The organism is Bacillus sp. CH30_1T, assembly GCF_008364765.1.
GTDB lineage: Bacteria > Bacillota > Bacilli > Bacillales > Bacillaceae_B > Rossellomorea.
Genome location: NZ_VTUY01000009.1, coordinates 57,672 through 115,342 on the forward strand (window position 1 = coordinate 57,672; position 57,671 = coordinate 115,342).

The following is a 57,671-nucleotide window of genomic DNA, read 5'->3' on the forward strand; positions in this document are numbered from 1 at the left end:
CCTTAATGTTGACTGTGGGATGGAGAATAGCTTGGATACTTCTCCCACCCTAAACCTTTTCTTCATCGAGTTCTCCTTTCCACTCATACATTTATTTCTTTTATTGAAAAATGAATGCTCTCTGCATTATCATTATGGTTGAAAACCATTTAACTATTCAATCAATCAAATCGTAAACTATGGAGGTTAATCAGGAAAAGTAGGTGGGACGAAGGGATAGGCACCTTGTTCCGCTTGAAAGTAGAGGACGGATTGGAGGTATATAAAGCTTGACCATTGTTAGCTTTCTGATCATAGCTTGGGTTCTAAGTTGGTTTAAATTTGAACAACTTTTTATCCAAGCATTTAAAGAGCTTTTCAACAAAGAAGTGACAAATGCAAGTTACTATTTCGTCTTTTTTTGTATTGGCACAATAGGTGACATCACATTATTTTTTAATGGAACATTTTACGATAAACTTTGAAACCGTGAGTATGACTCTGGATATTGAAAGGATGATTGAAATGAAAGAAAGACAGCAAATGAATGCACACTTGAACAAAGAGAAAGCAGTCTCGTTTCTACAACTAGTCGCATCGGGGAAAGTCCGGGAAGCATTCGAGCGTCACGTTGGACCTGACTTTCACCACCACAATCCTTATTTTCGCGGGGATGCAGAATCACTCATGGTAGCGATGGAAGAGAATGCAGAAAAGAATCCGAATAAGGTATTTGAGGTCAAACGCGCGATCGAAGAGGGGGAGAGCGTTGCCGTTCACTCCTATGTGAGACAACATCCAGAAGACCTTGGAGCTGTTGTGATCCACATCTTCCGATTCCAGGATGACCGAATTGTTGAATTGTGGGATGTAGGTCAAGCCATTCCGGAAGATTCCCCGAATGAGAATGGGTTTTTTTAATTCTACATAAAGATCTATTTAATAGGCTCTTTTCGTATAGTTTGTTGCTATTATAAAGGAGTAAATAATAGTTGATTTCCGCTCCAGGATGCTCGCTTTCCGCGGGGCTGGCGGTGAGCTTCCTCGGCTGCGCCTCCGGGGTCTCACCTGTCCAGCTATTCCCGCAGGTGTCGAGCATCCTCGGCCGAACGCTAGCTGCAAGCGGAGCAGTTCCCCTCACCATCCAGCATAAACCGGTTGACAGAGCCCTGGCAGATTGTATTCTTGAAAACAACAATCATTGCGAAAAGAGCCTTTTAATAAGCCGATTCCAATTGGGATCGGCTTATTTATATTCATCAGCAGGATATAAAAAAACGAATGTCATCATATTTGCTGGCATCCATGTGCACTATATAAACAAATCGTAAAGGGTGGTGAAAGAATGTCTAAGCAGAAGAATAAGGACCTTAAAAATAATAAAGCGATGCCGAAGTCAGATGTGGAATTTGCACAAAATGGACTCGAAAAGGTGGCTATTAAGGCGCAGGAAAGAAAGAATAAATAAATAGCAATAAAAAATGAGAAGTTACGCAACTTCTCATTTTTGGTCTTACTGAATCATTTCGTTAAAACTATTATTGAATGCTTATATCATTGATTTCCAAATAACCGGCAGGACTGATAGCAAAATCTTTTACATTGTTTCGAATCGCTGCCATGTTTTCAATCACACGAACCGGGATATAAACCGCGTCTTCCATCTCCAGCTCCTGAGACTTCGCATAGAGCTCCAATCTTTTCTCCTGATCCATTTCAGAACGTGCCTTTTCAATCAGTTGATCGACCTCATCATTACTATAGAAAAATGTATTTCCGGCAGGTCCATGGGAATTACTATGGAAGAGGTTGTATTGATTATAATCCGCATCTCCAGTAGCATTTCTCCAACTGATGATAAACATTTCCGAATTTCCACTTGTGGCTTGCTCTACAAAGGTTCCATACTCCTGAATCTGTATTTCTAAGTTAATTCCAATTCCTTTGAGCTGGGATTGCATGACTTCAGCCAAACTGATTCTTTCTTTACTGTCCATTGTCAGCAATGTGGTTTTAAATCCATCAGGATACCCAGCTTCGGCCAGTAACCTCTTGGCTTCGTTTAAATTATATTCATATGCTTTCATATCCGGATGATAGCCAAACACTTTAGATCCTAATAAGGAGTTCGCTTTTTTTCCTATATTATTAAATACACCTTTCATGATGGAATCCATTTCAACCGCATGGGAAATGGCTTTCCGTACGCGAACATCATTGAAGGGCTCCTTCTGTACGTTAAACCCTACATACTCAGTACCAAAGCCTTCACTTCGGTATACTTCCACGTTATTCGATGCCTTTACAGAATCCATCATTGTTACAGATAGAGGTTCCGCAATATGGGCTTCACCCGTTTCAAGCATGGAAATTCTAGTGGTCTCTTCAGGTACTACTTTGAAAACGACTTCGCTTATAGTTGGTTTATCTCCCCAATACTTGTCGTTTCTATGAAACACTATCTCTTTTCCTGTTTCCCAGGACTTGAACACAAATGGACCTGTGCCGACCGGCTCTTGGATAATGTCTTTTCCATAATTTTCGATGGCTTTGGGACTGATGATTCCGCCTTCATGACTCGCCAGGATGGATAATAAGGGTGAAAAAGGCTCAGATAAAAGAAATTGAACAGTATGATCATCGACTACTTTTACTTCCTTGACCATTTTGAATACAACGGCTCGAGGCGAAGCCACTTTTGGGTCTGATAATCGATCGAACGTTTTCTTCACAGCCTCGGCATTAAATGGTGATCCATCATGAAACGAGACATCTTCTCTTAGCTTGAACTCCCACGTTGTATCATCCAACTGCTCCCATTCCTTAGCGAGTAACGGCTTGATTTTGGCATTTTTATCTCTACCGACAAGCCCCTCGTAAATTTTACCGTGGGTGACACTTGCCGCATTGATGGTTGACATAAAATGATGATCGAGATTCTCCACATCGGATAGACGGGCAATGACCAGGCTATTCTCCTTCTTGGAAGCCTGTCCATCAGCCTGGTCACCTGAACTTGCCCCCATATTGGTGGAGCAACCGCTAATCGCTACCATCAGTACCATTATTACAATCATGAAAAACCTGCTTCTGAAATAATTTACCTTCGTCTTCATCTAATCATCCTCCCCTCCGTATTTATTTAATTATAAGAATTTTCAGACATATAAAATTAAGATATCTTTACTGTTTTTTTTGTTTTGTTGACCTTTTATTTTTGGAGGATGAGTTTATTATGAGGTTCTTTACTAACAGGTGACGCCTTATGAGGAAAGGGACCGATTAATAAGTTTGTATAAATAATCCGTCATCTTCTAGCCATTCGGCTACAAATATATCTTTATAATCAGAAATACCTTGTGACTTGAGTTGTTTTTTTAACCAAGATTCATTAAATCCTAAATCAATTAGTTCATTCCATAAAACTTCCCCATCTCGAATTAAAGTAACCGGAACATAAACAGATTTTATAGGCATATTAAAATCTTCTTGAGTAGTTTTTTGATACTTTGTTTTTTTTAATATGCTAATGGAGCCGTTCGATTCTAAATAACAAAAAGCAACCTCCCGGATAGAAAAGGTTTCGCTTTGCCGAAGTAGGCTTTGCAACTGATTGATATTCATTCGGTTTTTTTTCAATTCTTCTCGATCAACTATTCCATTTTTAATAAGGGCAGACGGTTTTCCTTCAAAAATGCCACGAAACGCTAAATACTTTTGTCCAAGATATTCGACCAAGAAAAGTAAACCTCCCCATAATGCCATTGAGTATATAATATAAAAGACACCGATTTCATGGTCGTATAATGCGTTACCAAGTAATTCTCCCAATACGATAGCGGCAATAAAAGTGAAGGGTGTTATTTGATTAATGATTTTCTTTCCAACAAACTTAACGATTATAAAAAGAAGGAAAAATCCAACGATAAGTTCAGTGGTAAGATATATGACTTTCATAATATAAAAACTCCATTCAATCAAACACCATGAAGTGTTCTATTTCTAATCTTTTTATGTTTAACAATACAAGCTAAAAAGATTCTTGTTTCATTCAAGAAAGGGCGCACATGAATAACATAGGTATAAAATATTCAATTTTCATTTAAAGCCCTTGTTTTTGAAGGATTTTTATTCATAGACACGAATATGAAATATATCCGGAATAAAAAAGGAGCGTGTAATTATGAGTAATGAATTTAATTATAAGGTAGATATAGCGGATTTTCTTACGGCTAACAGAGGGGATTTTAAGCAAAAACTCTTATCTGAAGCTGTAAACGTTGGTAGCAAAATCAATGATATTCTAGAAAAAGGAAACATCGATCTATTAAAGAATGCAGAAGTTTTAGCTCACTACATCGTTGAAAACAGAGAAGAAGAGCTGGTTGAATTTGCAAAAGTAGAGGGTATTGCATGGGCGCAACATTCTCTCACACTTGCATTCAAACTGGAATGGGTACATGCAATTAGAAGAACATTATGGTATTTCCTTTATCAATATGATATTAAGAATGAGGATAATGAATCTCCACGAAAGAAATTCTTTGATTTGGAAAAAAGAATTAATGACAGCGTTGATCAGTTCCTGAATAATTTCTTTATCAGTTATTCTAATTACAAAGATGAACTGATATTGTCGCAGAAAAAGCTGGTGGAAAATCTATCGGTACCTATCATTCCAATCAATAGCTCGATTGCAGTATTGCCTTTAATTGGAAGTATAGATACCTATCGGGTTCATACACTGGAAGAAAAAGTGTTGATGGGAATCAGTTCTATGAAAATTCAAACCCTTATTATAGACTTATCGGGTATTGCGGAAATGGAATTGGATGTCATTTTTCAATTTGGGAAGATCTTAAATGGAATTAATATGATGGGATGCAAAGCCATCCTTACAGGACTGCGGGTAGAGCTTGTCAGAAAAATAGTTGATACAGGAGTCGCATTTGACGGTCAAATAGAGACAAAGGGGACATTACAGCAAACACTCAAAGAACATCTGGTGTTGGAATCGGGAGTGCAAATTTAATTTATAAGAGCGAAAAGCTGAAGATCAATCATCTGATCTTCAGTTTTGTCTTGATTCAATCATCATGCAGGTTTGTTCTAACGCGATCCAGCTCCAAAGGCAAAAAAGCATAATCTCCGTCATTCAAAATCTCACGTTTTAAAACGGGGACAGGATGATTGAAAATCGGTCCATCCACTACTGTGGTATGGAACTCTCCACCTTCTCCGCAAGGATCGATCCCTCGAGCTTCAAGTTCCTTTATGTATTCATGAGTTAATGTGCGCCCTAAATCTTCAGGGCGCATGCCCAGGGATAAATTAACCGTTACAACGATGGATACAAATCCCAGATCGATGAACTCTTCGACAGCTTCACGATGGTTCATTCCCCATAAAGGCATCCCAAGCTTTAAGCCTGCGTGCTTCGCCACTTTTTCATGCCAGCAGCCGTGTTCAGGCATATCGAGGTCTCCCGTTACTAATACTTCTGCCCCTTGTTCCTTTGCTTTTTCTAAAAGGGTCATGAAGACTTTTTCATAATCTGTCCAACTGGCGGATGCAGTAAATACGGGTAAACCGATCGATTCAGCTTGTGCACGGATAAGCTCCGGAGGCATTCCGTGGGATCTGGACCGCTTTCCTTCTTCCTCCAGCATCACAATCAGCCCGAGCGCATCTCCATCCTTCGATGCTTTGTATAGAGCTAAAACACTATCTTTTCCTCCGCTAAACGAAGTAATGAATGAATGCCCGCGAGCACCATGTTTCCATTCCTTTGATTCTGTCATTCTTATCTTTCCTCCTTAATGGTTTTTGTATTTTTCTAACTAGTTTCATCCTTCTTCCATTCTATCACGATGGGGCTTATAGATAACATTATACCAGCCGGTGAAAAGTGGATGCCTTAGTCCATAAAGACAAAGAGTCGCCTATTTGACGACTCCTTTACTAGAATCATTACTGGTTTGGTTTCATTTTCTATGAATCCGAATCTCATTAACTACTAGCAATATCACCACCATCCCACTCGACACGAAAAAGCTGATCCAGGTCGATTGAATTGAATCATAGTTTAGGAGAGACAGCAACCCGGTCCCTAAACCTATCAACGAACAATAAGGGACGAGCATCGGGATCATTCTTTTATAAAAGATGACCACCAGCATGGTCGGGATGATGGATGCATACACCTGGGCAAAAAAGAAGATGAGCTCCATCAGATTCGGTGACAAGACCGAGCTGATGAGAAAGAGTGAAAGGGAAAGCATACCGGAGACCAAATAGGTCTTTTTCAATTGCTGGTCTTCACTCCAATCGTACGTATGTTTCAGCATATTCCGGATGACCATGATCGATGTGGCATGGAGCTCGGCCCCCACGGTTGATGCAATGGCACTGAAACAGCAGCCGATAAATAATAGAAGCAGGAACAATGAGTCGATTTTCTCCACCAGCTGACTCAATATGGAGTAAATGTTTTCAAAGCCCTGCCCATAAACCGCAATCAGTACAATTGCAGTGAAGGCAAGGGGGATGGTTGCCCATATGATTCCGGCCATCATAAAGGATGTTCGGACCTTGGATTTTTCAATGATATAGATTCGCTGCCAACTCGCCCGGTCGATCAATACTTGTCCGAATCCAATCAGAAATGCGGTAAGAATGAACAAGGTGATTTCATTATGTTTCAGAAATAATAAATAGGGATGGTACAGGAGTAATCCATCGTATACGGGAAAAATACCTTTTTGGATAAAAAAATAAACAGGAATCAGGATGATGGCTGCGAAAATAAACGAGATATGAATCCCTTCAAATCGATGGATTTGCTTCATGCCTCCTATGGACAACAAGAAGCAATATAAAAAAAATACGAGTAACCCTACATAAATCGGTGTATTTAATAAAAAGTGGAATAGCACACCTGCCCCCAGTGCTTGTATGAGCAGGGAGTCAAGGCTTGTCAGGAGCAATACCCATATGACGAACCAGTATGACCGGCCACGGAGCCTTTCTTTCAATACATCTCCGAGAGTCAAGGAGTTTGGGAATCGTTCCCTGATATAGGGGGTGATGCACCCGAATAGAAAGAGAGCGATGGCACCCATCATGGCATAACCAATTCCGCCTAGCAGTCCAAATTTAACGAGTGTTTCAGGTGAAGACAAAATCGTATTGCCGGTCACCCATCTCGCAAGGAGCGAAACGACTCCATACGCCACTCCAAACGTGATGGTACCTTGTATATATTCACGGTAATTTCGTGGCTTCATTCAGTTAAACCTTCTCTCTTATCCGGTATTCCCTTGGAGTGTATCCTGTTTGCTTCTTAAATAATGAGCTGAAATAGTGCTGACTGCTGAATCCGCACTCTTCAGAGATAGAAGAGATGGACTTTTCGGTGTCTTGCCGAAGTAATCTCTGTGCGGCCTGGACTCTGAAATCATTCAGGTATTCAGAAAAGCTGATCCCCATTTCTTCATGAAACTTCCTGCTCAGATACGTACCATTAATATGGATCTGGCTCGCCAATGATGAAAGGGAGAGCTTATCGTTGTATTGTTCATGGATGATCGTTAACGCTTCCTGTACGATATGGGACTGGATTGATGCGTATTTATATTGGTCGAGAACTTGAAATAATTCTTCTTCAATAATCGGTTTCGTTAAATAATCCTTTGCCCCGAGTCGCAGGGAGGCCTGTGCATAATCGAATGATTGGTAGGCTGTGACCATAATGATGTCGATCTGGTCATATTTCTTCATTTCAACCCCGAGTTCGATCCCTGATTTACCAGGCAGTTGAATATCGAGCAGCGTAAGGCGAATCGGATGTTCCGTCAGGATCTTTAAAGCCTGTGACGCATCCGCGGCTGTATGAATCGTCCAGTAAGGATATTTTTCGTGAATCATGTAGTTGAGCTGCTCCAGTTCAAGGGGCTCATCGTCAACGAGCAAAATATGCATTATGCTTCCTCCTTCATCAAGTAATGGTGTCTTCTCTGGTCATATGAGGCCAAAAGATCTGGACGCTCGTTCCTTTGGCTTCTTCATTCAGCTGAATAAGGATTTCTTCCTTCGGAAAAAGCATCTGTAATCGCTTCTGGATATTGTGCAATCCAATTCCACGGTCTTCCTTTTGAGAATCAAGCGCGTTCAAAGCAGTTGATGAGCTGTTCCACACTTCTAAGTACACTTTGTTTCTTTGCTCATTCAGGATAATGATCAGCTTGCCTTGTCCGGGATGCTTTTCCAGGCCATGCTTAAAGGCGTTTTCAACAAGGGTCTGCAGGAGGTATGGGGGGACTAGGGAAGCCTTGCAGCTCTCTTCCACGTTCCACACTACATCGAGCCGATCTCTGAATCTCAGCCTTTGAATGTCTAGATAATATTGAGTGTATTGAATCTCCTCCTCCATGGTGATCAAAGGGTCAGTCTGTTTGTATTTGAACTTGAAGTATTTGGACAGAACCTCGATGGAAGAAACCAGTTCTTCCTTGCGATTCAGACGTGCCAGGCTCAGGATGACATTAAGTGTATTGAAAAAAAAGTGGGGCTGGATCTGTTGGTTCAGTTGGTTGTATTTAGCTTCCTGCAATTCCTGTTCCAGAAGAAGTTCGTTCTTTTCTTTCTCCAGTTGATCCAAACGCTTTTCAAATAGAAAGAGAAATAATAAGCTAAAAGCCCCAATGATAGGGGCTAATACGGACAGCATGATATAAAATGAAAAGGATTCTTGTGTAATCATGTGAAGAACTCCTAAAAGTGATGAGTCATACTTTCTATTTTATAAGAAAACTAAGATTCTGAACATATCTTTAGACATAATGGCACCTTGTAAAATGTTCCCCGTGGCCGGTCATTGGAGGTAGTTCTGCTTTACACAAATCGGTTGCCAGAGGGCAGCGGGTGTGAAACTTACAACCGGATGGCGGATTCAATGGAGAAGGTACATCCCCTTTTAAAAGGATTCTTTCTCTTTTCTGAGAAAAATCAGGTACAGGGATGGCTGAAAGCAGGGCTTTGGTATAAGGGTGGGTAGGGTTGTCGAACAGCTCATGCTTTGTACCGATTTCGACAACCTTCCCCAGATACATCACAATCACCCGATCTGATATATGACGTACAACACTTAAATCATGGGAAATGAAGAGGTACGTCAATTTCAATTCCTTCTGAAGTTTCTTTAACAGGTTCAAGATTTGTGCCTGAATGGATACATCCAGTGCCGATACGGCTTCATCACAAATGATTACTTTGGGATTGACAGCCAACGCCCGTGCGATTCCGATCCTTTGTCGCTGACCGCCGCTGAACTCGTGGGGAAGACGGTCCAATGACGTAATCGGAAGGCCCACATAGTCCAATAATTCCTTCATACGATCTTCGTGTTTGGAAGGAGGCAGAACTTTTTGTATGGTCATGGCTTCTTTCAGGATCTTTCGGACGGTTTGTCTAGGGTTCAAGGAGGCAAAGGGATCCTGGAAAATGACCTGGATATCGCCCCTCATATTTCTTAATTCCTTTTTGGATAGACTGTTTATTTCCATTCCCTTGTATTGAATACTGCCCTCCGTCGGTTTATCCAGCTGTAAGATGGCACGGCCGGTTGTCGATTTGCCGCAGCCGGACTCACCTACGATACTGAGGGTTTCCCCTTCATACAGCGTGAAGCTAATATCATCCACGGCCTTCACCACTTGTTTCGGCTGGAACAATGACTCTCTTTTGATAGGGAAGTACTGCTTCAAGTCTTTTACCTTTAAAATAGGTTTTTTCTCTGTCATCACAGCGGTCATGTCATCTGCACCTCTTTCTCGGCATTATATAAAAAACATCTGATTTGACTGCCATCGTTCAAGGAATGGAGCTGTGGTTCTTCCTCGTGACATCGTGCAGTCGCCAATGCACAGCGGGGAGAAAATCGGCATCCCTTTGGCATGTTATAGGGGGAAGGGACACTGCCTGGCATCGTTTCCAGCTCTGCCTGGTCTTCATACAATTTCGGTAATGAAGACATCAGCCCATTTGTGTAGGGATGTTTCGGATTTGAGAATAATTGTTCCGTCGAACTATATTCCACCACCTGTCCGGCATACATAACCGCTACTTTGTCACATAACTCGGCTACCACTCCTAAATCGTGCGTGATGAAGATGATTCCCATATTTAACTTTCTCTGAAGATCCTTCATAAGCTCGAGGATTTGTGCCTGGATCGTCACATCCAATGCAGTGGTCGGTTCATCCGCAATCAGGACCTCCGGGTTGCAGGCAAGGGCAATGGCGATCATGACACGTTGCCTCATTCCGCCACTCAGCTGGAAAGGCTCTTGTTTCGCCCTTTGTTCAGGGGAAGGGATGCCTACTAATTCGAGCATTTCGACCGCTTTCTTCCATGCATCCTTTTTCCCGAGCTTTTGGTGAATGCGAACAGCTTCTGCAATTTGCTCCCCTACCGGTATGACAGGATTCAATGACGTCATAGGCTCTTGGAATATCATGGAAATTTGATTTCCGCGCACTTTTCTAAGCTCGGATTCGGACATTTTAAGGATGTCCTTCCCTTTCAGTTCAATGGTTCCGTCCACTATCTTTCCAGGAGGGGAGGGGACAAGACGAAGAATCGAAAGGGAGGTCATGCTTTTTCCACATCCCGATTCTCCTACGATCCCAAGTGTCTCTCCTTCGTGAAGGACAAAATCGATTCCATCAACGGCTTTCGTCACTCCTTTTTTCGAAGTGAAATGGGTTTTTAAGTTTTTTACTTCCAAGACCACATTTTTACTCATTACAACCACTCCTAGTTAAGTTCAATTCGTTTGTTAAAGAATCTGTATAAAACGTCTACGAATAGATTGACGATCACGAAGACAAGGGATGCGACCAGTACTCCGCCCTGAACCATCGGAAGGTCACGTGTACGGATCGAGTCAACGATCATACGGCCGAGACCATTGATGGCAAAGACCGATTCGATTAATACCGTCCCACCGAGAAGTGCCCCAAACTGAAGGCCGACCACCGTGATGACGGGAATCAATGCATTGCGCAGAGCATGCTTATAGATAATGGCAAAGCTTTTCAAACCCTTTGCCTGAGCAGTACGGATATAATCCTGCCTCACGACCTCAAGCATGCTGGATCGGGTCATTCTGGCTACGATAGCAGCTCCTCCGACCCCAAGCGTAAAGGCTGGTAGAATGATGTGCAGCATGCTGTCCCATCCTGCAACAGGTAAAAGCTGAAGTTTTACAGAGAATAAATAGATGGATAGCAGGCCTAGAAAGAAGCTTGGTAGGGAAATTCCTAATAAAGCGACGATCATCACTGAAATATCTGTAGCTGAGTATGGTCTAACTGCGGAAATGATCCCTGCTGTCATTCCAAGGACAATCGTAATGAGAATACTGTAAAAGGCGAGTTCAATCGTGATCGGTAAGCGGGTCATGATTTCCTGGATGACAGGCTGTTGGCTCTTCAAAGATTGTCCAAGGTCACCCTGGAAAACATTCAAGATGTATTCTCCATATTGAACATACAAGGGGCGGTTCAAGCCGAGCTCTGTCCGTAGTTGGTTGATCGCTTCTTTCGAGGCCCCTTCCCCTGCAAGAATGATAGCCGGGTCTCCGGGAACCATCTGCATGATGAGAAAGACAACCAGGGTCACACCAAATATGACGGGGATGATTTCTATTAATCTTCTGAAAATGTACAATATCATTTCATATTCCTCCTTATTATGATTTCAGTCTCGGATCAAGCGCGTCCCGAAGGCCGTCCCCGAACAAATTAAAGCCGAGTACGAGAATGGAAATCGCCAACCCCGGGAAGAGGGCGATGTAGGGAGACGTGAATAAAAAGTCCCTTCCGCTGGACAGCATCGTACCCCATTCAGGTGAAGGAGGCTGTGCCCCTAAACCAAGGAAGGATAATCCCGCTGCTGAAAGGATGGCGGTGGCAAGTCGCAAGGATCCTTGAATGATGATGGGAGATAAAATGTTCGGCAGGATGTGCCTGAAGATGATGATGAAATCATTGGCTCCAAGCGACCGAATGGCATCGATATATTCAAGCTTCTTCGTTTCAAGCGTCGATCCCCGGACAACCCTTGCAAATAAAGGAATGGAGAACACCCCGACGGCAATCATGACATTCACAAGGCTCGGTCCCAGTGCAGAGATGATGGCAAGAGCCAATAGGATCCCAGGGAAAGCAAGCATGACATCCAGTATTCTGCTGATGACGGTATCGATCCAACCTCCGTAAAAACCGGAAATCAACCCCATGATGATGCCAAAGAAAGCACCGAAGCCGACTGCGGCAAAACCGACCCCCATTGAAAGACGGGAGCCGTAGAGGATCCTTGCAAGGATATCCCGCCCTTTATCATCCGTCCCCATCCAATGCTCTGTGCTTGGGGGTTGTAGTTTATTGTCCAGTTGGATTTCATAGGGATCATAAACAGCGAGTAAAGGAGCAAACAGGGCGATCAAAATATAGAAGAGAATGATCCCTCCTCCAACTACAGCTGCCTTGTTTTTCGAAAAGGTGTCCCAGAAGGGTTTGATCCTTTTTTCAAAAAGGCTCGGTTTTGAATCGAGTATGGGTGATTGAAGTTCTTGCGCTTTGAGTTCTGTCGACATGACGTTTCCTCCTCATTGAAATGGTTTGTGTAATTCAAAGATAGAGGAAGAGGGATGGAAAGGGAAGGTGATAAGTTTGAATTGTCAAAATAATTAAAAAGTTGGTAAAGATATTGAAAATCATCCAGTGTTTTCTTTTTTATAATGCAGATAGGCACCAACAATACGGAAAAGGGAGAGTGGAGGAATTGAAAGAAAAGAAGAAGTATTTCAGGGGGATCGCAGGATTATTGATCGTGATGGTCATGCTCATCACCCAGGCGTGTTCGACAAGTAATGTAGAAAGTGAAACCGCAAGCAAACAAGGCGGTGAATCAGAAGGCGGGGTACTGAAGGTCGTCCGATTATCCGATGCAACCAATTTGGATCCTCACTTCATCACAGATATTCCGTCCGCCAATGTCCTTTATCAAAAAGTGTACGAGAGCCTTGTGACGTTTGATAAAGAAATGAACATAGTTCCGTCACTGGCGAAAAGCTGGGAGCAGCCGGACGATACAACATGGGAATTCACATTAAATGAGGGAATCACGTTCCATGACGGATCTGAATTAAACGCAGAGGCAGTCAAAATAACGTTCGAACGCCTACTGGATCCAAACACAGGATCTCCTCAAAAGGATAAGCTCGGAATGATCAAAGAAATAAACATACTGGATGAATATAAAGTGCAATTCAAGCTGGATGCTCCATATGCACCTCTATTATCGATTCTTGCAAGTAACGAAGGAAGCATCATGAGTCCGAAAGCTTTGAAAGAAAATCCTGATAGTCTTGCTAAGCATCCGGTCGGTACCGGGCCGTTTGCCTTCAAATCCTGGAAGTCAGGTCAGTCCATCACCCTTGGGAAAAATGAAGAGTATTGGGGTGAACAGCCGAATATTGATGGAATCGAGTTTCAGGTTGTACCAGAGGACGCGACACGATTAGCGATGATTGAAACGGGTGAAGCCCATGTCAGTGATCAAGTGCCTGTGACTGAAATCGAACGCATCGAAAGCTCTGACACATTGAATCTGTATCGAACAGAAGGGTTAGCCGTCGAGTATGTCGGATTCAATACACAAAAAGAGCCCTTCGATAATGTAAAGGTAAGACAGGCCATTTCCATGGCAATTGAAAGAGAAGCAATCATTAAAGGTGTCTATAACGGAGTGGGGACGTTAGCAAATGCTGCCATGAGTCCACAAGTATTCGGTCATAGTGAAAACGTGAAGCCGTATGAGTATGACCCGAATTCTGCCAAGGAGCTTTTGAGAGAAGCAGGATTTGAAAAAGGTCTCGAATTAACATTGATTACGAGTGACCGTAAAGAACGGATCAATATGGCAGAAGTCATTCAGTCCCAGCTGAAGGGAATCGGGATCAAAGTCAATATTCAAGTGCTTGAATATGGTGCGTATATTGAAGCCGTAGATACAGGAGAACAAGATATGTTCATCGGAGGATGGGGGAATGCAACCGGTGACGGAGACTACAATCAATACAACTTGTTCCACTCTGCTTCACACGGTTCACCAGGAAACCATTTCTATTACACCAATGAAAAAGTCGATGAACTCATCGAGCAGGCAAGAAAAGAAGTAGACCCGGAAGTCAGAAAGACATTATATGAAGAAGCGATGACCATTGAAATGGAAGAAGCGGTATACATTCCAATTCGAAACTACGAGCATTTAGCAGTGTACAACAATGAAGTGAAGGATTTCTGGTTGAGTGCCGCCAACTACTTAATGGTGAATGGAGCAACGATCGAATAGGGATGGTGCGGATGGTGAAGAGCCCCATCCGTAATCTTGTAAACACTAAATCTTGGAGGTTGATTCTATGAAAACGATTTGGATGAAAAATGTAAGAATGGAAACCGGTTTTGAGAAAGAGAATGAAGTCGTGACAGGAACCCTTACTGAATATGCCCACGTCAAAATAGAAAATGGAAAGATTACGGCCATCTCGAATGACGAGTCAGTGATTGAAGCTGGGACAGCCGTGATGGATGCAAAAGGGAAGCTGATCCTGCCTTCCTTCCGTGAAATGCACATCCATATAGATAAAACTTACTACAACGGTCCATGGAAGGCGTGCCGTCCGATCACAAAAGGTATTTTTACAAGAATAGAAGAAGAACAGGAGCTGCTCCCAAAGCAGTTGCCATACGCTCAGGAGAGGGCGGAAAAGATGATCGAGCTGTTGCTTCAAAATGGTCATACCCACATTCGGACTCATTGCAACATCGAACCGACTTCCGGTTTAAAGCACCTGGAAGTCACCGTTAAAGCATTAGAGAAGTATAAACATCACCTCACTTATGACATTGTGGCGTTTCCTCAGCATGGGCTCCTGCGCAGCAACTCTGTGGAACTGATGCGGGAAGCCATGAAAAATGGTGCGACCCTTGTCGGCGGAGTCGATCCGGCGACAGTGGACCGTCATATCGATCAATCGCTCTATACGACGTTTGACATTGCCACCGAGCATAATGCCGGTGTCGACATTCACCTTCATGACCCGGACACTCTTGGTGCTTTCACCTTTGAACGTCTTGCAGATTTTACAAAAGAGGCGAACTTGAAGGGGCGTGTCACGATCAGTCATGCCATTGCACTTGGAGACCTTGATGGACAATCTCTTACAGATATGATGGCCATCCTGAAAGATCAAGAGATTGATATTACCACGACGATCCCGATTAACCGTCCAACAATTCCGGTTCCGACTCTGGATCGGTATGGTTTACAGGTATCCGTCGGCCATGACAGTTTAACTGATCACTGGTCACCTTTTGGAACCGGGGATACGATCGAGAAGCTGAATATCCTTGCTGAACGATTCCGACTGATCGATGAGTACTCCATCAACCGTACATGGAAATATGCTTCCGGTGGAATCACGCCGTTGGATGATGCAGGGAAACAGGTTTGGCCTCAAGTCGGGGACGCAGCAGACTTTGTCCTGGTAGAAGCAAGCTGCTCAGCGGAAGCAGTGGCAAGAAGAGCAAAAATTGATTCTGTTTATAAAAACGGGGAAAAAGTGACGCTGCCTCAATCTGAATCCGTACTGATCAATAAATAATAGAAGGGAGACATTTCGATGATCTGGCTGAAAAATGTGAAGCTTGAAGTAGGGAATATGGAAAATGAAGGAATGACGGAAACGAAAACAGAGCTTTTTCATCTCGGGGTCAAGGAAGGGAAAATCGTTCAACAGCTGCCTCATACACAGTCCATACCCGAGACTGCTGATGTAGTCTATGATGTGAAAGGTCACTTGGCCATTCCAACTTTTAAAGAAATGCATAACCATTTGGACAAAACGTATCTAACCCTTGGATGGAAAGCAACGAAGCCTGTTAATAATCTGAAAGAACGACTGCAATTTGAAGCAGAGGAACTGACAGAACTCGCACCAACGACGAAACAAAGAGCAATACGGATGATCGACGAAATCCTTTCAAACGGTTCAACTCATATTCGCACTCACGTAAACATTGATCCATACATTGGATTGAAGAACCTCGAGGGTGTCATCGAGGCATTGGACGAGTATAAACATGCAGTCACTGCAGATATCATTGCCTTCCCTCAGCATGGGTTATTAAGAGATTCCGTGCCGACATTGATGAGGGAAGCGATGCGAAATGGAGCTACCATGGTAGGAGGCCTCGATCCTGCAGGAATCGATCGCTCAATTGAAAAGTCACTCTATGAAACGATGAATATCGCAACGGAGTTTAATGCGGATGTAGACATCCATCTACACGATAGCGGGCATGTGGGAACCTACTCGATCGAAAAGTGGATCGATCTGGTGGAAGAGTCGAATTGGCAGAAACGGACAGCCATCAGCCATGCCTTCTGTATCGGTGAGGTGCCTGAAATGAAACAAAATGAATTGGCAGAGCGTTTGAGGGAAAATGGCGTTTCGATCATGTCGACCATCCCTTTGACAAAATCTCTTCCGCCAATACAGCTCCTGGATGATCATGGCGTGGAGGTACATCTTGGGTGTGATGGATTCTACGACTCCTGGAGTCCACTGGGTCACGGTGACGTGTTAGAGAAAGTGTATAAATACGGACAGGTGACAAGAAGAAGCGATGAAGTATCCTTAAGAGACAGCCTGAAGTGGATAACTGGAGGAACAACAGCATTGACGAAGACAGGTGAATACAAGTGGCCGAAAGTGGAAGATGATGCAAGCTTTATCTTCGTTGACGCCGCTTCGTCAGCAGAGGTCGTTGCCAGAAGACCGAAACGACTGGCCGTGATGAACAAAGGAAAAGTGGTTTATGGGTCTCTCTGGAGTACCCATGAGCTGGTGAAATGACAGAAAAGCTAAATGGAAAGCCCGTGTATCTCTACATGGGCCTCCTTTTTTGTGTGATATGCTGGGGAAGCAATTTTATATTCGGTGCGATATTAGTGCAATATTTCAAGCCGATGGAAATCGCTTTTTTAAGGCTTATTTTTATAACTTTGTTCCTGCTTATGGTGTTCTTCAAGCCAATTAAACAATTTCGTACGTTGAAATCAATGATCGTCCCACTGCTCTTCATCGGTTTTATTGGCGTAACCTTGAATCACTGGAGCTTCTATGCCAGCTTGACCACGGCATCACCCGTAACGGCTGCCTTGATCCTGGCTACAGCCCCCATTTGTACATCCCTTATCAATTCGGTTGTATTTAAGGAACGCAAAAGCCCGTTTTTCTGGATGTGGAGCCTCCTCAGCTTTTTCGGTGTGCTTCTGGTCATCATGAAGAAAGGCTCCATCGTGATCGGTATGGGAGAAGGATATATCTTTCTCACGATGCTTACATTTTCCGTCTTCATGGTCCTTGTGGAACGATATGCAAGGCATCTTTCTTCTATTCTATTGACCTTTTATTCGACCATGGTGGGGTTGATCCTGATGAGCGTATTTTTGCCATTCTCAGATGTCTCCGTTTTGAAGGCCGTACCGTTCAACATTTGGGTGCTGCTATTTTTTACAGCGATCATCATGCATGGAATATGCCCGCTTATTTGGAATCATTGTATATCAAGGGTTGGATCGACCAATACGTCACTCCTATTGAACATTGAACCATTTGTGGCAATGGTGGTGGGATATATTGTGTTGAAGGAGTCGGTAAGCGGGATGCAAATGATCGGGGCAATGATTATCTTATTGAGCGTCACAATGGCTCTCCATTCTAATCGAAGAACACAATGGGGGAAGGGGAGAGGAACCTTGTCACGACAAACACAAATACAATAGGATGATTCTTATCGGACGAGGGGGGCAGTCGCCTCGTCCTCCAAATTTCTACAACTATTTCCCCGGAAATTGATAAAAAATCATAGAATTCTACAAACAGTGTCATACTGATCCATCTTCACCTTCAAAAGATAGTCAACATTAAACTTCTATAGGCACTAAAACTTCTGTAAAATGATACGTAAATCGAGGGGGAGATAATGATGGAACTTACATACGGATTAAAACCTGCTTTACTTTCCGATCTAAAATCACTGAAAGAGACATTTTGGTCAAACTCATCACTAATATCCTACGGCCATTCTGCAACAAGCACTGTAGATGGAACTGATATCTACGACGCAGAAAAGAGGCTTCTGCGATTTGCCCCATACATAAAACAAGCTTTTCCCGAAACAGGAGAGAAGAATGGAATCATTGAGTCACCAATCCAAAGGCTCTCGGTTATGCAGCAAGAACTGGAAAAGTATTATCAAACCACTATACTTGGAAAGTTACTAGTGAAATGTGACAATGAGCTGCCCATTGCCGGTTCCATTAAGGCAAGGGGAGGCATATACGAAGTACTGAAACTTGCAGAAACACTCTTGCTTGACCACGATATGATCCAATTGACGGATGACTATTCCTTGTTAGCCGATCGCTCGTTTAAGGAGTTCTTTTCACAATATTCCATTGCGGTAGGATCGACGGGAAACTTAGCCTTGAGTATAGGAACCATAGGTGCAACTCTTGGTTTCAATGTGACGGTTCATATGTCACGTGAAGCGAAAGAGTGGAAAAAGGCGCTTCTCAGAGAAAAAGGAGTAACGGTGATCGAGCATCAGAACGATTTTTCCTATGCCGTTGAAGAAGGAAGAAAGCAATGTGTGAAGGACTCGAATTGTTTTTTCATAGATGATGAAAATTCGAAGGATCTCTTCATGGGCTATGCAGTCGCTGCACTGCGATTGCGAAAGCAGTTTGAAGAAAAGGGGATTACGGTCGACAGGCATCATCCATTGATTGTATATTTGCCATGCGGCGTTGGAGGTGGGCCTGGAGGGGTGACTTACGGTTTGAAGCATGTATTTGGCGATCATGTTCATTGTTACTTTGCCGAACCAACCAATTCTCCATGTATGCTTCTTGGGCTATCGACTGGAAAACACGAAAATATTTCTGTCCAGAATATAGGATCAAGCAATCGAACAGAAGCCGATGGACTGGCTGTCGGGCGCCCTTCAGCATTAGCAGGGAGGATGGTGCAGAAACTGGTGAACGGCGTGTATACAGTGAATGATGAAAACTTATTTAAAATGCTGGCACTTTTACACAAATCAGAGTCCATTTCCTTGGAGCCTTCCGCACTTGCGGGGATGTTGGGTCCCACTTCCCCACAGATACAAAAGCATCTTGAATCACTTTCACTAACTAATAATCAGTTAAAACAAGCGACTCATCTAGTGTGGGCGACAGGCGGGAACTTAGTGCCTGCTTCGATTATGGAAAGGTATGTTGCTAAGGGGAAGGGTTTCCTATGATGCAGAGGGACGGACCTTGTACTTTCAAATGAAGGCATGAGGTCCGTCCCTCTTTTCCTCACAAAAAAACTGCCAAACGATAATTAATTGTTTGGCAGTTTTCATATTTATGTTGATTAGAATTGATATTTATGATAAATTAGAACAGAAACGCTTAAATTGAGTAGATTAAAACATATTAACTCAATAATAATTATATAACATAATTTACTCTTTCGTCAACCCTCAATTTTTTTGGAAAAGGAGTGCTTGGATGAATCTTGAAATTCGGCAGGAGCAGAAACGTGTGGACCGTGTCATTGAGACAATTGTGGAGCAGATCGGACGTCTGGAGGATGAAACCGGACGACGCCAAGAGGAAGTGGTGGAGATCCGCAAACACTTCTGGGATGAGGTCAAGGTGAATACGGATACGTTTGATGATTTTCTGGAAACCGTCCTCAGTTTGAGGCAACAGGCACAAGTGTTAACCGTCAGTCAAAGCACTCACAGACAGGCAGTCAAAAAGTTATCCGCTCTACAGCGCATGAAGGGCAAGCCTTATTTCGGACGCATTGATTTTACCGAAGAGGGAGAATCGGCTCCGGATAAGGTCTATATCGGTATTGCCACCTTGACGGATCAAAGTGGGGAGGATTTCCTGATTTATGATTGGCGCGCTCCGATTTCGAGCGTTTACTATGATTATCCACCTGGTCCCGCAGAATACATCACACCAGGTGGCGTAATCGGAGGGAGGTTGGAGAAAAAATGGCAGTACCTCATCAGGGACGGCGTCATCGACTCCATGTTCGATACCAGCCTGACGATTGGGGATGAAATTTTGCAGGAGGTGCTTGGGAAGCGGACTGATACCCATATGCACAGCATCGTGGCGACTATCCAGCAGAAGCAGAATCAGATCATCAGGCACGATCACGGCAGGCTCCTCATTGTTCAAGGTGCAGCGGGCAGCGGTAAAACATCGGCAGCCCTTCAGCGGATTGCGTACTTACTTTATAAATATCGAGGCAGTCTTAAAGCGGATCAAATTATTCTGTTCTCCCCGAACGCCATGTTCAACAGCTACGTATCGAACGTATTGCCTGAGCTTGGTGAAGAAAATATGGAGCAGGTGACTTTTCAGGAATATTTGGACCATCGTTTGAGTGAGGAGTTCGAATTGGAGGGACCATATAGTCAATTGGAATACGTCCTGACTGAAACGAATGCCCCATCGTACCGGACCAGGACGGCAAGTATTTCCTTCAAGGCATCGACGGATTTCTTTGACATCATTAAATTATACAGAACGTCCCTGGAGGAATCCGGGATGCGATTCAAAGGAATTAAGTTTCGGGGAAAGCCGGTCGTCACAGCAAATCAAATCATGGAACGCTTTTATACCAGTGATACGTCACTGCGTTTTCATAACAGGCTGGAGAAATTGACCGAGTGGATCAATAAACAGATTGATGAAGCAGAGAAGAGTGAACGGAGCAAGCCTTGGGTCGAAGAAGAAATCGAACTGATGAGCAATGAGGACTATCATAAAGCGCATCAGCACCTGCAGAAGAAAAATCCTTCGAATGATTATGAAATCGAGTATGAGGCGCTGGCACGATTGATTGTTCGCAGGAGATTCAAGAGACTGCGCAAAGCGATCGAGAGATTTCAATATGTGGACGTGAAAGGAATGTATCATCAGCTTTTTGCCGATCCGACGAACATCTCCACATTATGGAGTGGGGAGATCCCTGAAGAGTGGAAGGATATTTGCCGTTCGACAGTGAACATGCTCGAGGAAGGGGGATTGTCTTACGAGGATGCGACCCCTATTTTATTGTTAAAAGAGCTGATTCTCGGCTTTCAGACCAATACGTCAATTAAGCATGTGCATATCGACGAAGCTCAGGACTACTCACCTTTTCAATTCGAATTCATCAAGCGTCTGTTTCCTTCAGCCAAAATGACCGTGCTTGGCGACTTTAATCAGGCCATCTTTGCCCATGCACGTGAGCACGTGGATTTCAGCACACTGACTGGACTCTACGGACAGGATGAAACCAACGTAATCAACCTGAATCAGAGCTACCGGTCCACTAAGCCGATCATCGAGTTCACACGCCGGCTTGTGCCTGGTGGAGATAAGATATCCCCATTTGACCGGGACGGGGAAAAACCTGTGCTCACCAAGGTCTCTGATCATGATGAACTTCATGGGCGCATTGCAGCGAAAATAGAAGAATGGCGGGGCCGGGACTATCATTCCATAGCCGTCATATGTAAATCTGCGAGAGAAAGTGAAGCCGCATACGCCTCCTTAAGTGGTGTGGAAGGCATCAAGCTCATGAAAAGCGCCTCCCTTGAATACGAACAGGGTGTGATCGTCATCCCGGCTTACTTAGCAAAAGGAATCGAATTTGACGCCGTCATCCTTTATGACGCATCCGCCCACTCGTATGGTGACGAAAGCCTCAGCCGCTTATTCTACACAGCCTGCACAAGAGCCATGCATGAGCTGCAGCTATTCAGCATTGGCGATCCGAGTCCATTTTTTGAACATATAGAAGCAGACCTCTATAGTAGTGAACCGTCTTAAATTGTTAACATAAAGGGACGGACCTTGTACTTCAAATCAGAAGTACAAGGTCCGTCCCTCTTTTTTATAAAACGTTTCATATTGCTCACCTGATCTCATTATTAAGCTGAAGTTTTTTTAAAAAAGTGATTGAGTCAGGAGGAGTATTTTGAAATAATTGGAATAAAAGGAATTGTATAGTGTGTTTCTTAGTGAGGAGGAGTCTGAGTGAAAGAAAATATGAAACTGGCATGGATTGCTTCCTGGTTTGCACTAGTTGGTCAACTGGCATTTTTCATCTGTGTGGCGCTGTTCACAGGGGATTGGCGCTATGTCATGTGGAGTTTTATGGTCAGTATGGCAGCTGGATTTCCAAGCATGATACGTACCTGGCTGGCGCAGAAAAAATAAACGGTCAAAAAGCAAGTTCCGTCCGATAAATACGGCTTCTGTGTTATTTAGGATCAAATGTGTTACTCAGTAGATTAGCAGGTACTGATATTAGTCTAAGCTTCGAGGCACTAGTTGAAAAATATAAAGGAACGATATCTGTGCAAGAGGACATTCCTTTGATGTTCAATGGCATGTACAGAAAGATTGTGATTATAAAGCGTCATCCATGAATGATACTTTATGATAGGTATTAACTAAAACTTTCTATCTCGTATCATTCACATTATCGATGTACTTCCTGGGTGTACTTGTCTAAAAAGGGTTGCCCGGAAAGTCACATTTACTACTATTCGGCCAACCCCTTATTTATGAATTTCCAATGATTCCGTCCTGACCACAGAAACGTTAGAAATTTTTATCCTTCTCTGATTTTCTTTTGAAAAAGAGGATCGTAGCTACAATAAGGACCATGATAATGGCCATCGGTATGATGACAAATAGCGCAACTCCAGAGTCTCCAAAGATGGGAATTCCTCCTCTCAGGTAATTGATCATGGCTTCTCTTTTCCCTTTTATTATATTGCTAAAACTTTATGGAACACACTAAAATACAACGGGGGACGGACCTTGATCGAATAGAAAGAATACTAGACAAGATGCTCAATTATTAAAATAGCATGTTCACATCAGATTCATGCTTTATTAATGAAAGAATGAAACTTTTCCTGAAAAAAATACGTATAAAAATAATAAAATGGAATTTTATACCTGATTTATAATGGAGGTGCGCATTAAAATTCGAAAGGAGCGAGAAGAATGAAACCATTAGGAAAAACACTACTCATACCCTTGATATCTTTGTTATTCATAAGCTGTTCAAATGATCAACCAGTGCATCAGAAGGAACAGGAAGCGCCGATTACATTCACACAAAATGAACAGGAGTTCGAGATTATTTACATGTACGATGAAATGAAGGAATACATTAACAGTGTCCGGGAGAAATCTGGAAGCAGTAATGAGACGATGTACATTAACCAGGTTTTTAAATCATTCAAAGAGCTGTCCGATATGGAAAGCTTCAGCTTAGCTTATCCTTTTGAGCCCACATATGAATTGGACAAGTTAGAGGAATCGATCGCTGACTTGATCCGGGATAAAGATTCCACCGATCAGATTATCAAGGAAGCGTTACTCAAATCGGCAGAGAAGCTTCCGGGGGACAATAAGAAAATTTTTGTCTTACCGGCAAATCCTGAAGATACGCTCGCTGTGGAAGAAATGGGTGGTGTCGAAGGAATCGTCTTGGCCGAGGATGTGATTGTGTTGAAACTTTTGCCCTCATTCGATAAAGGCATGTTAAAGTATTCGGTTGCCCACGAATATAACCATGCCATTGAGGGAGAAAGCAATGATGGCATGATTCACACTATATTGGGTGCGGTTGTGATGGAAGGGAAAGCAGATGTGTTTGCAAGTATTCTCTACCCACAAATCGATGTCCCCTGGAAAGACCCGATGAATACAGAAACAAAAGAAAAAGTAGTGAAAGAATTAATGGAAATCGGGGATTCAAGTGATCCAAGACTTCACTTAGGTCTCAGAAGCGGTAATCCTTCAAAAGGTATCCCACAATGGGCCAACTATAAAATCGGATTTGAAATCGTTCAGAGCTATATAGAGAACCATCCTGAAGTATCAGTTGGGAAGTGGACAAGCATGCATGAGCAGGAAATCATTGCTGGAAGTGAGTATGCGGTAATTACAGCGTACGAAGAATAATAAGATGATACAACTAATGGAGGATAAACAATGGACAATACCGACAAAAGAAACCGTTTAGATGAATCTCCTTTTCAATATCGGGTCAATAAAGATCAATCTGTTTTTATCGAACATGAAGGGAAGCGGGTGAAAATTTTAAAAGGGAGGGAAGCAGAAAAATTTATTAAAAACGTGAACGCGGCTGAAAATGACAAAGCCGTCCAACTTGTCATGGCAAAGATAACAGGTAATTTCAAAAGGGGAAATGAACGGAAGAAGAGGTGAGTGTCAAGCGCTCATTCAACTAAGGCAGAGATGGCATCAGCATCTACCTTGAACAGTGTACACATTACAAATGCTTACCTTAGAAGAATATATGCAGGAGGTTAAGATGAATCCATATTGTAAGTCAGCATTACATCAAATACAGGTTTGTATCGAAACCCTTGTGAAAATGGTCAACCAATTGGAAGAGAAAGACCTGCATGAAAGGCCTGCCCCGGACAAGCATTCCGTAGGAGAACTTTTAGAACATATTGCACTAATTTGTGAAGCGGATTGGCGCATATCCAATGAAGCTTCTCAAGACGATATGGAAGCTTTTTATTCATCGGTTTCATATAAAGATTTACAATCGATACGAGAAGCTTTGCCGGAACATTTCGAATCACTTTATTCTAACTATATGAACTTATCAGAAAGAGCTCTTCTCACTGAAACAACCTCCTATTGGGGTGTGACGTACACAAGATATGAATGGCTTTTACAAATTGTAGCTCATATGTATCATCATAGGGGCCAACTACATACTATGCTGGTCCATTGTGGCAGGGATCCAGGGCTTTTAATGTTTGAATAGTGAGAAGGCAGTCAAGCAGTTCTATCGTACTTAAAAATCTAACCGCTTCTATTTTATAAATAATGACATCAATGTGGGCTTTTTTCATAAAATATCACTGAGGTGAAAAAAATGCCAAGAGTCAAATACACAGATGCAGACGTTGCCTTAATGGCGAGGATGATGCGAGCTGAAGCCGAGGGTGAAGGAAAACAAGGGATGTTGTATGTCGGAAACGTCATCGTGAACCGTGCGAAAGCGGATTGTTTAGACTTTAAAGAAGTGAGAAGTATCCGACAAGTCATATTTCACGTACAGGGAGGAAACTATTCCTTTGAAGCTGTTCAAAAAGGGAATCTCTTTTATAACAGAGCGAGATCGGTTGAAAAAAGATTAGCCAAAAAGAATTTGGATTTTTGGGCCCAGCATCCGGCGAAATATGCTCTTTGGTATTTCAACCCCTACGCCCCATGTCCTCCAACATGGTACAATCAACCTTTTTCGGGTCAATTTAAAAATCATTGTTATTATGAACCGGCAGCCGGATCTTGTGAAAGTGTTTATATCGGTGGTTAATTTTCCATTGAGTAAGACAAAAGGGAGCCTCCTAGTTAGCGGGTGTTCCCCTTTTTTATTGAGATTTTATGGTAAAATAGGATTATATTTTTAATAAGAAAGGAGCATCACATGAACTTTTATGTTGCATCAAGCTTTCATAACATTAAGCAAGTACGTGACGTCAGTGAACGTTTGAAAAGAAAAGGGTATATCCATACATATGACTGGACTCAAAATAGCAGGGCTTCGACCGTTGAGGAGCTGAAAAAAATAGGTGAAAAGGAAAAACAGGCCATCATCGACTCCGATGTGATCCTCGTGTTATTGCCGGGTGGAAAAGGAAGTCATGTTGAACTAGGGATAGCTCTTGGACTTAATAAACGAGTCATCTTATATTCCCCTCATAACGAATTAAGTGACTTTGCTCTGACAACGACATTCTATCATTTGCCGGAGGTTGAAGTATGTGCCGGAACCGTTGAGGAATTAGTGGACTATGTGACTGCAGGAAACGTACTAAGAAAAGCGTACTCCTAGCATTTTTACTAGTGGGTAATCCCGTCATCGGGTGTTCCAATCAAGAGGCGCACACCAACTATACTTCTCCTTCACGGCAAGAAGTGGACGACTTTATCAGCGAACATAACATCCATCTCTTGACCATCGAAGAAACAGAGGACGCAACCATTATATTACTTCAAAATGGAATCTATTATCTTTCCACCAACGAGAATGATAAGTTGATAGAAGACTATGTCGGATGGAGTGGGAATGACGATCAAAAAGTGAACATAGGAATGAGCAATACCGGAATGCCCCATGCCCATGTGATCATAAACGATGAGCGCCTCCTCGACGAAGCAAAGGAAGTGAAGGTTGAGTTTCATGACGGCACCACGGTCATTCAGCCATTAGACGGTAAACGAGGAATGATCTTGTTTTATGATAAAAACAAAAGGGATCTCACCATCCACAACGAACTTCACCTATCGATCTACAATCAAGACCGCACAGTGATATATGAAGAAAGCTTTTAATAATAGAGGGACGGACCTTGAACCCAAACAAAGAATATTCGACAAGATGTTCATATGTTAAAAAAGTGGAACATAAACATTGAAAACCGGTTCATAAATCCTGATTCCGGTTCATAAATTTCGAATTCGGATCAAAAGTTGTTAACCTGGATCATAACTGTACTCAAACTACCTCCAGGCTTCTTTCCGCACACTCATCCATCCCACTAAGTCCGCTTTTTTTGTTAAAAGAGGCCATTTCATGCATAAAACTTGGGGTTATTATGAGAGAAGGAAGAAATATCGAAGCCATTGATGCGATATTGCATAGCGACCGATACTATTAAAAACAGGGAGAACATAATGAAAACCCAATTTGATATAAAGGAACTCCTGGCTACCATTCAATCTAATGACAGAACCATTTTAGGAATAGACGGCTTAAGCCGTTCCGGAAAAACAACGTTTGTGGAACAACTGAGGGAAAGTTTGAAAAGAGAGAAGATCGATCACCATATCTTTCATATCGACGACCACATCGTTGAACGCAACCAACGATATCATACTGGATTTGAAGAGTGGTATGAATATTTTTACCTGCAATGGGACGTTCATTGGTTAAGAGAAAATTTTTTTAGAAAGATGAAACAGGACAAAGAAATCAATCTTCCGTTTTATGATCCACATACGGATACCCGTGACTGTAGGACGATTACGCTTCCACAGTCAGGTCTCATCATCGTGGAAGGTGTCTTCCTCCAAAGGAAGGAATGGGCAGACTTCTATCACCACCTCATCTTTTTGGATTGTCCCAGGGAAAAGAGATTTATGCGGGAAGCAGAGACTGCTAAACAGAAACGGGACAAGTTTGAGAATAGATATTGGAAGGCGGAAGATTATTATATGAATACCTTTCATCCATGGGAAAGTGCTGATATTGTTTTGAAGACTTGAATATTAGTAACTTATGTCTTTTACGATATTAGAATTGTTATTCATACACCTTTTAATAATGGACTCAATAGGGTCCAATTTTTTTATTTTAGAAAACCTTTTTAGTCTTAGCTCCGTCTATTAATGTGGGAGGGAAGACAGTGGAGGAAATATCAGAAATGAGGATTCATTCAATGGATAGTGTGACGATCGAGGAAATGGTAGATCGGTATGGAGAGGATGTGTGGAAGCTGGTATTCTCTTATGTCCGACAAGAACAGGCTGCCGATGATCTCACTCAGGAAATTTTTATAAAGCTTTATAAAAAGATGGATACATTTGCCGGACATTCAACTTTGCGTACGTGGATATGGAGGGTGGCCATCAATCACTGTAAGGATTATTTAAACAGCTGGTATAAGCGAAAAGTGTTCCCGGAAGAAAATGGACATTTTCAAATGATGAGTTCCGGCAGCTCGGTCGAAGGGGCCGTCATTCAAAAGGATGAAGACCGTCAACTGGAAAAGGTCGTTTTGGAGCTTCCTCTTAAGTACCGGGAAATCATTTATTTATTTTACTACGAAGAATGCTCGATTAAAGAAGTCTCTTTCCTTCTCGGTGTTAAGGAAAACACGGTGAAAACGAGATTAAGGAAAGCGAAGCGATTGATGAAGGAAAGGCTGGTGATCGAATGATGGAGGAGCGTTTAAAAAGACTCCGGAAAGCGATGGATGGTGGTATGTTTCAGCGAATGCCTTTTACCAAAGACAAGAACCAAATGATTAAAAGAGGAATCGAGAATTCAAGGGGGAATGACCAGGATATTCCGTTACACATCCTTCAATTGCTATTGAAGGAGAAGACGGGGCATGAACTGCTTAAACAACTTCGTGCCAGGGGGATCAAGAAATATGAAGAGAGACAAGGTTTTCTATATTCCAAGCTTCACAAATTGGAGCAGGACAGGATACTGGAATCTTCCTGGGAAGAAGGGATAAAGTTATACAGAATTTCAAATCGGGGAAGAAAGCTTCTTCAACAAATTGAAGAAGGAAACCATAGAAACATGCATTCCTTCAAAGCATTGCCTGAGGGGGAATAGCCGATGAGTGAAAAGCGTATGGATTATTTGGATAAAGTCATTCAGTATGTGCGCTACAAAGAAGCGAAACGCTTTGTAGCGGAGGAACTCCGTTATCATCTGGAACAGGAAATGAAGTTGTTGAAGAAATCGGGTATGAACGAAAAGGATGCGGAAGAAAAAGCGATTCAGCATATGGGGAGTGCAGAACGTCTCGGTGAGGAAATGGATAAGCTTCACCGTCCAAGGGTGGATTGGATCATGATTGGACTGGTTCTGTTGCTCTCGTTGATAGGGATTCTTCCCACTTTGCACATAAGCGAAGAAATTTATAATGATAATGGTTATTTAGTCAGGAAAATAGTCTATTTTATACTCGGGATTGTCCTTAGTCTTTCACTGATGATGTTTGATTATAGAAAGCTTCGTGCAATGAAGTGGTGGATTTATGGATTAACTACTTTGCTACTGATTTCAATAACTGTTTTACCAAATACCTACCGCAATGGTGAAGCCCAATTCCGAGTCTCAAGCTTTAGCATTGATAGTACGACGGTTTTGACAGCGCTTGTAATTTCATGGATGGTTTACCTGGGATCTGCCAAGGCAGGATTTTGGAAGTCTCTTCCTCTTTTTGCAGTCAGTCTTTGCACATTGATGTTTATTCCAAGCACTACTGCCGTTTTCGTATTCACTTTAACGGTTTCAGTCTTGCTATGGTTTCGTTTTAAAAGTAATAGAAAGCATATTTTGTGGGGGTACATTGGAATGGCCATTGGGAGTGCGGTATTGATAAGCACCTTGGTGCCTCTAGTACAGCCTTATCAGTTGGAAAGATTCTATGCCTTTGTCAATCCGGGAGATTATAAAAATACGAGTGGTTACATGTACTTTCGAAACCATGAACTCTTGAGAAAAGGAGGATGGCTTGGTGAAACTGGAGGAAACGAGGTTATCAATGAACCGCACACCAACTTTGCCTTTACAACCATCACCTACCATTATGGCTGGATAGCAGGCGGTGTTTTAATCTTAACTGGACTCTTCATCATGTACAGGATGATCCGCAATATCAAAAGGATAAATGATCGCTTTGGACAATTGATCATAATATGCGGTGTGACGTTATTCTCAACTCAATTCCTCTATAATATCGGAATGATCTTGGGGGTCCTGCCTCATACTGGGATGTCCCTTCCAATCGTAAGCTACGGCTTGAATCCGACCTTACAGACGTCGATAGTAGTGGGGCTATTCCTTAGTGTTTATAGAAGGAAGAATCTCCTAACTTCCCGGGGAGTCGGAACCTTTAATATGAAGCAGTAAGAAAATGTAGTCTTAGTCTTACAATAAATAAGTTTAATGGAATAATGTGCTAAAATGGAATTGTGTGAAAAAAGGGGGAGGTATCATAGACAAAATCTATATGCTACACGGCTTTATGGGGACAGCACAAACCCATTTTTTAAATCAGATATCCAGTTTCGGTGACCGATATGAATTGATTCTATTGGATTTACCCGGACACGGAAACTCGAGATTGGAAGCGTCGGATCACTATTTCGAACATACTCTCGACTACCTAACCACTCAACTAAGGGAAAAGGGAGAAGGCTATATAATCGGCTTATCGTTGGGAGCATCATTGGCCATGGATATTGCCTTAAGAGAGCCGGATTTAGTAAAGGGAATAGTCCTGACCGGTTATTCACCTTTTATTCCGGCTGCGTTGAAAGAGGTCATGGAAAAACAAAATAAGTATTTTCTGAATATTGAAGAAAATGATAAAGAGATTGCTCAATATTTTAACAACCTTCACGGTGAAAAGTGGAAAAATACGATCAAACAAGTACTTCATACAATGACGTTTCATATCCGGAAGTCACCAGGGAGGACTTACAGAGCATTAAAGTACCGGTTCTAATGCTCAATGGCAGCCATGATGTGCACAATGTAGAGGCTGTTTCCTACGTCAAAAAATCCAATCCTGACATTGAAGTTGGACTGATTCCGAATGCAGGACATACGGCAAATATCGATCAGCCGGACATTTTTCATCATTTGTTAGATGGGTTTCTTGACAGCATCAAGGGACGATTGGATGAACAAATCTACACTTAGAATGAAGTAAATCATCTTGTCATTACATAAAGCTGTATCAATTATAGAAGGGGGGGAATTCTATTGAGTTCAGGAGATCAACGTACACAAACAATTTATTCACCACCCAAACACATCATCTCAGCAGCAACGATCGTTCAGAATGAAAAAGGAGAAATCCTGTTAATCAAAGGTCCACGAAGAGGCTGGGAAATGCCAGGGGGACAAGTGGAAGAAGGCGAGTCACTGAAGGAAGCGGCTATCAGGGAAACGAAGGAAGAATCAGGGATAGATATCGAATTAGTCAAATTTTGCGGGGTGTTTCAGAATGTAAGCCGTTCGATCTGTAACACACTGTTTTTGGCCAGGCCGGTCGGGGGGAAACCGACAACTTCCTCGGAAAGTCTGGAAGTCGCGTTCTTTCCGGTTGAGGAAGCCTTGGATATGGTCAATTGGAAGAACTTCAGGGAGAGAATCGAATACTGTTTGGATGAAACGAAACACCCGTTTTATATCGATTTTTGATACGGAGAAGTACCATTAAGTTAATATCGAAATAAGGGATAAATTCTCTGTGCCTTCATACTCTGTATAAGGGGTGATGAATGATGTGGTGGTTTGTGATCCTGATAGTGGGAACTTTAATATTTGCTTTACTCATCGATATCAGGCGAAAGAAAAGGGGGAACGACCGGCATGTACAGGGGATTCACCCTTCTGCTAAACCTGGTGAAGAACGGAATTACACCATGGGAGGTGGTCGTGACTCCGGTGGCGGTTCGGGGCATTGATCTGAAGAGCTCAGAAAATCTTTTCTGGGTTTCTTTCTTCTGTCAGTTTGCGAGATTAATAGATTATGAAGGAGATTCCCTATCAATTTCATTCCTTTTATTGAGATAAAAAGGAAGCTGAGTATGTCTCTGTGCAGAAGAATAAGACCAAGGTGATTGATTATATGAAGCAAAGGAAGCTTTTTCGAAAACCATAGATTGTCTTTTGAAAAAAATTCCATTATACTTCGAAGTGAGAGATGTAGACGAAAGGGGACTTCAATCAGACATGTGGACAATCTTGTAATGATAAACGAGATCAATAGACTATGAACCTATCATTTTGACGGGAGAAGTGTGTCTGTTTGACCATCATTTACAAGGAGCGCCTGGTGTGATTGAATACCCAACACCTTGAGTGGATGCCTTGGTATCCACTTTTTTTTGTGTCGGGAACAAAATGCATCTCTTCATGACACCTTTTCGCTTCCTGAAAAAATAGGAGGAATATAAAGTGACCAATCTAAAAGGAAAAGTAGCGATCGTGACAGGAGCAAGTCGTTCAAAAGGAATAGGGTCAGCGATTTGCCGTTCGCTTGCAGGTGCCGGGGCAGATATTTTTTTTACCCATTGGACCGCGTTTGATGAGGCGAGTGGAAATGGAGTAGAGAATGAGTTTCCTAAAACCTTATGTGAAGAATTAAAACAAATGGGCGTACGTGCCATTCATATGGAGGTTGACCTGAGCGAAGACGGATCGCTGCGTCGAATAATGGATCGGGTGGAGGAAACTCTGGGAACACCAAGCATACTAGTAAACAATGCCACATTCGAGTCACCGGCCAATTTCCGGACACTGAATAAAGACATTCTGGATAAACATTATCAAGTGAACAATAGCGGGACTCTCATGCTGACGATGGAGTTTGCGAAGAGATATGAAAAAGCCTTTCCTGAAAGAAAAGACGGGCGGATCATTAACATGGTATCAAAGGGTCCAGATCCAAATAATCTGGCCTATATCGCATCAAAAGGTATGTTGATTGCTATCACTGAGCCATTATCCGTTGGCCTCGCGCCAATTGGCATCACCGTCAATTCAATTGATCCGGGTCCGACCGATTCAGGGTGGATCAATGAAGAGTTAAGGAATCACTTACTTCCGATGTTTCCAATGGGACGTCTAGGTGAACCCGAGGATGCAGCAAAGTTGATCCGATTTTTAGCCAGCGATGACTCAGGGTGGATTACCGGGCAGCTGATAAAATCAGAGGGTGGTTTTTTGGGTAAGTAATAAGAGGGACGGACCTCCTGCATAGCGGAGGTCCGTCCCTCTTTTCCTGAGGAAATTATTTAGGAATTATATTTTGAAAGAAATTCTGGTCAATATAGGGCATGATCGGAATGATTTCACTTATTCCCTTTTCAGATATGGCGTCTAAGGCAAGTTCATTCAGGTACTCTTTCTTCAGGAATGGGGCGATTGCGACAATGGATTTAAGTCCGTTAAGCTTATACCCTTCTTTAGCACAATGAATGAGCATTTCCTCACTAATAAAGGGTGCCATGGAGGACAAAGCTTTCAGCCCCATCGACTCAAATGCCTTTGCTGCACACTCATCTATAACTTCTTTACTGATAAATGGTGCCATGGAAGTTAAACCTTCCAGCCCATTTGATTCAAGTTCCATTTTGGCACATGAATCTATGATGTCCTGGCTGATGAAGGGAGCCAAGGAGGTCAAGGCTCTCAACCCATAGGATTTAGATTCCGTCTCTGCACATGCGTCAATGATATCCTGGCTGATATAGGTTGCTATTGACGATAATCCCTCCAGGCCCCTTGATACAAATTCTTTTTTTGCCAATGCGTCAATCGAATCCTGGTTAATGTAAGGTGCTATTAATGAAAGTTCCTCTGCAGATAATTCACCCTGTACGTTTTGATAGACCATGTCTGCCTGGTCTAATGTAAGAATGGGTGCCGCGTTTATAAATTCTTCCTTTTGGATGGGCTTGGAATCAGCTAATGTCTCGTTCTCAACTAGCTCTTTGACTAACTGTGTACCTTTACTATTTGTTAAAATGTCGTCGATGCTGACTTGAAATATCTTTGCAAGTTCAGGCAGTTTAGAGATATCGGGCATTGTCTGCCCCCGCTCCCAGTTGCTGATCGCTTGGAAACTGGTCCCTAACAGATCTGCAAGCGCCATCTGTGTAATGTTTTTTTCCTTCCGTAACTGCGCGATTTGTTTCCCTACTTTTTTCATATCGAACAAAACACTCACCTCATTTAATAGTATAAAGTAAGTGTAGCTTTAATAAAGGAGAAAACCTATCAAGTGTTGCTTGAGTTCCCAAAAACAACGGATTCAAGTGTGAGTTGAAAGGTGATATGGCAGGTAAAACATAGGGACGGACCTTCAGCTTAGCGGAGGTCCGTCCCTATGTTAAGAAGGACTCTCAATCAATCCCACTAATTCCCTTACGATTGATCCGGATTTTGCATTTTCTGGATATACGGCATAAAATGGCCGGTAAATCACATAAGGATCTATCGGGACAAGCTTTCCTTGAAGCACTTCTTCTTTAACCATTGAGCTTGAAAGAAATGCAATCCCGAGGCCTCTTACGGCTAGTTGCTTTATTAAGTAATGACTGCTTGCTTCCAGGATTTCTGTTGGCACGATGCGTTCGGATCTTAGAAAATCGTCGGCATATTCCCTAGTTCCTGATCCGATTTCACGGAGGATGAGAGGGGTGTTAAGTAGATTCATTCGGCTGCTTGCGAAGAATCGTAGTTCATCCCGGCTGATTACTTCTAGATGAAAGGGCTCGAGTCCCCTTGTTCCCTCCACAAGGGCAAGATCAAGATCATGGTGATTCAGCGCCTCTACAATGGTTTCGTGATTGTGGATCATCAGCTGAAGGCGAACGTGTGGATAGAGAATCTTAATTTTTTTGACAAAGTCGGGAAGCAGTACATCACTGACGGTGTGAGTGGCCCCGATCCTTAATAGGATTACCTCAGTCTTTTGTGTGACCTGTTCCATCTTTCTCCACAGCTCCAACATCTTCTTTCCTTTTTCAAACACTTGAATTCCTGCGGGTGTTAATTGAAAAGCCTGATTGGTAGAGGAACGGTGGATAAGTTCGACTCCCAAGGCTTGTTCCATTTTCTTGATGTGGACACTGACGGTCGGTTGAGACAGATTCAGGAATTCACTTGTTTTCGTAAAATGCTGTAGCTGGGCGAGAGTGACAAAAGTTCGAATCCAGTCCAGTTGCATAAAGTCCCTCCATTACAAAACGTAATCGTCTGCATTAATATTATTCATTTCTATTATAGCCTAAGGGAATGTATAATGATAAACGAAGGAAGTGACCAACAAAATGGAATGGTTTTTATTTATCATAGGTGGTGCAGTCATCGGTATCATTTCCGGTTTCTTTGGCATTGGAGGCGGGATAGTTCTGACGCCAACCTTACTTGTACTTGGCTATGAACCGAGCCAGGCGATTATTCTTTCCTTAATGCTGACATTAGGATCGACTGTGACAGGCACAATGTCTCACATTCGATTAAAAAATGTAAATCCGAGATTAGCGGTTCTCCTCGGGGGGTTCGGAGTACTCGGGTCAGTCATAACCGTGCCATTCGTGAAGTGGCTCGATACGATGAATGGAGCTTCTACGGTTATCTCCATTGTCTATATTGGAATATTAAGCTGGTTTTCTTATCAGTTTTTAAGCAAACGACAAAGGGAAGCGAAAGCGAAAGGAGCATCTGCGGCTCCCTTGATTGGCCTGTTCACTGGTGTCATCTCGTCTCTTATGGGAGTCAGCGGTGGATTTGTCATGACCCCGCTCCTCTCAAGATGGCTGAAGCTTGATCTCACCAAAGCGATCGGAACCAGCATATCGGCAGCATCCATCATTGTGTTATCGGGAATCGGCTCGTACCTGTATGCAGGGGAAGCACTCGATTATCGTCATGGAATCATGCTGATCATCGGAGCCTTGATCGGAACCCCGATCGGCTCAATCCAGCTGAAACGATTTTCAGGTGTGTCTGTCAAAAAGATGCTGGCTGTTTTGTACATGGTGGTCGCGGTCAGCGTGATTTTCAAGATGTTATCCATTTCCTCTGTCTCACTGGGACTGATCGTGGCATCCGTGCTTGTGTTCTTTGGAATGTTGATTTATTCACAGCAGCGATCAAAGAGAGCAGAAAATTATTGATTTGGCTGAAATCTGGAAGACTGTTGAGTAAGCGGTTAACCACGTTTGTAGGTCTGACGATGAGATGCATATCGAAGTAGAGAGGTCATTCGCATAGCGAGTGGCCTCTCTACTTTATTGCGGCGCTTAATGATATATTTTTAAATTTATGTAAATCGGATGGTTTTTTTAAAAACGGGCGGATTATCTTTTCCAGAGAGAGGGATCTAGTCGCTAAAAGTGGAGCTGTTTTTGCGATAACCCCTGTGTAAATCGCTTCATTTTCAAAAGTCTGGCAGGATTAAGTGAGAATGTTCTAGAAACTAGTCTAAATAGGGGAGTGGATGTCGAAAGGGGGTAGGTGTCCGATTTTCAGTGAATAGAGGTCTCTAATTATTTTTCTGAAATTTCATTCTTTTTGACATTCTGTACAAAACGCCAGTTCTTTTATAGACATTGTGTCTAATGATAAACAAGCTGTTTCAAAATAAACTTAAAATAGGTTGATAAAAATGAAATAAAGGATGATTCTATGTCAATCAATCGAGAAAGATTAAAGCGTCATCTAGAGGAATTAGCAGAAATCGGGAAAATCGGGGAGACAGGCGTTTGCCGTTTGGCCCATTCCAAGGAGGATCGCCAGGCGGTGGAAGTGGTGAAAGGCTGGATGGAAGAGGCGGGTTTGAGGGCAAAGATTGACGGCTTCGGAAATTTGATTGGAAGGATAGAAGGTGCCGACAAGGATAAACCGATACTTATGCTGGGCTCACATATTGATTCTCAGCCATATGGAGGGAGATTCGACGGGACAGCTGGTGCACTGGGAGCGGTCGAAGTGGTTCACACAATGAAGGACAATGGAATCGTCCCGGACCGGACCATTGAAGTGATTTGTTTTTCCGATGAAGAGGGCTGCCGGTTTAACAAAGGAGTATTTGGAGTCCGGGCTATAGCCGGGATGCTGGAAGAAGGCGAACTGGACCGTAAAGACAAGCAGGGTGTGACGAGAAGAGAGGCGTTGAAGGAATTCGGGGTAGAACCGGATGTAACTGCAAGTCCGGTGTACGAGAAGGGGGATATCGCAGCGTTTCTCGAGTTACATATCGAGCAGGGGCCGGTCCTTGAAGAAAAGGGGAAACCTGTTGGCATTGTATCAGGCATCTCCGGACCAATCTGGCTGACGGTTACACTTGAAGGATTTGCGGGTCATGCGGGTTCGGTGCCGATGACGATGAGGCAGGATGCCCTTGTCGGGGCTTCGGAAATCATCCGGAAATTCGATGAACTGGTTAAAAAAGAAGGTACCGAAACAACGGTCGGAACGGTTGGCAGCATGCAGGTGTTCCCAAACTCAAGAAATATCATTGCAGAAAAGGTGGAGTTCACCGTAGACCTTCGTGATATAGACGTTGAAGCGCGCACGAAACTCGAGGGAAAACTCTATCAAATCATCGAAGAAACTACTTCTGGTTACAACCTTAAATACGAGATCAAAGAAGATACCCGGAGCGAGCCAAGATATTGTGCAGACTGGATCAAGGACATTATGAGAGAGGAAGATGAAAAGCTTGGGCTGGATTCACCGACCTTAATGAGCGGCCCTTTCCATGATGCCTTATTCATGTCCTATATCAGCGATTACGGGATGATCTTCGTCCGCTGCGATAAAGGCATCAGCCACAATCCACTGGAGTTTGCGGAGATGGATGATATTGAAAAAGGGGTGGAGCTCCTTTACGCCACGGCATCGAGGATTTGTCAAGGGGATGGGGACAGGCACCTTGTCCCAAAAGACGGCTCGGCTGCTATTCATGAAAAGTAGAGAAGACTGGGACGAGGGACCTGTCCCTCTGTCCCATTTGGGAGGTGATCGTTTGAGAGCGACGATGCTCTTTATAAATGGAGAAGTGGTTACTGTGAATTCTGAATTTTCCGTGAAAGAAGCGGTTGCCATTAAGGATAATAAAATACTCGCAGTCGGCACGAATGAAGAAATTTTACCATATGCAGGTGAAAAAACGAAGATTGTGAACTTGGAAGGAAGAAGTCTCCTGCCTGGCTTTATTGACGCCCATGCCCACCTCGAACTTTATGGAACCAATAAGCTTGGGGTGAATGGCAAAGAGGCAGTGAGTATAAAAGAACTCCTCGGGAAGTTGAAGGAGAAAGCACGATTGACTCCAAAGGGAGAATGGGTACGGGGCTGGGGATATAACCAAAACACCCTTATAGAGGGAAGGCATATAACTCGGTGGGATCTTGATGAGGTTTCCACCGAACACCCGATTATTGTGGTTCGGACATGCGGGCACATATCCTGCGTCAATACGAAAGCGCTTGAGCTTGCGGGTGTTCATCCTGAAACACAAGACCCGAATGGAGGGAAATACGGCCGTGAAAATGGCGAATTAACCGGACTGCTGTTAGAAGCCGCACATATGAACATGTTTCTTTTAGCCAATTATTCTGAAGAGGAAGTGGAGCAGGGATTGGCACTCGCTTCCCAGGATTATTTGGGAAAAGGAATTACGAGTGTCCATGATGCCGGGGGATATGGGCCTGAACATATTCGATTCCTTCAAAAAGCAGTAGGAGCAAAGAAAGTAAAACAGAGGGTATACGCATTATACGGCTCGCTGCATGATTCTGTAGAAATGGTGGAGAAAGGCCTGGTAAGCGGAATCGGGACAGGCCTTGGGGATGGGTGGATGAAAATCGGTCCCGCTAAAGTGTTTATCGATGGAAGCAGCAGTGGTCCTACTGCTAAGACAAGGGAGCCATACTCGAGCAATCCCAATGACTCAGGCATTTTATATTTGGAGCAGGAAGAAATAAATGAGTCCCTCGGAAAAGCGCATGAAGCGGGGTGGCAAATCACCGCACATGCCATCGGGGACAAAGCGGTTGAAATGATGATTGAAGCCATTCGCCATGCTCTTGAACGACATCCCCGTGAAAATCATCGTCACCGTATTGAACATTCCGGTATGACCCCACCGGACCTCATTCATCAGATAAAAGAGTTGGAGATTGTTCCGATACCCAATCCAGCCTTCATTTATGATTTCGGAGACGGCTACTTGAAAGATTATGGAGAACGAGGAGACATCATGTTCCCATTAAAGAGCTTTTCAGAAGCAAAGATTCCTTTTGCCATCGGCTCTGACAGTCCCATCACCTTCGTGGATCCACTCCACGGTATTTACTCAGCTGTCACCCGCATGAGTAAATCCGGTGAAGTGATAGGGGCCAGTCAACGAATCACCATAGGGGAAGCGATTAAGGCCTATACATGGAACGGTGCATATGCAAGCTCTGAAGAGACAATAAAAGGCAGCATTGAAGCCGGGAAGCATGCCGATCTGGTTGTGTTGAATGAATCGATTTTACACTGTGAACCTGAAAGATTACGAGAGTTAAAAGTAGAGTTAACGATCCTTGATGGGAAAGTGGAATATGCAGCAGAAAAGGAGGGTGTCTTATGAGTAAAAGCAAGTTTACGAAAATCTATTGCTTGTCTCTGATTTTACCGTTTCTACTATTGGTTTTCCCCTTGTTTTCAATCGGAAACAGGGCAACCCCAATCATCATGGGGATGCCGTTCTCAATATTCTGGGTAATTTTATGGATAATCATTACCTTTTTGATCGTTCTTGTACTCTATCGAATCGATCCTGACAAAGATGAAGAGGAGGTCAATTAATGGCAGATTGGCAGATTGCAATGATCATGATGATCGGCTACCTTGTGATTGCATTAGTCGTTGGTGTGATGGCAGGAAGAGGTCATGATAAAAATTCTTTAGATGAGTTTACCGTGGCAGGCGGAGGCCTCGGATTGGTTGTGATGTGGTTCCTGATGGGAGGAGCTGTATTTAGTGCCTTTTCATTTCTTGGCGCTCCCGGGTGGGCATATTCCAAAGGAGCACCTGCACTATATATATTAACTTATACCGCTTTTGCGATTCTCCCATGGTACATCATCGGTCCGAAAATCGGGAAAATCGGCCGTAAATTCAATATATACACAGTATCAGGTTTTATGAAAAAACGGTACGGAGGCAAAACCCTGCCTATCTTAATCGGGGTCATTGCGTTACTCGCTTCCATTCAATACCTTGCCACGCAGATGAAAGGGATGGCCTACATCTTCAATATTATGACAGAAGGACGTATTCCCCTTTGGCTCGGAGCCCTGCTCGCGTATGGAATCGTAGTCGTCTATGTTGCAACTGGTGGATTGCGGGCAGCGGCATGGTCTGATGTGTTCCAAGGGATCTTGATGATTGTCATTTCGTGGGTAGTCGGCCTTGCGATTGTGAATAAGCTTCACGACAGCGTGGGTGGGATGTTTACAAACCTCGTTCTGGACAACCCTGCCTTTTTTGAAATCGGAAATGAAGGGTCTACCATGTCAGGAACAGCTTATACGACCACGATTCTCGTATCTCTCATAGGGTTCTTAATGTGGCCCCACCTATTTTCAAAGTCATATGCATCCAATGCACGTACGATAAAGAAAACCGTATTGGTGTATCCGATCTTTGCACTGTTTCTTATCCCGCTATTATTTGTTGGCTTTTCCGCAGTGAATGTAGTCAATCCAGCTGACATAGGAGCACCGGATGAAATTCTTCCTTACCTGATCACCACAATCCTTAGCCTTCCCGGTTGGGTATACGGGCTTGTGGGTGCAGGAGCGTTAGCTGCAGCCATGTCTACGGCAGACGCCATCACCCACAGTGCTTCACTGGAATTTACGGACGGGGTCATCAAGAATGTAAAGCCGGACCTTTCTGATAAAACCACATTGCTTCTGATGAGAATCGGTGTGTTTGTGGTCGGGGGACTTGCTTACTTTATCACCGTATTCGGGGGTCAGGGGCTCATCGCCCTTTTGCTCGGAGCTTATGGCTCCATCGTTCAATTCGCACCCGGCGTATACGGAGCCCTCTATTCGAAAAGAGTGACCGGCCCGGCTGTCATCACAGGACTTATCCTCGGAACATTCGTAAACTACTATTACCAGCTAGTCGCAGAGACCACACCATTCGAAATCCATGCAGGTATTCTTGGATTGATCTGCAATATCTTCATCGTCATCGTGGTCAGTGCTATCACCCAGCAAAAAAGTATCAGGATTGCTGAAGAGTATCGCAATATCGGATCTTAATGGGACAGGCACCTTTTTCTTCTGTGATAGCTGACGTAGCTGCCCTAGGTGGCTCCAAGATAAAACCTTGAAAAAGAAAAAGGCTGGGACAAAACTAAAAAACCACCAAATAAAGACGAACATTTCAGTGTAGGCACTTAATACCGCTAATGATTTCCGTGCAAGACTACGCTTTCCGCGGGTAGCCCGTGAGCCTCCTCGGCAAGCCTGCGGGTTGGAAAGCGGAAGGGCTTCGCTCAGAGGCGGTTGGCATAAGGCGGAGCGGGCTTGAAGGCGTTCTTTGCCTTCATGGACGATCTGCCTTATGACATTTGCCTCTAAGCCCTATAGCTGGACAAGTCTCACATAAGCTCCTCTTCCCGCAGGAGTCTTCGTCTTGCACTCCAATCAACCGCTAGAGAGAGCTACATCTAAATGTCCATTTGAACAAATTAAAAACCCGAACTAATTTGCCACTTAGAATGCAAATTAGTTCGGGTTTTAGTTAGGCTAAAACACTTTTGTCCCACCCTCTTGGGTTTTGATCGTTTTTCTAATTATGACTTTTTAGACAACCCCTAGTTTATTGCTCGATCTTCTTTTTAATGGACTCAATCGATTGGTTAAGCTGCTTTAAGTCAACCTCTCCTGTTTGGATATCCTCCAGTTTGTATGCTTGTTTCAATTCAATGATACGGCTGACACTGGCGTCTATTCGACCCTCGGATATTTCCCCGTTTTGGACTGCCTTTTTAAGTGCGTCAATTGCCGCGAGGGCTTTATTATAATCATGTGCGATTAGGATCAGGTCGCTGCCCGCCTTTACGGATTGAACGGTCGCTTGGCCCATCCCGTAGTTGTTCGTAATGGCTTTCATTGTCATATCATCAGTGATCACGACCCCGTTGTAGTTCAGCTTTTTGCGTAAAAGGTCTGTGATAACGTTCTTGGATAATGAAGATGGATAGGTGTCATCGATCTTGGGAAGCAGGATATGAGCAACCATGACGAGATCAGCTCCATTGTTGATGGCCTCCTTGAATGGAATCAGTTCCAGGGATTCGAGTTCTTGAATGCTTTTGTTGACAACCGGAAGCTCCAGGTGTGAATCAACGGAGGTATCCCCGTGGCCAGGGAAGTGCTTGATGGTTGAAAGAATTCCCTCGGATTGAATCCCTCTCATTGTTTGAATCCCTAATTCACTGACGATATCAGGGTGATCGCTAAAGGATCGATCGCCGATTACCGGGTTATTTGGGTTACTGTTCACGTCGAGAACGGGAGCGAAATCCAGATTGAACCCATACTCTTTTAATTCCTTTCCGAGAATCGTTCCTACTTCAAAGGAAACATCCGGATCGTTTAAGGCTCCTATCTTTTTGTTTGTAGGAAAGTTCACAAGCCCTCCAGGTAATCTTGTGACCTTCCCGCCTTCCTGGTCGACACTTAATAGGAGTGGTAATGGATTATTGACGTTGTCTTTTTTCATATAATTAAGGAATTGGACCGTTTGACGGGGTCCTGACAAATTATCGGAGAAAAAGATAAAGCCCCCTACTTTGTGCTCCTGGATTAGGGTTTTCGTGTTTTCACCATCCTGAGTTCCATTCACACCGGCTATGATCATTTGGCCGATCTTTTCATCCAGGCTCATAGTAGAAAGGATATCTGATTCGCCCGTGTCCACTTTCTCTAAGGAGATAACCGAAATGTGATCTACTTTGGGATTTTTATTTTCAGTTGATGGTTTCGGCAATATCCATTTTAATTGGTAAAGGGAATTCACATCAAAGATGAAAATGACCTGGTCATGTGAAGCATCCTTGTAATATTTTGTCGCATCTGGATTGCCACTGACTTCTTTAATGTCATTGAGTCGAATCTGCTGCAGGGCAGGGTCAAAAGAGCGCACATCAAAAATTACGTTATCTTTGAAGCCGACTGTCGTAGAATACTTGGAGAAATCTTCGTAAATTCCGGCTTCGGCTTGAACGGAATTGTCTGGTTTTCCCCATTTATCTGTTATGTCATCCATCTTTGTCAGCCCTACTGTGATGGGGATATTCGGCACTTTTCCCTCTTCAGCCGCGGATACGACTTCTTTTACAGAAGTTATGGGTGAAGAATCATCTTCTTCGGCATGATCCGGGTCTTCTTGGGATGAATGTTCGGCCGGTTGATTCGGATCCCTATTTTTTTCGATAAAAAAATAGTTTAGAGTGATCAAAATAAGAGTAAGAGATAAAAGGAGATAAATGATTTTTTTATAGGACATAAAATTCATCCTTTCTTTAATGGAGAATCCCTTTATAAAGGTAACATTACAGTACCATCCCTATCGATTGAATGACATTTTTATGCCTGCTGATGCGAAAGTAGCGCCATATTGAATGCCATTTATTTTAGTTTCTTCTCCATCATGTATCTTGCTCTATTTCTTTTAATCATAAACGTATATTAATGGGGTCAATTAATAGGGCGTATAGGCAATCCTTACATAATACTAACCTCCATATACATATTCAGCTTTGAATCGGGGATAGTATTCAAGAGATATGTATAGAAGGAGCCAATTATTATGGATTCTTTTTTAGTGAAAATCGATGCATCGATAGGGGGAAATGATGATTTTTTTCAAGTTCATCAAGATTTTGGCGAATTCTCCTTTTTATTGATGGGGTTTAAAAGTCTTATAGATGTGCAGAAAACGATCCAAGCGATCGAAGACCAAGTTAGTTCAGGGACGATGGGTGAGTTGCTTCATGATGGAGAGGAAGTCATTGAAGCGATTTTAGAAGGGAAGCTGATCATCTCCAGTGTGGGGGGAAATGGGTCTTTCTTCAGTATGGACGCAGTGGCAAAGACGCTGAATCGTTCAATTGAGCCACCTACCAATGAAAATACCCTCCAAGGACCATTGAGTTCTTTCAATGAGGACATCGATACAAACATTGGCATTATACGCAAAGAGATTGTTTCAAAAGACTTGAATGTAAGATCCTTTTCAGGAGGGGGCGGACAGAAAAGAACTCTATCTGTAGTGTATCGTAAAGATAGCGCAGATAGGGATTATGTTAGCCGGGTCATCCATCAGATCGAGTCCAATATGGATCAACCACTTCATACCATACAAGATGTGACGAAGATGTTAGGATTGTCGACCCGTACCCTGATTTCTCCCTTCAACACAACAGAGGCACCACAAGAAGTATACAGGAGTCTGGAAAAAGGAAAACTTGTATTACTTCTGGATAGAACGCCTTTTGCTCTTATTCTTCCAAGTGACTTTTGGGATATGTTCTTCCTTGAGAATGATCGGAATTTCTCTTTCCCTATCATGGTGTCCATGAGGCTGCTCAGGATTATCGGTACATTGCTTGCCCTTGTCTTACCAGGGCTGTATGTTGCGTTAGTCGCTGTTAATCCTGAGATGCTCCGTATTGAATTAGCATTATCTGTTGCTCAGACCCGTGAAGGTGTCCCTTACCCGGCATTTGTTGAGACCATTTTCATGCTTCTTATACTTGAATTGATATTGGAGGCGAGTATCAGGCTTCCGAAAAGCATCGGTCCTACCATTACGATGGTGGGAGGGATCATTCTGGGTCAAGCCGTAGTCGAGGCGAGATTAGTAAGCAATTTACTAATCATCATATTAGCAGCCACTACGATTGCCAACTCTACCATAATTGGATTTCAAAATTCCATCTCCATCCGAATCTTTAAATATCTTATCTTGATTCTTTCTTCGATTTTTGGTGTATTCGGCATATTGGCGGGATTATTCGTCGTTTGTGCATACTTAGCTGGTATAAGCACTTTTGGAGTGCCTTACCTCAAGATTAAAGGAGTTAGTAAAAGTGGATAAAAGTTTGTATGTTGTCATCATGTACATTTTAACCCACATAGGACTTATTCTATTTCTGTATCCTGGCAATATCATTGACAGCTCATCTCAAGGACAATGGGTTCCGATCATTATCGGAGTCATCGTCCATTTCATCATTTTATTCTTGCTATTGACGGGACTTGATCGTTTCCCGCACCAAGATATCATCACTATTTATCTGGGTGCCGGCAAGTTGATGACATTCATTTTTCTGTTCCCCACTCTCCTCTATTTTTTAATGGCTAACATCATAACAGTCCGGGCGTATTCAGAAGTTGTTACCATTGTATTTCTATCAAACACTCCCTTATGGGCGATCATGGCATTGCTGCTTATCTTATCATGTTATTTGGCTATTAAGGGAGTGGAAGCCATCTTTCGTACAGGTATACTTCTCTTCTTTTTATTATTCCCATTGGTTTTCTTTATATTGGTGGTTGCGTTTCAGAATGTGGATTGGCATTATGTATACCCTTTATGGAATGAAGACTTCTCTTTTTTGACCGACTCCTCTTATCTCAGAAGCTTCTTTGCCATTGGTGGTGTATTCCTGTTTATAGGGTTTGTAAGACCGATCATTTCATATAAAAGGAATAAAGTATTGCTTGCTGCGGTTGCACTCATTCCCATTTTTATCATATCTGTATATATTCCCGTCCTTACATTTGGTCAGGCGACAGCATCTACATTTATGTTTCCTTTCGTTATGACAGTCGATGCCATCAATATAACATGGCTTATGTTCGATCGACTGACCATGTTTTTCTTACTAAGTATAGTCATTTTTATATTGTTGTTTATCTCACTCGTATTATGGATGAGTGTAAGGATCATAAATAAATGTTTGCTGCCAACTATGAAACCATCCTATTTAGTAATAGCGATATCACTCATCATCTACATCATATGTTTGTGGATTCCGAATTGGAGTGACGTTGAACAGCTCTTTAAATGGAATACTTCCTTAAGATTCTATGTCATCTTTGGAGTCCCCATTTCAATTTGTATTCTTGGTGTCAAAGCAAGGAAGGAGGGTGAAAGTTGAGGTGTAAAAAAGCGGTTATCTGGCTTTTTCTCTTATTAATAGTTTTCATGATGAGTGGCTGTTGGGATACCAGGGATATTAATCATCGGGTGATGCCAGTTGTCATAGGCATCTCCAAGGATAGTGATCAATATAAAGTATTTCTGCAGATTCCTCACCCTCAGCAGAATATCATACAAACGAAAGTGGTTGTTGGTGTTGGTGAAACAATTAATGAAGTTATAGATAATATTAGTGCTGACATGGAAAGCAGTGTCGATTTGCTTCACGTAAAGGTAATTGTCATCGATCGACATCTTGCAGAAGAAGGTATGAAAGATCTTATATCAGGCATTATGAGGTCGAGGGATGTATCTTCGAAAGCATTGGTTGCCATTTGTAACGACGATATTGACCAATTTTTCGAAAGTATGGAGACAAAAACCTCTCCACGCGGGACGACTCTTTTGGATTTCTTTGAAAAGAATGCCGGTTGGGACCCGCAGGTTGCTTTAACCAGGGTTTGGGAGGTATATAGAAGTATCCACTCTTATACCCGGGATGTGGCCATCCCAATGCTCCGGCTTGGAGAGACGACGTTAGTGGACCATGTGGGTTCAGCGGTGATTAAGAACGGAAGAATGGTGGAAGAAATCAATCCTAATGAAACCCTTCTTTTTAATGCATTTAACGGTGAAAGCACTAAAGGGAAAATAGAGGTGCTCAATGAAGGAAGTGTCTTGATCTTAGGGAATACGATGGAGCATGCAAGTGAGGTGCAGGAAGGAAACCCATTCTTATATTCCAAAATTAAGTTGGATGTCATGATACTGGAAACAAAAGGGGATCCTACACAGAAAATGATTGAAAAGGGATTGGAAAAGCTTCTCACAGGACGTTTGAATAAGATGTTCACCAAGCTCCAGAATAGCGAGGCGGATATATTAGGACTGGGCCAATTTTTCAGAAAAGAAATACCGAGGATGGACTTAAAGGATTGGAGATCGAAGTATTATCAAAACTTGTCCACAGACTTTGTAGTTGATGTCGATATTCGGAATTCCGGGAATTTAAAGAACCCAGACTAAGCACATAATTTTCTTGTGTTTCAGCAATATAAGTAGACATATTCTTTTTAACCGATAAAGGGGTGGTTTAGCTTGATGTTAGTATGGGGACTCATTGTCTTTTTAGTAGTTGCTCTGATGATCATGCCAAAGAGGTTAACCGTTAGGGAAAATCTCATCATGTTTCCGTTCGTTGGATATTTTGCCGCAGTGGCACATATTCTGGTAGGACTTATGTTAGATTATGTGGATTTTGGACAAACCAAAAGTGTGGAATTTTCCGATTTTGCACTGGTTGTCTTTACTCCCTCGTTCATTGCACTTTTATTCTTGAATTTTATGAAACCGGATAAGCCTTTGTTTTATGTACTCATTTGGACAATTTTCTCATTCTTTTTAGAAATATTACTTAGTTTTAACGGCTATATGAAGCATTTAGAGTGGGAAATTTGGTATTCCATCCCCGTTTATGTTGTGGCATTCTTTTTGCTGCATTGGTTTTTTCAACATATAGTCCGAAATGGATCTCAAGGCTCGTAGGTTGTGTTTGTACATTTTACTTAAAAGATAGGGAGTTCTGCTAATACCAGTATCATCCCTATCTTTTTTCGCTCATTTTTTGGGAATGCAGAAAATGAAACAACCTTTGTACACTATTTGTTTAACTTTTTCTTTCCAATTATGCATGTACATAGTACAGTACTTTTATAAGCGTATGAATCAGTGATTTTGGGTATAGACCAATGAGATAGCAGTGGCAGAGTTTCTATTTTTCTTGCCAGTTAGGGTCATGGGTTATGAACTGATCACATTATCTTATAGAAAGAAGGTCGAATATGCACGTATCGGAAAAGTTTTATGAATTTATGTGCAAACGTACATGGCAGCTGACGGAGAATTGGTATGAGTCGTTGGATAAAAGTGATCCTTCAGGCGTGTATTCTTCAAAGGATCCTAAGGTGATTCAAACATTGAAGCGTCAAAATCATGAATTTCACGAACGCTTTTGTGTCCTTTTTAAGGATATAGGACAGGATGCACTATGCAATTTCGCCCAGTGGATCGAGGGAATTGCAAAGGATGAAGAACACTTACAAACGCCTATTCACTATATACTGAGGGAGTTCTTCAGAACCCAGGATCAGTACCTGGAGATTTTGCAGGAATTTAGCCGCCAGCATGGCAGTGAGCTTCCACTGGATAGAATCGAGTCATTCAGGGAATTAATTATTAAAACCTTTAGTCTTGTCATTTCCAAATTTGCCGAAGAAAATTACGAATATGCCCAAAGACGCCTGAAGGCACAGCAGGAAATGATCAGGGAGTTGAGTTCGCCGGTTATATTAATTGATAAGAAGACAGGGGTACTACCTCTTGTCGGGGATATCGATACAGGAAGAGCGAGATATATCCTCGAGAATACACTGGCAGAGTGCGTCGATAAAAATGTTGAGCACTTATTCATTGATTTATCCGGTGTCATCATGGTGGATACGATGGTTGCCCATCAATTATTCCAGATCATCGAAAGCCTGAACTTAATTGGTGTGAAGAGCACGATTTCCGGCATTCGCCCGGAAATTGCCCAAACAGCCATTCAACTTGGTGTATCATTTGAAAATATTTCTGTCACTTCGACTCTTGAACGAGCATTGAATGGGCGACGCTAGAATGAAGTCATTCAACGAGCGGTTACAACGTCTGGTCTATCCTTCTACTAATGAAAAGACCATGGAATTTGGGTTAAGTAAAAATTAAACATACTGAAAGTCATGAATGCCCTGTCTTTTTGTTATAATACATAGTAATTGATCTTACAATCTAAAGAAGGTTGAAGTGTAACGTTTTTCGTTCACTTTCTATGTAAAAGGGGAATTCACTTGAAATTTGAAGAGATTAATCCAGAACTAGTGACATTATGCCGGACGTCAGATCCATTTCATATGGCAGAAACGGTGATCGGAGACCGATTAAGAGGTTTGGATATCCTGTCGTTAAAGGGTATAGAGCGTAAAAAGGCCCTTCCGAGAGACGTGGTCAACCTGTTGATCATCTATTTCTTCACAGAGGTCAAAGGCACGGTCTATCATAGGAACGCACTTTCTAAGTTATATAATCATTGGGTATCTAATGAAGTGTTTACCTTCTCTAAGGCAAAAAAGATGATAGAGATGGACATGCACGAGCAGCTCGGTGAAATCGACCGTTTATAGATATGCGAAAGAGGCTGGGACAAAACTAAAAAACCACGATAAAAAGACGAACAATAGAAGTGTAGGTTCTTTATACCGCTAATGATTTCCGTGCAAGACTACGCTTTCCGCGGGTAGCCCGCGAGCCTCCTCGGCAAGCCTGCGGGGTCTCACATAAGCTACTCTTCCCGCAGGAGTCTTCGTCTTGCACTCCAATCAACCGCTGGAAACAGCTAAAATCAAATGAGTCGAAAATAAATAATAAACCCGAACAAATCTGCACACTAAGAAGCAGGTTTGTTCGGGTTTGACTTAGGCTAAAAAACTTTTGTCCCAGCCTCATTTTTTTCTTTAATAGCTGAATGAAGAATTTCATTTCATGGAATGTCATTGATGAGGCGGTAACCATGAGTGTAGAGACCCAAGATTCTATGGGGATTAGGCAGGATATCAGTAAAGAATAAACATTTTCCAGTGAGGCACACTAACAACTACATATCATTTTTTTGTAAAGGTGACCTCCTCATGGACAATCATACAAGCGACAACACGGCTAGGCGTTACACGGCGCATGTCAGTATTCTAGGTACCACCCAGATCCACTTGAGGAATCCGTATATCATCGCATGGTGGAGTGCAGCTTTTCCCGGGTTTGGCCATTTACTATTATCGAAGTATTTACGTGGTTTTGTCCTCTTCATTTGGGAAGTCATTGTGAATCTACAAGCGAATGTCAATCTGGCCATGATTTATTCGTTTCAAGGCGAGATCGAGATGGCGAAGGAGATTTTAGATACGAGGTGGCTTCTGATTTATATTCCTGTTTATATTTTTGGGATTTGGGACAGTTATAGGACCACGGTTGACATGAATAAGGTTTACATATTAGCCGATCGGGAAGCCCACCCTTTTAATTCATTCAGCATAGGAGCACTTGAGATCAATTATTTGGATAAACGAAATCCGGTTATGTCCGTATTGTGGTCCTTATTTATCCCTGGTCTCGGACAATTATATGTCCATAGGATTGTAACAGCATTTTTCGTGATTATTTGGGCGGTTGTCTTTTTCTACTATTCACACGGTCTTGAGGCCATTTCCCTTTTATTCTTAGGAGAAATACAGGGGGCAACCAGTGTCATCAATCCCGAATGGCTCTTATTTTTCCCTTCACTATATGGTTTTTCCATTTTTGATTCCTATATGAATACGGTAGAGAATAATAAGTTGTTTGTAAAGGAACAAAGGGCGTTTCTTAAGAGAAATTATCAATCCCCCAATTTCCAACCTATGAAAAGTAAAAAAAGCGAAGTGATCGAATGAAGTTATTCTCAACGTTTGAACATAATACCTATTTAGAAATGGCCATTACTCTGCTTGAGGAACAAGGGATAAAGAAAGAAGATATATTTGCGATGCCTTTGGATAAGCGAACGGAAAATCGAAAAGTATTCGATTCCATTAAACGGTCGGATGGAACGTCTCTCATTGATATCGGCATGGCCCTTGCGACAGCCTTCTCTGTCATTGGTGCGAGTATCGGTTTTGATCTGGCATGGGGTCCCATTTACTGGGGTCTGATTGGTGCAGCGGCGGGGTTTATGATAGGATTCATGATTCGGATATTGACAGAAGTGGTGTTGAAACCGAGAAGGAGATCGTTAAAAGGGAAATCCTCTGAAGTGATCTTGATTATCGCATGCGAAGAAAATCAGGGTGAAATGGTAGAAAGTATTCTTTGGGAACATTATGCCTTGGGAGTAGCGAAGTCTAGAGAATAGCAGGTCGGCATACCGAATTCAAAGGGCCAGTCTATCACCGGAATGCACTTCCTAAACTGATTACACTGGTGTCTCAATGAAAGAGAAGATGGAGTTGGATATTCATGAACAGCTTGGTGAAATCGATCGGATATAATGGACTCAAGTTGAAAGGTCTGAATCTCAATTCCTATATGGGAGAAGGTTCAGACCCTTTTCTATGGCCTCACAAAGAATCCCTAATACACCCTAATTATGGTAAAATAAAATCATATATTATATTTTTGGAATATTTCGGTTTCGGAGGAGGGGAATACATATATGGTCACCACGCAAACAGCTCCCTTTTTGGTCAGTGGTATGAGGGAAAAGGACCTGGAATCAGTCATGGATTGGTTTGTGCAGCGTAAACAATCGTTCTATGCCCTGGGACGGATTTATGTAAGTAAGCAAGAGGATCTGGAAGAGATATTTTATCGTTCGATCATCGTGGTACATAATGAATTACACCGATTGAAAAAAGAAACTTCATTTGAATCGTGGGCTGTTTCTCATTTTATACATTATGGCCGGGATCTCTCTAAAAATAAGAGTTTCCGGGATTCAGAGGGTCAGAAATCTGATCAAACGCTCTTTCATGCCTTACTTCAATTAGAGGATCAGGAGAAAGAGGCGATTGCTTTAACTTATTTCAACGAATGCTCTTATGCAGAAGTTGGACGTATTCTGGATATTTCAGTAGAGAAGGTTAAATCCTGTGTATTTTCAGGTGTACGAAAGCTTAGAGAAGAGTTGGGTCACGGTTCTTTCGAGGGCTGTCGGGAATATCATGAGCATTATCTTGAGTACTTAGGTAGAACGATGGATCGGCCTGAAAAGGTAGAGTTTGAGATGCATATTTACCATTGTCACGGCTGTCAGGAGGATCTGGCCTCTTTTCAGGAAGTGGTGCTGTCTTTGGCAGGAATGACAGATGTCATAGAGGTCCCTGCTGGATTCATGGGAAGGGTCACGAGCAAGGTGGAGGAAAGAGAAGCGCGCAGGCAAAGGAAGAAAAAGAAACGGAAATCGATCTGGCTTGCCTTCGCAGGTGTTTTCGCGATGGTCGTATCGATCGGATTCGTGACAGGTGGATTCTCCAGTCTCTACTATGCATGGACGGAAGAGGATGAACAATTGCGTGCCATCCTCCAGCATGACTTGGGGGAACTTCTGAATCTCGAGTCGGAAAGCAATGGGGTGAAGATCACCATCAAGAGTGTTGTCGCCGATGATGTACAGACTCTTGTCTTTTATGAAATAGAGGATACAAAGAAAGACAATCGCTATATGATGAATGCTCATGAAGGCGTCCATATCGAGAATGAATATGACGTCATGAGGCGTGATGTGCAACACATGTTCTATTCACCTCCTGTCGATCAGGGCGAAATACAAAATGAAGAGAAAAATGTTTATAAGGGCACCCTGAGCCTCCTGCCGGTTTCGGTGGATGAAGGAACAATTAAATTGAATGTAGCAAGGCTCATGCAAATAGTTCAGGACCCCAAAAAGGACGGGGGTTACCGTGGGGAGATGACATTTGCCGAAGGGGATTGGAGCTTTGACATTCCGTTTACAAAGCAGTCATCCCGGGTGCATAAGCTTGATAAGGAAATCGACATTGACGGGATTCCGGTCCGCCTGGATAAGCTGACGATTGCGCCGACCACGACGCTCCTCCAGTACAGCTTTCAGAATCAGGGTGGGAACAGAAGGATTGATGTCATTACATTTGATTCCCTTGAAACGGATAAGAACAAGGTGGAAGCAGGCATCTTTGGAAGCAATATGTACGTGGAATCCTTTGATCAGGAAGGGTGGAGTGCCTTTAAATCGGGCTTTGACACCTTATATTTTGAAAATCCCAAAGAAGTGAACATTCAATTTGATTCCATTCATTTATCTGTAGACGATCGGAAAACCATACCGCTTGATAACCTCAAGGACCTGCCCCAGACATTCGAGTATCAAGGGAATACCATTTCCATTGATGAAATCCAGGCAGGAAATCCGGCGAAGTTGATTCTGAGTCATGATGTATCGAAGGATCGTGCCTATGAAAGAGTGAACTATGGGTTCTCCAGCGATTATTTGATGAATGAAAATACTTCAATTGGAGTAAGTGATGGCGATGGAGTATTGATGGATAAAAACGGCAAGGTCCATGAAATTGATGTATATGAGTATGATAAATTAGATCAACCCCGCTACTTCGAAACAGAGCAAACCATAGAATTTTATAACGATTCGGCCAAGGAAGATGTAAACTTGACCAAGCTTGAAATCGAAGGCTACAGCACAACGAAATATGTGGATGACCGGGTGAAGGTGAAGTTGGATTAGAATATAGAAGAGGGACGGACCTCCTGCGCTAAAAGCAAGCAGGAGGTCCGTCCCTCTTCAGTGAGAATAACTTCCCCCAACAGAGAAACAATAGGTTTGTCGTGACAAGGGTGACAAAGTTAGTTTTCATCGTTGTTGAAACCGTCACCATCTGGAGCCTATGATGGATGTAAGAGAAATTATTATTCAATCATGAAAGGATGAGAGAAGTGGCTCAATCAAATATGAAAGTCGCGGTACAAAAGTTTGGTAACTTCCTCAGTTCAATGGTTCTGCCGAATATTGGCGCATTTATCGCTTGGGGTTTAATTACAGCGTTGTTCATACCAACTGGGTTCTTTCCAAATGAAAGCCTTGCCAAACTGGTAGGGCCGATGGTTACGTATCTGTTACCGCTCTTAATCGGGTATACAGGAGGTAAGCTCGTACACGACCAGCGCGGTGGGGTCGTGGGTGCAATCGCTACAATGGGTGTCATCGTCGGTGCACCGGATACACCGATGTTCCTGGGTGCCATGGTCATGGGGCCATTGGGTGCTTACGTTATCAAGAAATTTGACCAGATAATCGAAGGCAAAATCAGAGCAGGATTTGAAATGCTCGTCAATAACTTCTCGGCCGGTATCCTTGGAGGAATCCTTGCGATCCTTGCATTCCTTGGCGTAGGACCTGCCGTTGATGCATTCACGAATCTATTGGTCGCAGGTGTTGACTGGCTGGTAGCAGCGGGGCTGCTTCCATTAACAAGTATCCTGATTGAACCTGCAAAGATTCTATTCTTAAATAATGCCATCAACCACGGTGTACTATCACCAATCGGGTTGGAGCAGGTTCAACAGGGTGGAAAATCGATTCTATTCCTTTTAGAAGCAAACCCGGGACCGGGTCTTGGTATTCTGTTAGCGTTCATGTTCTTTGGAAAAGGAACAGCGAAACAATCGGCTCCAGGAGCAGGAATCATCCACTTTTTCGGTGGGATTCATGAGATTTACTTCCCGTACGTATTAATGAAGCCGATGCTGTTCGTTTCTGTCATCCTTGGTGGAATGAGCGGAGTGTTCACCCTTGTTTTATTAGGTGGAGGATTGGTATCACCGGCATCACCTGGTAGTATCCTTGCGATTACTGCGGTTACCCCCCCAGAAGGAATGGCGTACCTGGCAAACTTTGCAGCTGTCCTTGTGGCAGCAGCCGTATCTTTCATCGTGTCCGCAATAGTGTTGAAATCAAGCAAAACAAGTGATGAAGACATCGAAGGCGCAACGAAGAAAATGCAGGAAATGAAAGGCAAGAAGAGTTCTGTAGCAGGCCAAGTAAGCCAAGGAACAATGCCTGAAGAAGTAAACAAAATCGTCTTTGCCTGTGATGCAGGTATGGGCTCAAGTGCTATGGGGGCTTCACTCCTGCGCAAGAAAGTGAAGGCGGCAAGTCTCAACGTCAGCGTAACGAATACATCCATCAGTAACCTTCCATCAGACGCTCAAGTCGTCATCACACAGGAAGAACTGACGCCGCGGGCGAAAAATAAACTTCCGAATGCATATCACATTTCCGTGGATAATTTCCTATCCAGTCCGGAATACGACAAGCTGATCGCGGGTCTTCAGGACGGAATCACGGATGAGCAGGCAGAGGTTGTAGAAGAAGCAGAGGATGAAGCGGTAAACGCTGAACCGAATGCAGATCACGATGATGATCTCCTCCTGGAAGAGAACATCTTCATGAACCAGGAATTTGCCACAAAAGAAGAGGCGATCCGGTTCGCAGGGGAAGCCCTCGTCAAAGCAGGATACGTGGAAGAAAGCTATGTAGATGCTATGATTGACAGAGAAGGAATTACTTCTACCTACATGGGTAATAATGTAGCCATTCCACACGGTACGGAAGATGCGAAGAAAGCCGTCATCAAATCCGGCTTCACAGTCGTTCAAGTTCCGAACGGCGTGGACTTCAATGGTGAGAAGGCGAAGATGATCTTCGGTATCGCAGGTAAGGATGGCACACATTTGGAAATCCTATCAGGCATTGCCGTTGTCTGCTCTGAGCAGGAAAACGTCGATCAGATGGTACAGGCCAAGTCAGCCAAAGAACTGAAAGACATCATTAACAGCAACTAGATCAATCATTCAGAAAGGCGGGATCTCTGCCTTTCTGTTCTCATTTGTATCGATAAAAGCTAATTCAGGGGAAGAGGGGAAAGCATGTTTATTACATCAAGGGAGAAATCCATCATTGAACTGATTGTAAAAACATCGGGGAAACATACCGTGTACTCTCTTTCTGCGTTCCTGAATGTGAGCGGGAGAACCGTTCAGCGCAACCTGAAATCCATTGAAAGCATTTTAAAACAATATCATTTAGAACTGAAGCGAACGGCCAATGAAGGACTGTTCATCGACGGGAAGAATGAACACATCTATCGCTTGATCCAGAATCTTGCCGAAGTGAATCCGACAGATGAAACACCAGAAGAGCGAAAATTGAATTTACTGATCATCCTTCTCCAAGAAGGACCTTACTTAAAAAAACAGGTACTTGCACAGCAGTTGGGGATCAGCGTCACGACCCTCACTTCGTATCTCGATGAGCTCGCCGATTGGCTGCAAAAATATGGCATCACCCTGACAAGGAAACGAGGGGTAGGGATTGAACTGATAGCGGAAGAAGCAGACAAGCGTCATGCCCTGGCAAGCTTCTTCCTCGTCTATTTTTATGAAGACATCATTGAGACCCTGTACGGGATGCAAAAGGGTAATCACCTAGATGAGCCGGTATTGGGGTATTTCAAGGCAGACTATTTAGTCGCTGTCGACCGGGTGGTGAACCAATACTTGGCAGAGGGTCAGATCACGTTGACGGACAGTGATTATATCGGTCTCGTTGTGTATACTTGCCTGACGATACAACGAAGCGAAAAGGGCTTCGAATTACAGAAATATGAGCAAACGGAGGATCATGATTCTACTGAATATCAGCTGATGGACACGATAGGCAGGGAACTGAAAGATACACTTTCCATTCCAGTGACCAATCGGGATGTTCAATTTTTGACGGTCATTTTAAAAGGGTCCAAAGTTCAGGATCCCGACGTCGTTTACTATGACAGTATCCTCCTTGGTCATCTCATCAAGAATGTCATCAAGGATGTATCGGCAGACCTCCATGTAGATCTGTCTGATGACTTTTCCCTTTTCCAGGGCCTTCTTGCCCATATGGGACCATCCATCTTCCGCCTGCAGCAGGAGCTGGATCTTTTCAATCCATTGACTGATGAAATCAAGAAGAAGTATCCCGTGTTATTTTTAGCTGTGAAAAAGAGCCTTGAAACGGAATTCAAGGATATCGCTTTTCCCGATGATGAGGTGGCGTTCATCGTCCTTCATTTCGGATCGGCCATGCTGATGAATGAAGAGAAGGTGAACATCCAAGCCGTGGTCGTCTGTCCGACGGGGATCGGTACATCCAAGATGCTCGCCAGCCGCATCCAGCGGGAACTGACAATGATCAATAAGGTGGAAATCCTGTCGATCAAGGATTTTCAGACGGCGGACCTTGATGACTACGATATCGTCATTTCCACAGTCAGGCTACCCTTTACGGAAGTGGAGTATATCCTGGTAAGCCCATTATTGAGCGAAAAGGACATCGGATTCATCCAAAGCTATCTGCAGAATAACGTAGAAAAGCTGACAAGAAAGAAATACTTGAAGGCAGCGCCCCGATCGGGTGAGAAAACCGAAGTCAGGATGCTCCTCAAGGAAATCAAGGATGTCCATTCCAGCATGGAAGCCATACTCACCAATTTCCGGGTGTACCGGAAGCAGTCGGCGGGAAGCTATCTCAGAATCCTGAATGAAATGGTGGAACAAGCGGAACGGGACAAACTTCTTCAACAGTCACATGTGGTGATGCATCAGCTGATGGAAAGGGAGAAAAAGGGAGGACTCGGTATTCCGAAAACGAATATGGGTCTCTTCCATTGCCGGGACTATAACGTGAAGAAGCTGATCTTCCAGGTAGCCCATCTGGATGAACCATGTAAAATCAAAGGAATGGACGGCGTGGAAATGGAGATGAAAAGTCTCCTCCTCATGCTAGCCCCTGAGGAGTTGAGCAGGCGGGAACAGGAGATCCTCAGCCTGATCAGTACAAGCTTAATCGAAGATCATATAAGCATGATGATTTATTCGTCCACGAACGAATCGATCATCCTGAAGAAATTAGAAGATCTCTTTCTGGACTACTTACAAACTAATTTGATAAAGGAATGATGATGTTGAAACAAACCGTACATTTTGGAGCAGGAAACATAGGCAGAGGGTTTATCGGAGCATTGTTTTCCCAATCAGGTTACCACGTGACCTTTGTGGACATCGCAGAGCAGGTGATCAACAAGCTGAATGAAGAAGGTCGCTACCAGGTGAAGCTTGCAACGGAAACGAAGGAAATGGAAACGATCGAGAATGTGTCCGGCCTCAACAACCTTCATCAAGAAGGGGAAGTCATCGACACGATTGGAGCGTCCACATACCTGACGACGGCGATAGGACC

At 43.0% G+C, this 57,671-nt stretch carries 58 protein-coding genes (2 of these 58 cut by a window edge); 43 read left to right on the plus strand and 15 right to left on the minus strand.

What is annotated here, in order from left to right; translation table 11 throughout:
- Nucleotides 1-66 carry the beginning of a MerR family transcriptional regulator gene (locus F0342_RS18405; RefSeq protein ID WP_149157316.1) on the minus strand. The gene continues 777 nt to the left of window position 1, outside the view, so 66 of the gene's 843 nt are visible here — the first part of the coding sequence; its start codon is at nucleotides 64-66; its stop codon lies off the left edge, out of view.
- 456 nt (nucleotides 67-522) lie between these two features.
- Here F0342_RS18405 and F0342_RS18410 point away from each other — a divergent pair, with 456 nt between their 5' ends.
- From F0342_RS18410 to F0342_RS25530, 3 genes are all read left to right on the plus strand, one after another.
- Nucleotides 523-900 (plus strand): nuclear transport factor 2 family protein, encoded by a 378-nt coding sequence (locus F0342_RS18410; protein ID WP_223145733.1) that lies wholly within the window; start codon nucleotides 523-525, stop codon nucleotides 898-900.
- 167 nt (nucleotides 901-1,067) lie between these two features.
- The gene (locus F0342_RS25005; protein WP_188048606.1) at nucleotides 1,068-1,310 is read left to right on the plus strand and encodes a hypothetical protein; all 243 of its coding nucleotides are present in this window, start codon (nucleotides 1,068-1,070) and stop codon (nucleotides 1,308-1,310) included.
- A 14-nt stretch (nucleotides 1,311-1,324) separates the two neighbouring features.
- Entirely contained in the window at nucleotides 1,325-1,447 is a 123-nt protein-coding gene (locus F0342_RS25530; RefSeq protein WP_262371810.1) for a hypothetical protein, read from the plus strand.
- A 70-nt stretch (nucleotides 1,448-1,517) separates the two neighbouring features.
- Here the strand turns inward: F0342_RS25530 and F0342_RS18415 are convergent, their stop codons facing one another.
- Both F0342_RS18415 and F0342_RS18420 read right to left on the minus strand, forming a co-directional pair.
- Nucleotides 1,518-3,095 (minus strand): glutathione ABC transporter substrate-binding protein, encoded by a 1,578-nt coding sequence (locus F0342_RS18415; protein WP_262481800.1) that lies wholly within the window; start codon nucleotides 3,093-3,095, stop codon nucleotides 1,518-1,520.
- 166 nt (nucleotides 3,096-3,261) lie between these two features.
- Entirely contained in the window at nucleotides 3,262-3,936 is a 675-nt protein-coding gene (locus F0342_RS18420; protein WP_149157317.1) for a DUF421 domain-containing protein, read from the minus strand.
- A 226-nt stretch (nucleotides 3,937-4,162) separates the two neighbouring features.
- Between F0342_RS18420 and F0342_RS18425 the strand changes: the two genes are divergently transcribed.
- Nucleotides 4,163-5,011 (plus strand): STAS domain-containing protein, encoded by an 849-nt coding sequence (locus F0342_RS18425; RefSeq protein ID WP_149157318.1) that lies wholly within the window; start codon nucleotides 4,163-4,165, stop codon nucleotides 5,009-5,011.
- Nucleotides 5,012-5,066: 55 nt separating this feature from the next.
- Here the strand turns inward: F0342_RS18425 and F0342_RS18430 are convergent, their stop codons facing one another.
- The 8 genes from F0342_RS18430 to F0342_RS18465 form a co-directional block, all read right to left on the minus strand.
- Entirely contained in the window at nucleotides 5,067-5,780 is a 714-nt protein-coding gene (locus tag F0342_RS18430; RefSeq protein WP_149157319.1) for a Dph6-related ATP pyrophosphatase, read from the minus strand.
- 183 nt (nucleotides 5,781-5,963) lie between these two features.
- Nucleotides 5,964-7,265 (minus strand): SLC5/6 family protein, encoded by a 1,302-nt coding sequence (locus tag F0342_RS18435; RefSeq protein WP_149157320.1) that lies wholly within the window; start codon nucleotides 7,263-7,265, stop codon nucleotides 5,964-5,966.
- A 4-nt stretch (nucleotides 7,266-7,269) separates the two neighbouring features.
- On the minus strand, nucleotides 7,270-7,959 hold the full coding sequence (locus tag F0342_RS18440; RefSeq protein WP_149157321.1) for a response regulator transcription factor: 690 nt from the start codon (nucleotides 7,957-7,959) through the stop codon (nucleotides 7,270-7,272).
- A gap of 16 nt (nucleotides 7,960-7,975) precedes the next feature.
- On the minus strand, nucleotides 7,976-8,740 hold the full coding sequence (locus F0342_RS18445; RefSeq protein WP_149157322.1) for a sensor histidine kinase: 765 nt from the start codon (nucleotides 8,738-8,740) through the stop codon (nucleotides 7,976-7,978).
- A 70-nt stretch (nucleotides 8,741-8,810) separates the two neighbouring features.
- The gene (locus F0342_RS18450; RefSeq protein ID WP_149157323.1) at nucleotides 8,811-9,791 is read right to left on the minus strand and encodes an ABC transporter ATP-binding protein; all 981 of its coding nucleotides are present in this window, start codon (nucleotides 9,789-9,791) and stop codon (nucleotides 8,811-8,813) included.
- Nucleotides 9,788-10,783: an ABC transporter ATP-binding protein gene (locus tag F0342_RS18455; RefSeq protein ID WP_149157324.1), complete on the minus strand. Its 996-nt coding sequence runs from the start codon at nucleotides 10,781-10,783 to the stop codon at nucleotides 9,788-9,790. Before F0342_RS18455 ends, F0342_RS18450 begins: the two co-directional genes overlap by 4 nt.
- 11 nt (nucleotides 10,784-10,794) lie before the next feature.
- The gene (locus tag F0342_RS18460; RefSeq protein WP_149157325.1) at nucleotides 10,795-11,715 is read right to left on the minus strand and encodes an ABC transporter permease; all 921 of its coding nucleotides are present in this window, start codon (nucleotides 11,713-11,715) and stop codon (nucleotides 10,795-10,797) included.
- A 16-nt stretch (nucleotides 11,716-11,731) separates the two neighbouring features.
- On the minus strand, nucleotides 11,732-12,637 hold the full coding sequence (locus F0342_RS18465; RefSeq protein WP_149157326.1) for an ABC transporter permease: 906 nt from the start codon (nucleotides 12,635-12,637) through the stop codon (nucleotides 11,732-11,734).
- 239 nt (nucleotides 12,638-12,876) lie between these two features.
- Between F0342_RS18465 and F0342_RS18470 the strand changes: the two genes are divergently transcribed.
- From F0342_RS18470 to F0342_RS18500, 7 genes are all read left to right on the plus strand, one after another.
- A complete protein-coding gene (locus F0342_RS18470; protein ID WP_188048616.1) occupies nucleotides 12,877-14,397 on the plus strand; it encodes a glutathione ABC transporter substrate-binding protein in 1,521 nt (506 codons plus the stop codon).
- Nucleotides 14,398-14,464: 67 nt separating this feature from the next.
- Nucleotides 14,465-15,709, plus strand: a complete 1,245-nt coding sequence (locus F0342_RS18475) for an amidohydrolase family protein (protein ID WP_149157328.1) — start codon at nucleotides 14,465-14,467, stop codon at nucleotides 15,707-15,709.
- Between the two features lie 18 nt (nucleotides 15,710-15,727).
- Nucleotides 15,728-16,963 carry an amidohydrolase gene (locus tag F0342_RS18480; RefSeq protein WP_149157329.1) on the plus strand — a complete coding sequence of 412 codons (1,236 nt, stop codon included), beginning with the start codon at nucleotides 15,728-15,730 and terminating at the stop codon, nucleotides 16,961-16,963.
- Complete coding sequence (locus F0342_RS18485) at nucleotides 16,960-17,895, plus strand: DMT family transporter (RefSeq protein WP_149157330.1); 936 nt, start codon at nucleotides 16,960-16,962, stop codon at nucleotides 17,893-17,895. The genes F0342_RS18480 and F0342_RS18485 overlap by 4 nt, the downstream gene beginning before the upstream one ends.
- A gap of 200 nt (nucleotides 17,896-18,095) precedes the next feature.
- Nucleotides 18,096-19,418: a D-serine ammonia-lyase gene (locus F0342_RS18490; RefSeq protein WP_149157331.1), complete on the plus strand. Its 1,323-nt coding sequence runs from the start codon at nucleotides 18,096-18,098 to the stop codon at nucleotides 19,416-19,418.
- Nucleotides 19,419-19,671: 253 nt separating this feature from the next.
- Nucleotides 19,672-21,999: an RNA polymerase recycling motor HelD gene (gene helD, locus F0342_RS18495; RefSeq protein WP_149157332.1), complete on the plus strand. Its 2,328-nt coding sequence runs from the start codon at nucleotides 19,672-19,674 to the stop codon at nucleotides 21,997-21,999.
- Between the two features lie 207 nt (nucleotides 22,000-22,206).
- The gene (locus tag F0342_RS18500) at nucleotides 22,207-22,389 is read left to right on the plus strand and encodes a hypothetical protein (RefSeq protein ID WP_149157333.1); all 183 of its coding nucleotides are present in this window, start codon (nucleotides 22,207-22,209) and stop codon (nucleotides 22,387-22,389) included.
- A 387-nt stretch (nucleotides 22,390-22,776) separates the two neighbouring features.
- Here the strand turns inward: F0342_RS18500 and F0342_RS25180 are convergent, their stop codons facing one another.
- A complete protein-coding gene (locus tag F0342_RS25180) occupies nucleotides 22,777-22,926 on the minus strand; it encodes a hypothetical protein (protein ID WP_223145730.1) in 150 nt (49 codons plus the stop codon).
- A gap of 261 nt (nucleotides 22,927-23,187) precedes the next feature.
- Here F0342_RS25180 and F0342_RS18505 point away from each other — a divergent pair, with 261 nt between their 5' ends.
- The 15 genes from F0342_RS18505 (at nucleotide 23,188) to F0342_RS18570 (ending at nucleotide 32,725) form a co-directional block, all read left to right on the plus strand.
- Nucleotides 23,188-24,153, plus strand: coding sequence for a DUF2268 domain-containing putative Zn-dependent protease (locus F0342_RS18505; RefSeq protein ID WP_149157334.1), 966 nt, complete (start codon nucleotides 23,188-23,190; stop codon nucleotides 24,151-24,153).
- A gap of 30 nt (nucleotides 24,154-24,183) precedes the next feature.
- Complete coding sequence (locus F0342_RS18510) at nucleotides 24,184-24,420, plus strand: hypothetical protein (RefSeq protein ID WP_149157335.1); 237 nt, start codon at nucleotides 24,184-24,186, stop codon at nucleotides 24,418-24,420.
- 106 nt (nucleotides 24,421-24,526) lie between these two features.
- Nucleotides 24,527-24,994 (plus strand): DinB family protein, encoded by a 468-nt coding sequence (locus F0342_RS18515; protein ID WP_149157336.1) that lies wholly within the window; start codon nucleotides 24,527-24,529, stop codon nucleotides 24,992-24,994.
- A 111-nt stretch (nucleotides 24,995-25,105) separates the two neighbouring features.
- On the plus strand, nucleotides 25,106-25,549 hold the full coding sequence (locus F0342_RS18520; protein WP_149157337.1) for a cell wall hydrolase: 444 nt from the start codon (nucleotides 25,106-25,108) through the stop codon (nucleotides 25,547-25,549).
- A 111-nt stretch (nucleotides 25,550-25,660) separates the two neighbouring features.
- Nucleotides 25,661-26,068 (plus strand): nucleoside 2-deoxyribosyltransferase, encoded by a 408-nt coding sequence (locus tag F0342_RS18525; protein WP_149157338.1) that lies wholly within the window; start codon nucleotides 25,661-25,663, stop codon nucleotides 26,066-26,068.
- Between the two features lie 11 nt (nucleotides 26,069-26,079).
- Entirely contained in the window at nucleotides 26,080-26,568 is a 489-nt protein-coding gene (locus F0342_RS18530; RefSeq protein ID WP_149157339.1) for a hypothetical protein, read from the plus strand.
- A gap of 342 nt (nucleotides 26,569-26,910) precedes the next feature.
- Complete coding sequence (locus tag F0342_RS18535; protein ID WP_149157340.1) at nucleotides 26,911-27,501, plus strand: kinase; 591 nt, start codon at nucleotides 26,911-26,913, stop codon at nucleotides 27,499-27,501.
- Nucleotides 27,502-27,641: 140 nt separating this feature from the next.
- Nucleotides 27,642-28,175: a sigma-70 family RNA polymerase sigma factor gene (locus F0342_RS18540; RefSeq protein WP_262481802.1), complete on the plus strand. Its 534-nt coding sequence runs from the start codon at nucleotides 27,642-27,644 to the stop codon at nucleotides 28,173-28,175.
- Nucleotides 28,175-28,582 (plus strand): PadR family transcriptional regulator, encoded by a 408-nt coding sequence (locus tag F0342_RS18545; protein WP_188048607.1) that lies wholly within the window; start codon nucleotides 28,175-28,177, stop codon nucleotides 28,580-28,582. The genes F0342_RS18540 and F0342_RS18545 overlap by 1 nt, the downstream gene beginning before the upstream one ends.
- Before the next feature lie 3 nt (nucleotides 28,583-28,585).
- Nucleotides 28,586-29,887: an FtsW/RodA/SpoVE family cell cycle protein gene (locus tag F0342_RS18550; protein ID WP_149157342.1), complete on the plus strand. Its 1,302-nt coding sequence runs from the start codon at nucleotides 28,586-28,588 to the stop codon at nucleotides 29,885-29,887.
- Nucleotides 29,888-29,987: 100 nt separating this feature from the next.
- On the plus strand, nucleotides 29,988-30,485 hold the full coding sequence (locus F0342_RS18555) for an alpha/beta fold hydrolase (RefSeq protein ID WP_262481803.1): 498 nt from the start codon (nucleotides 29,988-29,990) through the stop codon (nucleotides 30,483-30,485).
- On the plus strand, nucleotides 30,485-30,682 hold the full coding sequence (locus F0342_RS25010) for an alpha/beta fold hydrolase (protein WP_188048609.1): 198 nt from the start codon (nucleotides 30,485-30,487) through the stop codon (nucleotides 30,680-30,682). The genes F0342_RS18555 and F0342_RS25010 overlap by 1 nt, the downstream gene beginning before the upstream one ends.
- A 63-nt stretch (nucleotides 30,683-30,745) precedes the next feature.
- Nucleotides 30,746-31,186 carry an NUDIX hydrolase gene (locus tag F0342_RS18560; protein ID WP_188048610.1) on the plus strand — a complete coding sequence of 147 codons (441 nt, stop codon included), beginning with the start codon at nucleotides 30,746-30,748 and terminating at the stop codon, nucleotides 31,184-31,186.
- 83 nt (nucleotides 31,187-31,269) lie between these two features.
- Nucleotides 31,270-31,452: a hypothetical protein gene (locus F0342_RS18565; RefSeq protein ID WP_149157344.1), complete on the plus strand. Its 183-nt coding sequence runs from the start codon at nucleotides 31,270-31,272 to the stop codon at nucleotides 31,450-31,452.
- Nucleotides 31,453-31,945: 493 nt separating this feature from the next.
- Nucleotides 31,946-32,725 carry an SDR family oxidoreductase gene (locus F0342_RS18570; protein ID WP_149157345.1) on the plus strand — a complete coding sequence of 260 codons (780 nt, stop codon included), beginning with the start codon at nucleotides 31,946-31,948 and terminating at the stop codon, nucleotides 32,723-32,725.
- A 55-nt stretch (nucleotides 32,726-32,780) separates the two neighbouring features.
- Here F0342_RS18570 and F0342_RS18575 read toward each other — a convergent pair whose 3' ends face one another.
- Nucleotides 32,781-33,701, minus strand: a complete 921-nt coding sequence (locus F0342_RS18575; protein WP_188048611.1) for a helix-turn-helix domain-containing protein — start codon at nucleotides 33,699-33,701, stop codon at nucleotides 32,781-32,783.
- 180 nt (nucleotides 33,702-33,881) lie between these two features.
- Nucleotides 33,882-34,721, minus strand: coding sequence for a LysR family transcriptional regulator (locus F0342_RS18580; protein ID WP_149157347.1), 840 nt, complete (start codon nucleotides 34,719-34,721; stop codon nucleotides 33,882-33,884).
- Nucleotides 34,722-34,824: 103 nt separating this feature from the next.
- On the opposite strand from F0342_RS18580, the gene F0342_RS18585 reads away from it, so the two are divergent.
- The 5 genes from F0342_RS18585 (at nucleotide 34,825) to F0342_RS18605 (ending at nucleotide 40,824) form a co-directional block, all read left to right on the plus strand.
- Complete coding sequence (locus F0342_RS18585; protein ID WP_149157348.1) at nucleotides 34,825-35,673, plus strand: sulfite exporter TauE/SafE family protein; 849 nt, start codon at nucleotides 34,825-34,827, stop codon at nucleotides 35,671-35,673.
- Nucleotides 35,674-36,184: 511 nt separating this feature from the next.
- Nucleotides 36,185-37,474, plus strand: coding sequence for a M20 family metallo-hydrolase (locus tag F0342_RS18590; RefSeq protein WP_149157349.1), 1,290 nt, complete (start codon nucleotides 36,185-36,187; stop codon nucleotides 37,472-37,474).
- A 52-nt stretch (nucleotides 37,475-37,526) separates the two neighbouring features.
- Nucleotides 37,527-39,137 (plus strand): amidohydrolase, encoded by a 1,611-nt coding sequence (locus tag F0342_RS18595; RefSeq protein ID WP_188048617.1) that lies wholly within the window; start codon nucleotides 37,527-37,529, stop codon nucleotides 39,135-39,137.
- Complete coding sequence (locus F0342_RS18600; RefSeq protein ID WP_149157350.1) at nucleotides 39,134-39,355, plus strand: DUF3311 domain-containing protein; 222 nt, start codon at nucleotides 39,134-39,136, stop codon at nucleotides 39,353-39,355. Before F0342_RS18595 ends, F0342_RS18600 begins: the two co-directional genes overlap by 4 nt.
- Nucleotides 39,355-40,824, plus strand: coding sequence for a sodium:solute symporter family protein (locus tag F0342_RS18605; protein WP_149157351.1), 1,470 nt, complete (start codon nucleotides 39,355-39,357; stop codon nucleotides 40,822-40,824). The genes F0342_RS18600 and F0342_RS18605 overlap by 1 nt, the downstream gene beginning before the upstream one ends.
- A gap of 562 nt (nucleotides 40,825-41,386) precedes the next feature.
- On the opposite strand, the gene nagZ is transcribed toward F0342_RS18605, so the two are convergent.
- On the minus strand, nucleotides 41,387-43,078 hold the full coding sequence (gene nagZ, locus F0342_RS18610; RefSeq protein WP_149157352.1) for a beta-N-acetylhexosaminidase: 1,692 nt from the start codon (nucleotides 43,076-43,078) through the stop codon (nucleotides 41,387-41,389).
- Between the two features lie 303 nt (nucleotides 43,079-43,381).
- On the opposite strand from nagZ, the gene F0342_RS18615 reads away from it, so the two are divergent.
- The 12 genes from F0342_RS18615 to F0342_RS18675 form a co-directional block, all read left to right on the plus strand.
- Nucleotides 43,382-44,671, plus strand: coding sequence for a spore germination protein (locus tag F0342_RS18615; protein ID WP_149157353.1), 1,290 nt, complete (start codon nucleotides 43,382-43,384; stop codon nucleotides 44,669-44,671).
- Nucleotides 44,664-45,737, plus strand: a complete 1,074-nt coding sequence (locus tag F0342_RS18620; protein WP_262481804.1) for a spore germination protein — start codon at nucleotides 44,664-44,666, stop codon at nucleotides 45,735-45,737. Before F0342_RS18615 ends, F0342_RS18620 begins: the two co-directional genes overlap by 8 nt.
- Entirely contained in the window at nucleotides 45,734-46,804 is a 1,071-nt protein-coding gene (locus F0342_RS18625; protein WP_262481805.1) for a Ger(x)C family spore germination protein, read from the plus strand. Before F0342_RS18620 ends, F0342_RS18625 begins: the two co-directional genes overlap by 4 nt.
- 72 nt (nucleotides 46,805-46,876) lie before the next feature.
- Complete coding sequence (locus F0342_RS18630; RefSeq protein ID WP_149157354.1) at nucleotides 46,877-47,323, plus strand: hypothetical protein; 447 nt, start codon at nucleotides 46,877-46,879, stop codon at nucleotides 47,321-47,323.
- Between the two features lie 296 nt (nucleotides 47,324-47,619).
- Nucleotides 47,620-48,453, plus strand: a complete 834-nt coding sequence (locus tag F0342_RS18635) for an STAS domain-containing protein (protein ID WP_149157355.1) — start codon at nucleotides 47,620-47,622, stop codon at nucleotides 48,451-48,453.
- A 210-nt stretch (nucleotides 48,454-48,663) separates the two neighbouring features.
- Nucleotides 48,664-48,996 (plus strand): hypothetical protein, encoded by a 333-nt coding sequence (locus tag F0342_RS18640; protein WP_149157356.1) that lies wholly within the window; start codon nucleotides 48,664-48,666, stop codon nucleotides 48,994-48,996.
- Nucleotides 48,997-49,500: 504 nt separating this feature from the next.
- On the plus strand, nucleotides 49,501-50,298 hold the full coding sequence (locus F0342_RS18650; RefSeq protein ID WP_149157358.1) for a hypothetical protein: 798 nt from the start codon (nucleotides 49,501-49,503) through the stop codon (nucleotides 50,296-50,298).
- Complete coding sequence (locus F0342_RS18655; RefSeq protein ID WP_149157359.1) at nucleotides 50,295-50,756, plus strand: hypothetical protein; 462 nt, start codon at nucleotides 50,295-50,297, stop codon at nucleotides 50,754-50,756. Before F0342_RS18650 ends, F0342_RS18655 begins: the two co-directional genes overlap by 4 nt.
- A 300-nt stretch (nucleotides 50,757-51,056) precedes the next feature.
- Entirely contained in the window at nucleotides 51,057-53,120 is a 2,064-nt protein-coding gene (locus F0342_RS18660) for a DUF4179 domain-containing protein (RefSeq protein WP_149157360.1), read from the plus strand.
- A gap of 209 nt (nucleotides 53,121-53,329) precedes the next feature.
- Nucleotides 53,330-55,237, plus strand: a complete 1,908-nt coding sequence (locus tag F0342_RS18665; RefSeq protein WP_149157361.1) for a PTS mannitol transporter subunit IICBA — start codon at nucleotides 53,330-53,332, stop codon at nucleotides 55,235-55,237.
- 84 nt (nucleotides 55,238-55,321) lie between these two features.
- Entirely contained in the window at nucleotides 55,322-57,391 is a 2,070-nt protein-coding gene (locus tag F0342_RS18670; protein ID WP_149157362.1) for a BglG family transcription antiterminator, read from the plus strand.
- 5 nt (nucleotides 57,392-57,396) lie between these two features.
- Nucleotides 57,397-57,671, plus strand: the beginning of a protein-coding gene (locus tag F0342_RS18675) for a mannitol-1-phosphate 5-dehydrogenase (protein WP_149157363.1). The gene runs 865 nt beyond the window's last position; only the first 275 of its 1,140 coding nucleotides appear in the window; its start codon is at nucleotides 57,397-57,399; the stop codon falls past the right edge of the window.

Bases quoted from the DNA above. Each gene is read 5' to 3' on its own strand.
- F0342_RS18410 (WP_223145733.1), top strand. From the start codon at position 523: ATGAATGCACACTTGAACAAAGAGAAAGCAGTCTCGTTTCTACAACTA.
- F0342_RS25530 (WP_262371810.1), top strand. From the start codon at position 1,325: ATGTCTAAGCAGAAGAATAAGGACCTTAAAAATAATAAAGCGATGCCG.
- F0342_RS18415 (WP_262481800.1), bottom strand. From the start codon at position 3,095: ATGAAGACGAAGGTAAATTATTTCAGAAGCAGGTTTTTCATGATTGTA.
- F0342_RS18420 (WP_149157317.1), bottom strand. From the start codon at position 3,936: ATGAAAGTCATATATCTTACCACTGAACTTATCGTTGGATTTTTCCTT.
- F0342_RS18425 (WP_149157318.1), top strand. From the start codon at position 4,163: ATGAGTAATGAATTTAATTATAAGGTAGATATAGCGGATTTTCTTACG.
- F0342_RS18430 (WP_149157319.1), bottom strand. From the start codon at position 5,780: ATGACAGAATCAAAGGAATGGAAACATGGTGCTCGCGGGCATTCATTC.
- F0342_RS18435 (WP_149157320.1), bottom strand. From the start codon at position 7,265: ATGAAGCCACGAAATTACCGTGAATATATACAAGGTACCATCACGTTT.
- F0342_RS18440 (WP_149157321.1), bottom strand. From the start codon at position 7,959: ATGCATATTTTGCTCGTTGACGATGAGCCCCTTGAACTGGAGCAGCTC.
- F0342_RS18445 (WP_149157322.1), bottom strand. From the start codon at position 8,740: ATGATTACACAAGAATCCTTTTCATTTTATATCATGCTGTCCGTATTA.
- F0342_RS18450 (WP_149157323.1), bottom strand. From the start codon at position 9,791: ATGACCGCTGTGATGACAGAGAAAAAACCTATTTTAAAGGTAAAAGAC.
- F0342_RS18455 (WP_149157324.1), bottom strand. From the start codon at position 10,783: ATGAGTAAAAATGTGGTCTTGGAAGTAAAAAACTTAAAAACCCATTTC.
- F0342_RS18460 (WP_149157325.1), bottom strand. From the start codon at position 11,715: ATGATATTGTACATTTTCAGAAGATTAATAGAAATCATCCCCGTCATA.
- F0342_RS18465 (WP_149157326.1), bottom strand. From the start codon at position 12,637: ATGTCGACAGAACTCAAAGCGCAAGAACTTCAATCACCCATACTCGAT.
- F0342_RS18470 (WP_188048616.1), top strand. From the start codon at position 12,877: ATGGTCATGCTCATCACCCAGGCGTGTTCGACAAGTAATGTAGAAAGT.
- F0342_RS18475 (WP_149157328.1), top strand. From the start codon at position 14,465: ATGAAAACGATTTGGATGAAAAATGTAAGAATGGAAACCGGTTTTGAG.
- F0342_RS18480 (WP_149157329.1), top strand. From the start codon at position 15,728: ATGATCTGGCTGAAAAATGTGAAGCTTGAAGTAGGGAATATGGAAAAT.
- F0342_RS18485 (WP_149157330.1), top strand. From the start codon at position 16,960: ATGACAGAAAAGCTAAATGGAAAGCCCGTGTATCTCTACATGGGCCTC.
- F0342_RS18490 (WP_149157331.1), top strand. From the start codon at position 18,096: ATGATGGAACTTACATACGGATTAAAACCTGCTTTACTTTCCGATCTA.
- helD (WP_149157332.1), top strand. From the start codon at position 19,672: ATGAATCTTGAAATTCGGCAGGAGCAGAAACGTGTGGACCGTGTCATT.
- F0342_RS25180 (WP_223145730.1), bottom strand. From the start codon at position 22,926: ATGATCAATTACCTGAGAGGAGGAATTCCCATCTTTGGAGACTCTGGA.
- F0342_RS18505 (WP_149157334.1), top strand. From the start codon at position 23,188: ATGAAACCATTAGGAAAAACACTACTCATACCCTTGATATCTTTGTTA.
- F0342_RS18510 (WP_149157335.1), top strand. From the start codon at position 24,184: ATGGACAATACCGACAAAAGAAACCGTTTAGATGAATCTCCTTTTCAA.
- F0342_RS18515 (WP_149157336.1), top strand. From the start codon at position 24,527: ATGAATCCATATTGTAAGTCAGCATTACATCAAATACAGGTTTGTATC.
- F0342_RS18520 (WP_149157337.1), top strand. From the start codon at position 25,106: ATGCCAAGAGTCAAATACACAGATGCAGACGTTGCCTTAATGGCGAGG.
- F0342_RS18525 (WP_149157338.1), top strand. From the start codon at position 25,661: ATGAACTTTTATGTTGCATCAAGCTTTCATAACATTAAGCAAGTACGT.
- F0342_RS18535 (WP_149157340.1), top strand. From the start codon at position 26,911: ATGAAAACCCAATTTGATATAAAGGAACTCCTGGCTACCATTCAATCT.
- F0342_RS18545 (WP_188048607.1), top strand. From the start codon at position 28,175: ATGGAGGAGCGTTTAAAAAGACTCCGGAAAGCGATGGATGGTGGTATG.
- F0342_RS18550 (WP_149157342.1), top strand. From the start codon at position 28,586: ATGAGTGAAAAGCGTATGGATTATTTGGATAAAGTCATTCAGTATGTG.
- F0342_RS18555 (WP_262481803.1), top strand. From the start codon at position 29,988: ATGCTACACGGCTTTATGGGGACAGCACAAACCCATTTTTTAAATCAG.
- F0342_RS25010 (WP_188048609.1), top strand. From the start codon at position 30,485: ATGCTCAATGGCAGCCATGATGTGCACAATGTAGAGGCTGTTTCCTAC.
- F0342_RS18565 (WP_149157344.1), top strand. From the start codon at position 31,270: ATGTGGTGGTTTGTGATCCTGATAGTGGGAACTTTAATATTTGCTTTA.
- F0342_RS18575 (WP_188048611.1), bottom strand. From the start codon at position 33,701: ATGAAAAAAGTAGGGAAACAAATCGCGCAGTTACGGAAGGAAAAAAAC.
- F0342_RS18580 (WP_149157347.1), bottom strand. From the start codon at position 34,721: ATGCAACTGGACTGGATTCGAACTTTTGTCACTCTCGCCCAGCTACAG.
- F0342_RS18585 (WP_149157348.1), top strand. From the start codon at position 34,825: ATGGAATGGTTTTTATTTATCATAGGTGGTGCAGTCATCGGTATCATT.
- F0342_RS18590 (WP_149157349.1), top strand. From the start codon at position 36,185: ATGTCAATCAATCGAGAAAGATTAAAGCGTCATCTAGAGGAATTAGCA.
- F0342_RS18600 (WP_149157350.1), top strand. From the start codon at position 39,134: ATGAGTAAAAGCAAGTTTACGAAAATCTATTGCTTGTCTCTGATTTTA.
- F0342_RS18605 (WP_149157351.1), top strand. From the start codon at position 39,355: ATGGCAGATTGGCAGATTGCAATGATCATGATGATCGGCTACCTTGTG.
- nagZ (WP_149157352.1), bottom strand. From the start codon at position 43,078: ATGTCCTATAAAAAAATCATTTATCTCCTTTTATCTCTTACTCTTATT.
- F0342_RS18615 (WP_149157353.1), top strand. From the start codon at position 43,382: ATGGATTCTTTTTTAGTGAAAATCGATGCATCGATAGGGGGAAATGAT.
- F0342_RS18635 (WP_149157355.1), top strand. From the start codon at position 47,620: ATGCACGTATCGGAAAAGTTTTATGAATTTATGTGCAAACGTACATGG.
- F0342_RS18650 (WP_149157358.1), top strand. From the start codon at position 49,501: ATGGACAATCATACAAGCGACAACACGGCTAGGCGTTACACGGCGCAT.
- F0342_RS18655 (WP_149157359.1), top strand. From the start codon at position 50,295: ATGAAGTTATTCTCAACGTTTGAACATAATACCTATTTAGAAATGGCC.
- F0342_RS18660 (WP_149157360.1), top strand. From the start codon at position 51,057: ATGGTCACCACGCAAACAGCTCCCTTTTTGGTCAGTGGTATGAGGGAA.
- F0342_RS18670 (WP_149157362.1), top strand. From the start codon at position 55,322: ATGTTTATTACATCAAGGGAGAAATCCATCATTGAACTGATTGTAAAA.